Source organism: Methylobacterium sp. J-026 (genome assembly GCF_022829585.1).
Taxonomy (GTDB): domain Bacteria; phylum Pseudomonadota; class Alphaproteobacteria; order Rhizobiales; family Beijerinckiaceae; genus Methylobacterium.
Genome location: NZ_JAKSYC010000163.1, coordinates 1 through 55700, shown reverse-complemented (window position 1 = coordinate 55700; position 55700 = coordinate 1). Strand labels below are relative to the sequence as shown.

52 protein-coding genes and 2 pseudogenes (1 of these 54 running past the window's edge) are annotated in these 55700 nt (G+C 71.4%); 30 read left to right on the top strand and 24 right to left on the bottom strand.

The features are described 5' to 3' along the window. The 5 genes from lpxD to lpxB all read left to right on the top strand — a co-directional run. Positions 1-919, top strand: partial view of a UDP-3-O-(3-hydroxymyristoyl)glucosamine N-acyltransferase gene (gene lpxD / locus MKK69_RS15590; protein WP_243969184.1) — the 3' portion only. The gene continues 140 nt to the left of window position 1, outside the view; only the last 919 of its 1059 coding nucleotides appear in the window; the start codon falls outside the window, past its left edge; it ends in the stop codon at positions 917-919. A 133-nt stretch (positions 920-1052) separates the two neighbouring features. Next, positions 1053-1529, top strand: a complete 477-nt coding sequence (gene fabZ, locus MKK69_RS15585) for a 3-hydroxyacyl-ACP dehydratase FabZ (protein WP_243969182.1) — start codon at positions 1053-1055, stop codon at positions 1527-1529. Beyond that, positions 1526-2344 (top strand): acyl-ACP--UDP-N-acetylglucosamine O-acyltransferase, encoded by an 819-nt coding sequence (gene lpxA / locus MKK69_RS15580; RefSeq protein ID WP_243969181.1) that lies wholly within the window; start codon positions 1526-1528, stop codon positions 2342-2344. Before fabZ ends, lpxA begins: the two co-directional genes overlap by 4 nt. 12 nt (positions 2345-2356) lie before the next feature. Beyond that, entirely contained in the window at positions 2357-3220 is an 864-nt protein-coding gene (locus tag MKK69_RS15575; protein WP_243969179.1) for an LpxI family protein, read from the top strand. 68 nt (positions 3221-3288) lie between these two features. Beyond that, positions 3289-4383 (top strand): lipid-A-disaccharide synthase, encoded by a 1095-nt coding sequence (lpxB, locus tag MKK69_RS15570; protein WP_243969253.1) that lies wholly within the window; start codon positions 3289-3291, stop codon positions 4381-4383. Here the strand turns inward: lpxB and MKK69_RS15565 are convergent. Beyond that, entirely contained in the window at positions 4380-4961 is a 582-nt protein-coding gene (locus tag MKK69_RS15565; protein ID WP_243969177.1) for a peptidase inhibitor family I36 protein, read from the bottom strand. The genes lpxB and MKK69_RS15565 overlap by 4 nt on opposite strands. Positions 4962-5026: 65 nt before the next feature. After that, the gene (locus tag MKK69_RS15560; protein ID WP_243969175.1) at positions 5027-5659 is read right to left on the bottom strand and encodes a 2OG-Fe(II) oxygenase; all 633 of its coding nucleotides are present in this window, start codon (positions 5657-5659) and stop codon (positions 5027-5029) included. 207 nt (positions 5660-5866) lie between these two features. Between MKK69_RS15560 and MKK69_RS15555 the strand changes: the two genes are divergently transcribed. Beyond that, positions 5867-6184, top strand: a complete 318-nt coding sequence (locus MKK69_RS15555; protein ID WP_243969173.1) for a hypothetical protein — start codon at positions 5867-5869, stop codon at positions 6182-6184. A 149-nt stretch (positions 6185-6333) separates the two neighbouring features. Then, entirely contained in the window at positions 6334-8445 is a 2112-nt protein-coding gene (locus MKK69_RS15550; RefSeq protein ID WP_243969171.1) for an ABC transporter ATP-binding protein/permease, read from the top strand. Positions 8446-8528: 83 nt separating this feature from the next. Here the strand turns inward: MKK69_RS15550 and eda are convergent, their stop codons facing one another. From eda to MKK69_RS15535, 3 genes are all read right to left on the bottom strand, one after another. After that, positions 8529-9158 carry a bifunctional 4-hydroxy-2-oxoglutarate aldolase/2-dehydro-3-deoxy-phosphogluconate aldolase gene (gene eda / locus MKK69_RS15545; protein WP_243969169.1) on the bottom strand — a complete coding sequence of 210 codons (630 nt, stop codon included), beginning with the start codon at positions 9156-9158 and terminating at the stop codon, positions 8529-8531. Between the two features lie 22 nt (positions 9159-9180). Continuing rightward, positions 9181-11007, bottom strand: a complete 1827-nt coding sequence (gene edd, locus MKK69_RS15540; RefSeq protein WP_243969168.1) for a phosphogluconate dehydratase — start codon at positions 11005-11007, stop codon at positions 9181-9183. Between the two features lie 209 nt (positions 11008-11216). After that, complete coding sequence (locus tag MKK69_RS15535) at positions 11217-12338, bottom strand: asparaginase (protein ID WP_243969166.1); 1122 nt, start codon at positions 12336-12338, stop codon at positions 11217-11219. Positions 12339-12501: 163 nt separating this feature from the next. Between MKK69_RS15535 and MKK69_RS15530 the strand changes: the two genes are divergently transcribed. Continuing rightward, positions 12502-12705, top strand: coding sequence for a hypothetical protein (locus MKK69_RS15530; protein ID WP_243969164.1), 204 nt, complete (start codon positions 12502-12504; stop codon positions 12703-12705). A gap of 73 nt (positions 12706-12778) precedes the next feature. Here the strand turns inward: MKK69_RS15530 and MKK69_RS15525 are convergent, their stop codons facing one another. From MKK69_RS15525 to MKK69_RS15515, 3 genes and pseudogenes are all read right to left on the bottom strand, one after another. After that, positions 12779-14092, bottom strand: coding sequence for an MFS transporter (locus MKK69_RS15525; RefSeq protein ID WP_243969162.1), 1314 nt, complete (start codon positions 14090-14092; stop codon positions 12779-12781). Positions 14093-14232: 140 nt separating this feature from the next. After that, a pseudogene (locus MKK69_RS15520) lies at positions 14233-15635 on the bottom strand (sigma-54-dependent transcriptional regulator). Continuing rightward, positions 15620-17083 carry a sensor histidine kinase gene (locus tag MKK69_RS15515; RefSeq protein WP_243969160.1) on the bottom strand — a complete coding sequence of 488 codons (1464 nt, stop codon included), beginning with the start codon at positions 17081-17083 and terminating at the stop codon, positions 15620-15622. Before MKK69_RS15515 ends, MKK69_RS15520 begins: the two are co-directional and overlap by 16 nt. Before the next feature lie 499 nt (positions 17084-17582). On the opposite strand from MKK69_RS15515, the gene MKK69_RS15510 reads away from it, so the two are divergent. After that, on the top strand, positions 17583-17987 hold the full coding sequence (locus MKK69_RS15510; RefSeq protein WP_243969159.1) for an Hpt domain-containing protein: 405 nt from the start codon (positions 17583-17585) through the stop codon (positions 17985-17987). Here MKK69_RS15510 and MKK69_RS15505 read toward each other — a convergent pair. From MKK69_RS15505 to MKK69_RS15470, 8 genes are all read right to left on the bottom strand, one after another. Continuing rightward, positions 17924-19159 (bottom strand): sensor histidine kinase, encoded by a 1236-nt coding sequence (locus MKK69_RS15505; protein WP_243969157.1) that lies wholly within the window; start codon positions 19157-19159, stop codon positions 17924-17926. The two genes, MKK69_RS15510 and MKK69_RS15505, sit on opposite strands and share 64 nt — an antisense overlap. 257 nt (positions 19160-19416) lie before the next feature. After that, positions 19417-21048, bottom strand: coding sequence for an ABC1 kinase family protein (locus MKK69_RS15500; RefSeq protein WP_243969155.1), 1632 nt, complete (start codon positions 21046-21048; stop codon positions 19417-19419). Between the two features lie 123 nt (positions 21049-21171). Then, on the bottom strand, positions 21172-22497 hold the full coding sequence (locus MKK69_RS15495; RefSeq protein WP_243969152.1) for an MFS transporter: 1326 nt from the start codon (positions 22495-22497) through the stop codon (positions 21172-21174). Between the two features lie 151 nt (positions 22498-22648). Further along, on the bottom strand, positions 22649-23350 hold the full coding sequence (locus tag MKK69_RS15490) for a molybdate ABC transporter substrate-binding protein (RefSeq protein ID WP_243969150.1): 702 nt from the start codon (positions 23348-23350) through the stop codon (positions 22649-22651). A 204-nt stretch (positions 23351-23554) separates the two neighbouring features. Then, positions 23555-24385, bottom strand: coding sequence for an NAD-dependent epimerase/dehydratase family protein (locus MKK69_RS15485; RefSeq protein ID WP_243969149.1), 831 nt, complete (start codon positions 24383-24385; stop codon positions 23555-23557). Positions 24386-24402: 17 nt separating this feature from the next. Beyond that, positions 24403-25698 carry an MFS transporter gene (locus MKK69_RS15480; RefSeq protein ID WP_243969147.1) on the bottom strand — a complete coding sequence of 432 codons (1296 nt, stop codon included), beginning with the start codon at positions 25696-25698 and terminating at the stop codon, positions 24403-24405. Between the two features lie 165 nt (positions 25699-25863). Further along, complete coding sequence (locus MKK69_RS15475) at positions 25864-26922, bottom strand: lactonase family protein (protein WP_243969145.1); 1059 nt, start codon at positions 26920-26922, stop codon at positions 25864-25866. A 13-nt stretch (positions 26923-26935) separates the two neighbouring features. Continuing rightward, positions 26936-28243 carry an alpha-hydroxy acid oxidase gene (locus MKK69_RS15470; protein WP_243969142.1) on the bottom strand — a complete coding sequence of 436 codons (1308 nt, stop codon included), beginning with the start codon at positions 28241-28243 and terminating at the stop codon, positions 26936-26938. A gap of 132 nt (positions 28244-28375) precedes the next feature. Between MKK69_RS15470 and MKK69_RS15465 the strand changes: the two genes are divergently transcribed. The 3 genes from MKK69_RS15465 (at position 28376) to MKK69_RS15455 (ending at position 30969) form a co-directional block, all read left to right on the top strand. Continuing rightward, the gene (locus tag MKK69_RS15465) at positions 28376-29425 is read left to right on the top strand and encodes a LacI family DNA-binding transcriptional regulator (protein ID WP_243969140.1); all 1050 of its coding nucleotides are present in this window, start codon (positions 28376-28378) and stop codon (positions 29423-29425) included. Between the two features lie 74 nt (positions 29426-29499). Further along, positions 29500-30171, top strand: a complete 672-nt coding sequence (locus MKK69_RS15460) for an aspartate/glutamate racemase family protein (protein ID WP_243969138.1) — start codon at positions 29500-29502, stop codon at positions 30169-30171. A 3-nt stretch (positions 30172-30174) separates the two neighbouring features. After that, positions 30175-30969, top strand: coding sequence for a hydroxypyruvate isomerase family protein (locus MKK69_RS15455; protein ID WP_243969136.1), 795 nt, complete (start codon positions 30175-30177; stop codon positions 30967-30969). On the opposite strand, the gene MKK69_RS15450 is transcribed toward MKK69_RS15455, so the two are convergent. Genes MKK69_RS15450 through MKK69_RS15440 form a run of 3 tightly spaced genes read right to left on the bottom strand, consistent with a single transcriptional unit; the run spans position 30966 to position 33365 of the window. Then, positions 30966-31997: a hydroxyacid dehydrogenase gene (locus MKK69_RS15450; RefSeq protein ID WP_243969134.1), complete on the bottom strand. Its 1032-nt coding sequence runs from the start codon at positions 31995-31997 to the stop codon at positions 30966-30968. The two genes, MKK69_RS15455 and MKK69_RS15450, sit on opposite strands and share 4 nt — an antisense overlap. 4 nt (positions 31998-32001) lie before the next feature. Further along, a complete protein-coding gene (locus tag MKK69_RS15445; protein ID WP_243969132.1) occupies positions 32002-33207 on the bottom strand; it encodes an amino acid aminotransferase in 1206 nt (401 codons plus the stop codon). A 5-nt stretch (positions 33208-33212) separates the two neighbouring features. Then, positions 33213-33365, bottom strand: coding sequence for a hypothetical protein (locus MKK69_RS15440; protein ID WP_243969131.1), 153 nt, complete (start codon positions 33363-33365; stop codon positions 33213-33215). Positions 33366-33458: 93 nt separating this feature from the next. Here MKK69_RS15440 and MKK69_RS15435 point away from each other — a divergent pair, with 93 nt between their 5' ends. From MKK69_RS15435 to MKK69_RS15425, 3 genes are all read left to right on the top strand, one after another. Then, on the top strand, positions 33459-34610 hold the full coding sequence (locus tag MKK69_RS15435; protein WP_243969129.1) for a branched-chain amino acid ABC transporter substrate-binding protein: 1152 nt from the start codon (positions 33459-33461) through the stop codon (positions 34608-34610). A gap of 210 nt (positions 34611-34820) precedes the next feature. Beyond that, the gene (gene infA / locus MKK69_RS15430; RefSeq protein WP_091781030.1) at positions 34821-35096 is read left to right on the top strand and encodes a translation initiation factor IF-1; all 276 of its coding nucleotides are present in this window, start codon (positions 34821-34823) and stop codon (positions 35094-35096) included. A 2-nt stretch (positions 35097-35098) separates the two neighbouring features. Beyond that, on the top strand, positions 35099-36055 hold the full coding sequence (locus MKK69_RS15425) for a DMT family transporter (protein WP_409564821.1): 957 nt from the start codon (positions 35099-35101) through the stop codon (positions 36053-36055). On the opposite strand, the gene MKK69_RS15420 is transcribed toward MKK69_RS15425, so the two are convergent. Next, positions 36025-36327 carry a hypothetical protein gene (locus tag MKK69_RS15420; protein ID WP_091781038.1) on the bottom strand — a complete coding sequence of 101 codons (303 nt, stop codon included), beginning with the start codon at positions 36325-36327 and terminating at the stop codon, positions 36025-36027. The genes MKK69_RS15425 and MKK69_RS15420 overlap by 31 nt on opposite strands. Before the next feature lie 153 nt (positions 36328-36480). On the opposite strand from MKK69_RS15420, the gene MKK69_RS15415 reads away from it, so the two are divergent. After that, positions 36481-37086 (top strand): sulfite oxidase-like oxidoreductase, encoded by a 606-nt coding sequence (locus MKK69_RS15415; protein ID WP_243969125.1) that lies wholly within the window; start codon positions 36481-36483, stop codon positions 37084-37086. Beyond that, positions 37079-37798, top strand: coding sequence for an FAD-binding oxidoreductase (locus MKK69_RS15410; RefSeq protein WP_243969124.1), 720 nt, complete (start codon positions 37079-37081; stop codon positions 37796-37798). Before MKK69_RS15415 ends, MKK69_RS15410 begins: the two co-directional genes overlap by 8 nt. A gap of 10 nt (positions 37799-37808) precedes the next feature. Here MKK69_RS15410 and MKK69_RS15405 read toward each other — a convergent pair whose 3' ends face one another. Then, positions 37809-38903, bottom strand: a complete 1095-nt coding sequence (locus tag MKK69_RS15405; RefSeq protein WP_409564820.1) for a calcium:proton antiporter — start codon at positions 38901-38903, stop codon at positions 37809-37811. 369 nt (positions 38904-39272) lie between these two features. Between MKK69_RS15405 and MKK69_RS15400 the strand changes: the two genes are divergently transcribed. Continuing rightward, entirely contained in the window at positions 39273-41027 is a 1755-nt protein-coding gene (locus MKK69_RS15400) for a DEAD/DEAH box helicase (RefSeq protein ID WP_243969120.1), read from the top strand. Positions 41028-41228: 201 nt separating this feature from the next. Here MKK69_RS15400 and MKK69_RS15395 read toward each other — a convergent pair whose 3' ends face one another. Beyond that, positions 41229-42065, bottom strand: coding sequence for a hypothetical protein (locus tag MKK69_RS15395; RefSeq protein WP_243969118.1), 837 nt, complete (start codon positions 42063-42065; stop codon positions 41229-41231). A gap of 297 nt (positions 42066-42362) precedes the next feature. Here MKK69_RS15395 and MKK69_RS15390 point away from each other — a divergent pair, with 297 nt between their 5' ends. From MKK69_RS15390 to MKK69_RS15355, 8 genes are all read left to right on the top strand, one after another. Beyond that, on the top strand, positions 42363-43775 hold the full coding sequence (locus MKK69_RS15390) for an ATP-binding protein (protein ID WP_243969251.1): 1413 nt from the start codon (positions 42363-42365) through the stop codon (positions 43773-43775). After that, a complete protein-coding gene (locus tag MKK69_RS15385; RefSeq protein ID WP_243969116.1) occupies positions 43772-44446 on the top strand; it encodes a response regulator in 675 nt (224 codons plus the stop codon). The genes MKK69_RS15390 and MKK69_RS15385 overlap by 4 nt, the downstream gene beginning before the upstream one ends. A gap of 1 nt (position 44447) precedes the next feature. Next, on the top strand, positions 44448-45146 hold the full coding sequence (locus tag MKK69_RS15380; RefSeq protein WP_243969114.1) for a TenA family protein: 699 nt from the start codon (positions 44448-44450) through the stop codon (positions 45144-45146). A gap of 151 nt (positions 45147-45297) precedes the next feature. Further along, complete coding sequence (locus tag MKK69_RS15375; RefSeq protein WP_243969249.1) at positions 45298-45948, top strand: DJ-1/PfpI family protein; 651 nt, start codon at positions 45298-45300, stop codon at positions 45946-45948. A 115-nt stretch (positions 45949-46063) separates the two neighbouring features. Next, a complete protein-coding gene (locus tag MKK69_RS15370; RefSeq protein ID WP_243969112.1) occupies positions 46064-46525 on the top strand; it encodes a TerB family tellurite resistance protein in 462 nt (153 codons plus the stop codon). A gap of 15 nt (positions 46526-46540) precedes the next feature. Further along, a complete protein-coding gene (locus MKK69_RS15365) occupies positions 46541-46945 on the top strand; it encodes a CidA/LrgA family protein (RefSeq protein ID WP_243969111.1) in 405 nt (134 codons plus the stop codon). A 2-nt stretch (positions 46946-46947) separates the two neighbouring features. Next, positions 46948-47664, top strand: a complete 717-nt coding sequence (locus MKK69_RS15360) for an LrgB family protein (RefSeq protein WP_243969109.1) — start codon at positions 46948-46950, stop codon at positions 47662-47664. A gap of 226 nt (positions 47665-47890) precedes the next feature. Beyond that, a complete protein-coding gene (locus tag MKK69_RS15355) occupies positions 47891-48349 on the top strand; it encodes a MucR family transcriptional regulator (protein ID WP_243969108.1) in 459 nt (152 codons plus the stop codon). Here the strand turns inward: MKK69_RS15355 and MKK69_RS15350 are convergent. Next, positions 48274-50934: an MGH1-like glycoside hydrolase domain-containing protein gene (locus MKK69_RS15350; RefSeq protein WP_243969105.1), complete on the bottom strand. Its 2661-nt coding sequence runs from the start codon at positions 50932-50934 to the stop codon at positions 48274-48276. The genes MKK69_RS15355 and MKK69_RS15350 overlap by 76 nt on opposite strands. A gap of 111 nt (positions 50935-51045) precedes the next feature. Beyond that, positions 51046-51720 carry an HAD-IA family hydrolase gene (locus tag MKK69_RS15345; RefSeq protein ID WP_243969103.1) on the bottom strand — a complete coding sequence of 225 codons (675 nt, stop codon included), beginning with the start codon at positions 51718-51720 and terminating at the stop codon, positions 51046-51048. A 186-nt stretch (positions 51721-51906) separates the two neighbouring features. Between MKK69_RS15345 and trpA the strand changes: the two genes are divergently transcribed. The 4 genes and pseudogenes from trpA to MKK69_RS15320 form a co-directional block, all read left to right on the top strand. Then, positions 51907-52746, top strand: a complete 840-nt coding sequence (gene trpA, locus MKK69_RS15340) for a tryptophan synthase subunit alpha (RefSeq protein WP_243969101.1) — start codon at positions 51907-51909, stop codon at positions 52744-52746. Between the two features lie 81 nt (positions 52747-52827). Continuing rightward, positions 52828-53724: an acetyl-CoA carboxylase, carboxyltransferase subunit beta gene (accD, locus tag MKK69_RS15335; RefSeq protein ID WP_243969247.1), complete on the top strand. Its 897-nt coding sequence runs from the start codon at positions 52828-52830 to the stop codon at positions 53722-53724. A gap of 10 nt (positions 53725-53734) precedes the next feature. After that, a complete protein-coding gene (locus MKK69_RS15330; protein ID WP_243969099.1) occupies positions 53735-55060 on the top strand; it encodes a bifunctional folylpolyglutamate synthase/dihydrofolate synthase in 1326 nt (441 codons plus the stop codon). 377 nt (positions 55061-55437) lie between these two features. Next, positions 55438-55700, top strand: a pseudogene (locus tag MKK69_RS15320) (GMC family oxidoreductase); the annotation flags it as partial.

The following is a 55700-nucleotide window of genomic DNA, read 5'->3' as shown; positions in this document are numbered from 1 at the left end:
GCAGCACCTCGCCTACATGGACAATGCCCGCTACGGCGACGCGCTGGCCACGACCCGGGCGGGCGCCTGCCTGGTCTCGCCACGGTTCGTGGCCCGGTGCCCGGCCGGGACCGTCGCCCTGGTCAGCCGCGATCCCTACCGCGCCTACGCCACGCTGCTCGGGCGCCTTCACCCCGACGCCCTGCGTCCCGGCTCGCAATTCGCCGCCCGCGGCATCGCCCCGGGGGCCCATGTCCATCCGGAGGCCCGGCTCGAGGACGGCGTCACGGTCGATCCGGGTGCGGTGATCGGCCCGGGCGCCGAGATCGGGGCGGGGACGGTGGTCGGCCCGAACGCGGTGATTGGCCCGGGCGTGCGCATCGGGCGCGACTGCGCGATCGGCGCCGGCACGACCCTCAGCCACGCCCTGCTGGGGAACCGGGTGATCCTCCACCCGGGGGCGCGGCTCGGCCAGGACGGGTTCGGCTTCGCCATGGGCGCGACGCATCTCAAGGTCCCGCAGATCGGCCGGGTGATCGTGCAGGACGATGTCGAGATCGGCGCCAACACCACGATCGACCGGGGCGCCTCGCGCGATACGGTGATCGGGGAGGGGACCAAGATCGACAACCTCGTGCAGATCGCCCACAACGTCGTCATCGGGCGCCACTGCGTGATCGTATCCGGGGTCGGCATCTCCGGCTCGACCACGCTGGAGGATTACGTGGTCCTCGGCGGGCAGGTGGGGGTGGTGGGCCATCTGCGCATCGGACGCGGCGCGCAGATCGCCGGCTCGTCCAACGTCAACCGCGACGTGCCCCCGGGCAGCCGCTGGGGCGGGACGCCGGCCAAGCCGGTCCGGGCCTGGTTCCGCGAGCTGACGACGCTGGCGCGCCTCGCCGAGCGCTCCGGGAAGGCCCCGGCGGAGGACGAGGCCTGAGCCCTCCCGGATCCGGCCGGTTTGTCCGGAAGGCCTTGCGCTTCCGGCGATTTCTTCCGAAGAGAGCGCTCTGTCCGCCATCGGCGGCCGGATGCCAGGCCGCCGCGGGCGGCACGTCGAGGTGCGGGATTTGATGAGTGAGGCGGCGCGCGAGACCGGCGGCGAGCTGGGCATAGCCGATATCCAGACGCTGCTGGAATTGCTGCCGCACCGCTATCCGTTCCTGATGGTCGACCGCATCGTCGAGATCGACCGCGACGAATCCTGCGTCGGGATCAAGAACGTCACGGCCAACGAGCCGCAATTCATGGGGCATTTTCCCGGCCTGCCGGTCTTCCCGGGCGTGCTGCTGATCGAGGGCATGGCCCAGACGGCCGGGGCGATCTGCTGCCGTCATATCCGCACGGACGAGCTGCGCACCAAGCAGGTGTTCTTCATGACCATCGACAAGTGCAAGTTCCGCAAGCCGGTCACCCCCGGCGATCAGGTGCGCTTCCACATGCGGAAGATGAACCAGCGCCGGACCATGTGGTGGTTCCGCGGCGAGGCCCGGGTCGACGGCACCCTGGTAGCGGAGGCCGAGATCGGCGCCATGCTGGTGACCGAGTGAGCGCGGCCGCGATCCACGCGAGCGCCGTGATCGAGCCGGGCGCGCGGATCGGCGACGGGGTGCGGATCGGTCCCTTCTGCCATGTCGGGCCCGAGGTCGAGCTCGGGCCGGATTGTGAACTCGTCAGCCACGTGGTCCTGGCGGGCCGCACCACGATCGGCCCGCGCACCCGGATCTTCCCCTTCGCGTCGATCGGGCACCCGCCGCAGGACCTGAAATACCGGGGCGAGGCCTCGACCCTCACGATCGGCTCGGATTGCCTGATCCGCGAGGGCGTCACCATGAATCCCGGCACGAGCGGCGGCGGCCTCGAGACGGTGGTGGGCGATCACGGCACCTTCCTGGCCAATTCCCATGTCGGCCACGATTGCCGGGTGGGCGATCACGTCATTTTCTCCAACAACGTGATGCTGGCCGGCCATTGCGCGGTGGGCGATTACGCGATCCTCGGCGGCGGCGCCGCCGTGATCCAGTTCGCCCGGGTCGGGGCCCATGCCTTCGTGGGCGGGCTCTCGGGCCTGGAGAACGACTGCATTCCCTACGGGATGGTGCTGGGCAACCGGGCCTGCCTGTCGGGGCTCAACATCATCGGCCTGCAGCGCCGGGGCTTCGCCCGGGAGGACATCCACGCCCTGCGGCGGGCCTACCGCCTGCTCTTCGCCCCGGAGGGCACGCTGATGGAGCGCGTGGAGGACGTGGCCGCGACCTTCGAGTCCCACGCGGCGGTGCGGGAGATCCTCGATTTCATCCGCGTCGGTGGCAAGCGCTCGATCTGCACGCCGCGCGAGGTCCCGACCCCGATCGGCGCCGCCTGAACGGCCCGGGCCATGGCGGAGGCCGATCCTGTGCCCGAGGGCTCCCTCGTGCTGATCGCCGGGGCCGGGCGCCTGCCCGAACTCGTCGCCGAATCCCTGCGCCGGGCGCGTCGGCCGTTCCGGGTGATCGCGTTGCGCGGCTTCACCGGGCGGGGCCTGCGCGCTAGCGCGGATGCCACCGTCGACCTCCTCGACCTCGCCGCCACCCTGAAGCTGCTGCGCCGATGGGGGCCGGCCATCGTGATCCCGGCCGGGGGCGTCTCGCGCCCGAGCCCGGCGGCGATCCTCAACGCCGGGGCGGCCCTGCGCAACCGGGAGGCCCTGCGCGCCATCGCGGGCGGCGGCGACGACCGGCTCCTGCGCGCGGCGCTGACCCTCGTCGAGGAGGAGGGTCACCGGATCCTCGGCGTCCACGAGGCGGCGCCGGATCTGCTCTGCCCGGAGGGGCCGATCGGGCGCCGGGCGCCGGGCGCGGAGGCGGCGGCCTCGATCCGGACCGGGTGCGGCGTGCTGGCCGCGCTCTCGCCCTTCGACCTCGGGCAGGCCGTGGTGGTGGCCGGCGCGCGGGTGCTGGCCGCCGAGGGACCCGAAGGGACGGACCGGATGCTCGCCCGGGCGCGCGCCCTCGGGCGGCGACCGCTCGGCTGGGGGCGGCCGCTCCCCGCGACCGTGCTGGTGAAGGCGCCCAAGGTCGGCCAGGATCTGCGCGTCGACCTGCCGGCGGTCGGGCCGCGCACGGTGCGCAACGCCGCCCGGGCCGGCTGTGTCGGCCTCGCCCTCGAAGCCGGCGGGACCCTGGTGATCGACCGCGCCGCCACCGCCGCGGAGGCGGACCGGCTCGGCCTGTTCGTGGTCGGCTACGGGGGCGCGCCGTGACGGCGCGATCACCCACCATCTGGCTGGTCGCCGGCGAGGATTCCGGCGACCAGCTCGGCGCCAAGCTGATGCGGGCTTTGCGCGAGACGGCCCCCGATACGGCCTTCGGGGGGGTCGGGGGCGAGGCGATGGCGGAGGCGGGCTTCCCCTCCCTGTTCCCCCTGGATGACGTCGCGGTGATGGGCTACCTGCCGGTGCTTGCCCGCGCCCGCACGCTCCTGCGGCGGATCCGCCAGACCGCCGAGGCGGCGGTGCGCGCCCGGCCGGACGTGCTCGTGATCATCGACAGCCCCGGCTTCACCCACGCCGTAGCCAAGCGGGTGCGCAGGGCGGCCCCCGCCATCCCGATCATCGATTACGTTTCGCCGAGCGTCTGGGCGTGGCGCCCCTGGCGGGCGAAGGGCATGCGCCCGTTCATCGACCACGTGCTGGCGCTGCTGCCCTTCGAGCCCGACGCGCATCTGCGGCTCGGGGGGCCGCCCTGCACCTATGTCGGGCACCCGCTGATCGAGCGCCTGCCCGAGCTGCGCCCGGCCGGCGCGGATCTCCGGCACCGGGAGGCGGAGCCGTACAGCCTCGTGGTCCTGCCCGGGTCCCGCCGGTCCGAGATCGAGCGGCTGATGCCGGTCTTCGGACAGGCGCTCGCCCGGCTGGGGCGGGTGCTGCCGGTCGAGGCGGTGCTGCCCGCCGTGACGCGCCACCGCGCCCTGATCGAGCGCCTGTCGGCGGATTGGCCGGCTCCTGTGCGGATCGTCACCGGCGAGGCGCCGAAATACGCGGCGTTCCGCGGCGCGCGCGCGGCGCTGGCGGCCTCGGGGACCGTGACGCTGGAACTGGCGCTGGCGGGCGTCCCTATGGTCGTCGCCTACAAGGTCTCCCGGATGGAGGAGGTCATCGCCCGCCGGCTGATCCAGGTCCCGAGCATCGTTCTGCCGAACCTGATCCTCGCCGAGAACGCCATGCCGGAGTTCGTCCAGGCGGATTGCACGCCGGAACGGCTCGCCGAAGCCCTGTCGCCCCTCCTGACGGGGGGCGCGGCGCGCGCGGCGCAATGTGCGGCGCTCGCCCGGATCGACGCGCGGATGCGGCTCCGTGATGCGGACACGCCGAGCCGGGCCGCCGCGCGGATCGTGCTGGAGGCGGCCGAGCGGTCGAACGCCTAGCCCGCGCGCCGGCCGCAGCGGGTGTAGGTCACGGTTCCGCGGCTGCTCGACCAGGTCAGGTGATCGCCCTCCACCGTCAGCCGGACCTGTGACGCCCAGCGGCGGCCGCGGTCGTTGCACTCGGCCGCGGTCACCCACGCGTTTCCGGCGCGGCGCGTGTCGTGGAAGGTGCAGAGCGTGCGGCCGGCCCGGGCCTGATCCTGCGCGATCATCGCCGGGATGTAGCCCCGCCGCCGCGAGCGGGCCGCGCAGGCGTTGGGGTGCGGCCCCCAGAGGCCGACATACTCGGCGCCGACGGGCGCCGGGACGGGACGGGACGGGGGAGCCGGCGCCCGAATGGCCTGGACGGCCGGCACCGCATCCGCGGCCGGCCCGGGGCCGGAGCCGCGCGGCCTGTCGAGGACGACCACCGGCCGCGGCGACGGCGCCTGCCCGGAGGCGGTTTCGGCGGGTGAGGCCGCTTCAGGCTTCTGGGGCCGGAAGGGCAGGTCCTCGGTGAGGTAGGCCGCGCTGTAGGCGAAGAGCCCGGCCCAGCCGATGACGAGGAGCACCGGCAGCACGTAGCGACGCCTGGACACGGAACGAGGTTCCCCGCCCGGATCCGCCAGCACCACCGCCCCCATCGTCCGACCCTCGCGTCCGTTCAGCGGCCGAAGATCCCCTTGAGGAACTGCGCCGTGCGGTTGCGCTTGCGCTTGCGTTCCAGCTCCGAGGCATCCTTCAGCCACGCCACCTGGACCACCCGCCGCTCGCCCTCGAACGGCTCGTGACCGTGCCAGGAATTGTCGGCCCGCAGGAACGCGAACATCGTCCCCATGGTCGGCGGCACCTCGACAGCGAAGGGCTCGTAGTTCCGGCCGTCGTACAGCACCCGCAGCCGGCCGGCGGCCGGCGCGTCCCAGGCGTCGTTCATGTAGACGAGGAGCGTCAGCACCTTCGAGGGGCCGTCGGTGTGGATCGAACCGTATTTCGGCTGGCTGCGCCGCATGATCGTGGTGAGCCGCGGGCAGGAGACGAGGTCGATCCCGAACTTCGCGCCCAGGATCTCCGAGAAGGCATCGCTCTCCAGCTCGTCGATCAGCGCCTTGAAGCGGCCCTTCAGGGCGACTTCGTCCACGGTGAGGTAGCCGGGCTTGGCGATGTCGGGGAAGTCGCGGCGAATCGCGTCGATCGCGTTGGGGTTCAGGACGTTGCTGCCGAGGGTGTAGGCGTAGGGCTCGCGGGACACGGGCGCGGCGCGGATGGCCGAGATATCGAGGATCGAAAGGGCGGACATCGGTGGATCCCTTGGCTCCCTGGTGACGCGTCGTCTCCGGCGTGCCGGGCGGCCGTTCCAGGAATCTCATAATCCGCCGATTGCGGCGGTCCGACGGCGAAAGCCGCCCGGTGGCGCATTCCGGTGACAGTCTCCGGCCGCCCGCCCGTGCAGGATAGTGCGATGCCCGCGGACTTTCTTCCTGGGCGCATGTTGGACCCGTGTCTGATGAGGCCGCTGGCCCTCGCCTTGCTGTGCGTGCACCTCGTCGCGGTCGCGACCGGGGCGGAGGCGTTCGCCCAATCCCGGGCGCCGCGCGGCTCGATGACGGCCCGGATGACCTGCGCGGAGGCGATGGCATTGGTGAGAGGCGAGCGGGACGTGGTGATCGCCGCCGGCGCGGCGCCCGAGCGTTTCGTCAGCGGCCCCGGCCAGTGCAGCGGCTCCGAGATCGCCGAATTGCGCTTCGTGCCCACCCGCGACAACCCGCAATGCCCGATCGGCTATCATTGCCGCGAGCCGGGCTTCGAGGAATGGAACTGGTGAGCGGCCGGCCGGCATAAATCGACGCAGGCCCGGACGATGACGAAAGTTTCACGCGACAGCGCGGGGTCACGGCCACTATCTCGCCACTGACCGGGACCAAGGGCGCCCGGTTGCGCCCCTCACTGGGCGCGTTGCGACGGGAGACACGCGTGGCCGCACTCAGGACCGGGCTCGGGATCCAGGCCGTGCTCACGGCCGTAGCCGCGCTGATCCTGCTGGCGCTGCCGGGCATCCCGAGCCCGCCGCTCTACGTCTCGCTGGCCGGATTCGCGATGGCCGGCATCCTGATCGCCTCCAACGGAATCTCGGCCTATCTGAAGGTGTTCGTCTCGGTCTACGGCGTCGGCTACCTGCTGCTCGCCGGATCGAAGACCGTCGCCGCCCTTGGCCTGCTCCCGTCGGTGGTCGCGGCCCTGCTCCCCCCGGCCTTCGCGGCCACGGGCGCGGTGGTGTTCGCCGCGATCGTGCTCGGCATCGCCTATCTCGAGCCGATCCGGGCGATCACCAACATCGCCGATCCGTACTTCGCCAACCGCGACAAACCCACCAAGGAGATCGGCCTGTTCCGCTGGTTCGGAACCACGGAGGGCCGGATCGGCCGCAACCTCGTCGCCCTGTCGATCTTCGTGAACTTCGCCGACGTGGCGCTGACGCTGCGGTTCAACTTCTTCTACCGCGACATCTATAATGCGCTGCAGGAATACGACGCCAACGCCTTCTGGTACCAGCTGCTCTGGGTGTTCGTACCGCTGGCGACCCTGAACATCGCCATCGGCATGTTCGACCTGTTCGTTGATTCCTCGCTGCTCATCCGCTGGCGCACGTGGCTGACCCACAGCCTGTACGAGCGCTGGCTCGGCAACGGCACGCATTATCGCATCCCGTTCACCGACGAGGAGGCCGACAACCCCGATCAGCGCATCCAGGCCGACGTCAACAGCTTCATCGTTCAGACGACGACCCTGTCGATCCGGCTGCTGAGCCAGGCCGCGCAGCTGGTCTCGTTCATGGTGATCCTCTGGACCCTGTCGCGCGACTTCGTCGTGCCGTTCACCGACGCGGTGATCCCGGGCTTCCTGGTCTGGCTGGTGATCGGCTACGCCGTGGTGGGCACATGGCTCACCCACCTGATCGGTCGGCCGCTGATCGGGCTCGATTTCCGGCAGGAGCAAGTCGAGGCGAATTTCCGCTTCGCGCTCGCCCGCAATCGCATCTATTCGGAGCAGATCGCGCTGCTGCGCGGCGAGCGCGCGGAGGCCTCCCGGCTCTCGACGCTGTTCCACAGCGTCATCGACAACTACGTCGGCATCATCTTCCGCCGCATCAAGCTGATCGCCTTCACCTTCAGCTACCGGCAGGCGAGCGTGATCTTCCCGATGGTGCTGGCCGCGCCGTCCTTCTTCGCCAAGAAGATCACCCTGGGTGCCCTGCAGCAGACCTCGCAGGCCTTCGGGCAGGTGCAGAGTTCCCTGTCGTTCTTCGTCGACTCCTACACGACGCTCGCCGCCTACAAGGCCAACACCAATCGTCTCGGCTCCTTCCGGCGGGCGATGACCAAGGCCGAGGCATTGGAGACGGCCGGCTACGGCCTCGTCCAGGGCAACGACACGGCCGGCGACGTCACCGCCCGCGGCCTGGTGCTCGCCCTGCCGGACGGCCGGCCGATCGTCACCGCCGACGCGCTAACGCTGCCGCGGGGCGGCGCGACCCTGGTCACCGGGCCATCCGGATCGGGCAAGTCGACCCTGTTCCGGGCCATCGCGGGGATCTGGCCGTTCGGCAAGGGCCGGGTGGACGTGCCGGCCGGGCAATCGGCACTGGTCCTGCCGCAGCGGCCCTACATCCCCCAGGGCACGCTCCGCGGGGCCGTTGTCTATCCGAACACCGTCGACCAGTTCTCGGACGCGGCGATCAGGGATGCCCTGACGGCGGCGCAACTGCCCCAGCTGGCGGACCGCCTGGACGAGATCGACACGTGGGAGCGGCGGCTGTCGGGGGGCGAGCAGCAACGGCTCGCCATCGCCCGGGCCATCCTGTCCAAGCCGGAATGGCTGTTCCTCGACGAGGCCACGGCCTCGCTGGACGAGCCCTCCGAGGCGGCGCTCTATCGGATGCTGCGCGAGCGCCTGCCCGGGACGACGATCGTTTCGATCGGCCACCGCTCGACGCTGGACGCCTTCCATGACCGGCGCATCACGCTGGAGCCGGAGGGCGGCGTGTTCGTGCCGCGGTCGCGGCGGGAGCCGCTGCCCGCGGAGTGAGGCAGGCGGCCCCGGAGCGGACGCGCTCACTCCCCCCTCTGTGCGCGGGTAGGGCCATATGCGGCAGGTCGCCCTGAAGCGCGCTAAGCCCCCGTCCGCAGCCCCGCGGCCGCCCGTGCCGCCATCTCGATCGCCGCGGGATCCAGCGTGTCGGGCTTCACCACCCAGCTGCCGCCGACGCAGAGCACGGACGGGATCGCCAGCCAGTCCGGGGCGCTCGCCTCGGTGATTCCCCCCGTCGGGCAGAACCGCACCGCGCCGAACACCGCCGCGTGTGCCTTCAGCGCCTTGATCCCGCCCGCGGACTCGGCCGGGAAGAACTTGAACCGGTCGAGCCCGGAATCGAGGCCGCGCATGATGTCGGCGGCCGTGGCGACGCCCGGCAGGTAGGGGACGCCGTTCGCCTTCGCGGCGTCGGTGAGGGGCTCGGTCAGGCCCGGCGAGACGATGAATTCGGCCCCCGCCGCCAGGGCGTTGTCGAGGTCGCGGGGATTGAGGACCGTCCCGGCCCCGACCACCGCGCCCTCGACCCGAGCCATCTCCCGGATCACGTCGAGGGCCGCCGGCGTACGCAGGGTCACCTCCAGGGCGGTGAGACCGCCCTTCACCAGGGCCTCGGCGATGGGCCGGGCCTGGGCCACGTCCTCGATCACCAGGACCGGGATGACGGGCACGGAGCGCATCAGCGCGTCGATGCTAGCCAGATCGTTCATGCTCGGCGACTCCCCTACGGTCTCAGAGGCCGGCGGCGGCGAGCATCGCCGAAGCGCCGCGCTCCGCCGTGTCGGCCCCGTGGCGCATGAAGGCGAACAGCTCCCGCCCGGTGCCCTGTGCCGGCGCCGGCGCCTCGGCCTCGGGGCGGGCGGCGAGTTCCGCGTCGTCGACCAGCACCTCCAGCAGCCCGTCGGCCGCGCTGAGCCGGACGATGTCGCCGTCACGGATCCGCCCGATCGGGCCGCCGCCCAGCGCCTCCGGGCTCAGGTGGATCGCGGCCGGCACCTTGCCGGACGCCCCCGACATGCGGCCATCCGTGACCAGGGCGACCTTGTGGCCGCGGTCCTGGAGCACGCCGAGCGGCGGGGTGAGCTTGTGCAGCTCCGGCATGCCGTTGGCCTTCGGGCCCTGGAACCGGACCACCACCACGACGTCCCGCTCCAGCTCGCCCGCCTTGAAGGCCTTGAGCACGTCGTCCTGATCGGAGAACACCCGGGCCGGGGCCTCGATGGTCCGGCGGCTCTCCTCTACGGCGCTGGTCTTGAACGTCGCCCGGCCGAGATTGCCCTGCACCAGCCGCATGCCGCCGTCCGGCTGGAACGGGGTGGCGGGCCGGCGCAGCATCGCCTCGTCCAGGCTCTCCGCCACGGCGTCCTCGAAGACCAGCTCTTCTCCGGCAAGCTTGGGGTCGCGGGCATGGTCGCGCAGGGACTGGCCCGCCACCGTCAGAATGTCGTCGTGCAGGAGGCCGGCATCCAGGAGCGCGGCCATCACGAAGCTCATGCCGCCGGCGGCGTGGAAGTGGTTCACGTCGCCCGCGCCGTTCGGGTAGACCCGGGCGATCAGCGGCACCGCGTTGGACAGCTGGTCGAGATCCGCCCAGTCGATCACGATGCCGGCGGCGCGGGCGATGGCGGGCAGGTGGATCGCGTGATTGGTCGATCCGCCCGTGGCGAGCAGGCCGACCGCGGCGTTCACGATCGCCTTCTCGTCGACGCAGTGGCCGAGCGGCCGGTAATCGTTGCCGGCGCCGCCGATCTCCGTGAGCCGGTGGATCGCCGCCCGGGTCACGGCCTGGCGCAGCTTCGTGCCGGGATTGATGAAGGACGCGCCCGGCATGTGCAGGCCCATCATGTCCATCATCATCTGGTTGGAATTGGCGGTGCCGTAGAACGTGCAGGTCCCGGCGCCGTGATAGGAGGCCGACTCGGATTCGAGGAGTTCCGCGCGGCCGACCTTGCCCTCGGCGTAGAGCTGGCGGATCCGCTGCTTCTCCTTGTTGGCGAGCCCCGAGGGCATCGGCCCGGCCGGGATCAGGATCGTCGGCAGGTGGCCGAAGCGGAGCGCCCCGATCAGCAGGCCCGGCACGATCTTATCGCAGATGCCGAGCAGAGCCGCGCCGTCGAACATGCCGTGGCTCAAGCCCACCGCGGTGGAGAGGGCAATCGTGTCCCTGGAGAACAGCGACAGCTCCATGCCGCTCTGGCCCTGGGTGACGCCATCGCACATGGCCGGCGTGCCGCCCGCCACCTGGGCGGTAGCGCCGCGCTCCCGGGCGAACAGCTTGATCTGCTCGGGATAGCGCCCGTAGGGCTGATGGGCCGACAGCATGTCGTTATAGGCGGTGACGATGCCGATATTCATCACCGTCCGCTCGTCGCGGATCGCCGCCTTGTCCTCGCCGGAGGCCGCGAAGCCGTGGGCGAGGTTGCCGCAGGCGAGGGTGCCGCGCCGGACCCCCGCCTCACGCTCGCGGGCGATCAGGTCGAGATAGGCGCGCCGGGTCTGGCGGGAGCGTGCCACGACACGCTCGGTGACCGCCGCGACCTCGGGATGAAGCTCGGTCATGCTCGTTCCTCCAGGCTCGGTGCAGACGGACCGCCCCCGACGGGGCCGCGACCGGCGCGGCTGCGTCGCGAGCCCATATCTAAAGGGTGCGCTGCGGGATGTAACCCGGCCGGCGCGCAACTGATGCGTGCCCTCCCTCCCCCGCAGAGGGGGAGGGGGATGCGCTTGGTCTTTCACCGCCGCGGCGGAGATCGAAGGCGTTTCCGCCCTCAATACTCCCAGAAAATCCGCTGCAGCTCCTTGGTGTCGCTGGTCTTGGTCAGCGCCACGGCGGCCAGGATCTTGGCCTTGGCGGGGTTCAGGTCGTGGGCGACCACCCAGTCGTAGGTGTCGTCAGGCTGCTCGGCGTTGCGCAGGACGAAGCCGTCCGGCACCCGCGAGGAGCGGATCACGAGGGTGCCCTTGGAGCGGATGTCCTTGAGCTTGTCCACGAGGTAGCCCGGCACCGAGCCGTTGCCGGTTCCCGCGTTGACGATCGCCTTGGCTCCGGCCTGGACCTCCGCGTCGTAGACGCCGGGGATCATGTTGCCCGACCCGTAGACGATGCCCACCAGAGGCAGGCTGTCGATCTGGTCGATGTCGAATTCGGAACTCGTGTTGTGGCGCTTCGAGAGCGAGCGGTAGAAGTAGGTCTTGCCCTCGACCACCATGCCGAGGGGCCCCCACTGGCTGTAGAAGGCACTCGGCACGACGTTGGTCCGCTTGCTCACGTCGCGGCCGGACTGGATGTAGTCGTTCATCGTCACGGTGACGCCTTTGCCCACCGCCTCCTTGCTGGCCGCCACCGTGACGGCGTCGAGGAGGTTGAGGGCGCCGTCCGCCGAGATCGCCGTCGACGGCCGCATCGAGCCGACCACCACGATCGGCTTGTCGCTCTTCACCACGAGGTCGAGGAAGAACGAGGTCTCCTCCAGCGTGTCGGTGCCGTGGGTGACGACCACCCCGTCGACGTCGTCCTGCTTCAGCAGCTGGGAGACCCGCTTGGCGAGCTGGACGAGCTGCGCGTCGGTGAAGCTCTCCGAGGCGATCTGGAAGACCTGCTCGCCGCGCACATTGGCGATGCTGCTCATCTGCGGCACGGCGGCGATCAGCTTGTCGACCGGCACCTTGGCGGCGGTGTAGGTGGCGCTGTTGGCGGCGTCGGCGCCCGCACCGGCGATCGTGCCGCCGGTGGCGAGGATGACGACGTTGGGCTTCTTCACCGCCGCCGCCGCCCCGGCCTCGGGCATCTCGCGGGCGCGGAGCGGGCTCGCCCCGAATCCGCCGGCCAGGGCCAGCGCGAAGACCGCTCCGCGCAAGGCAGGCGCCGCACCGCTTCGGCTACAGAACATCGCAGATCCTCGATGAGTGGAGGGAATGACGAGTCGGAACTCGGCGCGGGATGGTAACCGCGCCCCGGCCTGAGGCAAGGATCATGCGGGATGGAGGCGCGCAACGGATCGTTAGAGGAGCCCGGGCGTTACTGAAGTTGGTGTCCGCTCGGAGGTAAGCCCCATGCCGCATCTCGCCGGCCTGCTCGAGGAACTCGAGCGGAGCGAGCCCGCACGGGCCGCCCTGTCGATCCTGGAAAAATCCCTCGCCCGCCGCTCGGTCGAGGAGCAGAGCGCCTTCTGGCGCGCGGTCAATCTCTACTACGTCTCGCGCAAGGCCCCACCCGAGGCGATAATCCCCGCGGCCGTGGTCGCCGCGCTCGGCTGAGCGAGCGGCAACGGCTCACGCTCTCTGAACGGACGCGCCCGCTCGGGGATAGACGCGCCCGCTTCGCATCCGATCAGGCGCTCGCCGGGACGGCCGGCGGTAGACCGGCCTCGCTCCCGGCGGTGGTGGTACCGCGGGTCTCGGGCATCAGTGTGAGGTAGAGGACGAAGCCCAGGCCGGCGATGGCCGCGAGCGCCAGGAACGCCGTGGAATAGCCGGCCGAGACGATGATGACCCCCGCGAAGGTCGCGCTGAGCGAGGCGCCCACGCCCTGGGCCGTGGCGACCGCGCCCTGGGCCGCGTTGAAGCGGCCGCCGCCGCGGGTGAGATCGGCCACGACGATCGGGAACAGCGCGCCGTAGACGCCGGCGCCGATCCCGTCGAGGAGCTGGACGCCGACCAGCCAGAACGGGTTGTTCGACAGGGTGTAGAGCACGCCGCGCAGGGCGAGCACGCCGAAGGCCGCGAGGAAGATCGGCTTGCGGCCGATCACGTCGGCCTTGGCGCCGACGAAGATCGCCACCGGCACCATCACGCATTGCGCGGCGACGATGCAGACGGCGATCAGGGACGTCGCGTGGTCCTTGCCCGAGAGGTGGGTGAGCAGCTGGCCCACCGAGGTCAGCATCGCCGCGTTGGCGAGGTGGAAGATCGCGCAGAGCACCGCGAACAGCAGCAAGGCCCGGTTCTGCAGCAGCGTGGCGAGGCCCGAGGGCTTCTCCTGTGTCTGCACCTCGCCCTCGGTCATGCCGCGGGCGAGGTCGTTGTCGATGGCCTCGGCCGGCACCATCAGCATGGCGCCGATCGAGAGGGCCGCCAGGATGCCCATGATCCAGAACACCACCACCGGCCCGAAGAAGTAGGCGAGGCCGCCCGCGACCGCGGCCGAGACCGCGTTGCCGGCATGGTTGAAGCCCTCGTTGCGGCCGATCCTCTTGGCGAACATTTTTGGGCCGACGACCCCTAGGGTGATCGCGGCCAGGGCCGGCGGGAAGATCGTGCCGGCGACGTGGGCGATCGATTGGGTCGCGGTCACGAGGTAGAAATTCGCGATGAACGGCAGGATCAGGCAGCTCGCCGTCACCGCGATGGCGCCGGCGATCACGATGGCGCGCTTGTGGTTGGTGGCGTCGATCAGCGCGCCGGCCGGTGTCTGCGCCACGAGGCCGAGGATGCCCGCGATGGTCATCACGAGGCCCGTGGTGGCCTCGTTCCAGCCCTGGTCGGGGCCGCGCACGGCGATCAGGTAGATGGCGAGGTAGGGGCCGAGCCCGTCCCGCACGTCCGCCAGGGAGAAGTTCAGCGCGTCGAGGCCGCGCAGCGCGCGCGTGGAGCGGGTCTGGCCGTCCGCATGCCGGGTCGTCGCACCCGTGGTGATGCCGCTCATCCTGGTCCAGCCCCAACGCGAAGGACGGCGGCGCCCCGATGGAGCGTCACACGCGGGGCTCGACGCCCCGGCGCAGGATCGGTTCCCTCGCTTCCCCGGCGCCACGGCGGAAGCCGGCGATTGCCTGGACGATGAAGGGCTTAGCCTCCGTCGGGCGGCTCGGAAGCGTCGTTATTTCCGACATCGGATGTCGCATCTCCGGACAGGTCGCCGCCCGCAGCGCCGAGACCGTAGCGCTCGATCTTGGCGTAGAGGAGCTGGCGCTGGATCCCCAGACGGCGGGCGGCCCGGGCCCTGTTGCCGTCCGCCGCGCGGAGCGCTGCGGCGATCATGGTCCGCTCCAGCCGGGCGACGGCGCCGGGCAGGTCGCCGGAGAGCCAGTCCGGGGGCAGCGCGTCCCCGGCCGGCCGGTCGGACCTATCCGACGGCAGGTCGAGGTCGTCGGCGTCGATCACGCCGCCGCGCACGAGCACAGCGGCTCGCTCGACCACGTTGCGCAATTCGCGGACGTTGCCGGGCCAATCGTGGGCGAGCAGGCGGGAGGCGGCGCCCCGGCTGAGGCGCTTGCCCGAGCGGGCCAGGAAGTGCTCGGCCAGCGGGACGATGTCGGCCAGGCGCTCGCGCAGCGGCGGCAGGATGATCGGCACGACGTTGAGGCGGTAATACAGATCGGCGCGGAACCGGCCCTCGGCGACGAGCGCCGGGAGGTCGCGATGGGTCGCGGCCACCAGGCGGACATCGACACGCGCCGAACGGCCGCCCAGCGGCGTGACCACGCAATCCTGGATGACCCGCAGGATCTTGGCCTGCATGGATGCCGGCATGTCGCCGATCTCGTCCAGGAACAGCGTGCCGCCCTCGGCCAGATGGAAGGCGCCGGCCCGGTCCACCGCCGCCCCGGCGAACGCCCCCCGACATGGCCGAACAGCTCGCTCTCCAGCTGGTCCCCCGGGATCGCCGCGCAATTCACCGGGACGAAGGGGCGTACCCGCCGGCGGGAGAAGGCGTGCAGCGCCCGGGCCACCTCCTCCTTGCCGGTGCCGGTCTCGCCCCGGATCAGCACAGTGGAGGCGGTATCGGCCACGAGTCCGATCGTCTTCTGGACCCGCCGCATCCCCGCGCTGGATCCGACGAGGCCCGGGTGATCGGCCTGCACGGCCGGATCGGCCTCCGCCTGCCGGACGATCCGCAGCATCGCGTCCAGGGCGGCAGCGAGGTCCGCCCGGCCGATCGGCTTGGTCAGGTGGTCGTGCGCACCCAGGTGCATCGCCTCGATGGTGTTGGCCGGGCTGGCGAAGGCGGTCAGCACGGTCACGGGTGGCCGGTCCGGCAGCGCGCAGATCCGCTCCAGCGTCGACAGGCCGTCGAGGTCGCCGGGCATGCGCAGGTCGAGGAGCACCGCCGCGACCGCGCTGTCGCGCAGCAGCGCCAAAGCCTCCGAGCCGGAGGCCGCCGGCAGGGGCGTGTGTCCGAGATCGGACACGGTCTCGGCCAGCCCCTCGCGCAGGGCCGGGTCGTCGTCGACGATCAGGATGGTCGCCATGGCAGGTCCAGCAGGAAAGTGGTCTCCGGCGCGTCCTCGACCAGCCCGACCTCGCCCCGATGGGCAAGGGCGATCTCGCGTACGATCGCGAGGCCGAGCCCGGTCCCGTCCGGGCGGCCAGTGACGAAGGGCTCGAACAGGCTGGAGCGGATGGCGGGATCGATCCCGACGCCGGTATCGCTGACCCGCAGCCGCAGGCGGACCGCGCCGTCGAACGTGACGCGCTCGGCGCCGAGGCGCACCCGCCCGCCGGGCGGCGTGTTCTGCAGGGCGTTCAGCAGCAGGTTGTCCAGGGCGCGGCCGATCTGCACCCGGTCGATATGGGGCTGATCCCCCTCCGGCAGGCCGTCGACCGCAGTCTCGATCCGGACCCCGCCGGAGCCGGCGAGATCCTCGTGCAGGCTCACGCTGTCCGCCAGCAGCGGACCGATCGCGGTCGGCGTTCGGTTGAGCGCGCGTGCCTGCGTCAGGTTCAGGAGATCGCGCAGCAGCGTGTCGACGCGGGCGATCTGGCCGAGGACGGTCCGGAGGGCGGAGGCGGCCCGATCCGGATCGCCGCTGACCAGGGCGTTCTCGGCCTTCAGCCGCATCGCGGCGATCGGGTTGCGGATCTCGTGGGCGACGCTCGCCGCGAGCCGGCCGACCGCGGCCAGGCGCTCGGCGGCCACGACCCGGGCCCGGGCCTCCCGGAGCCGGCCGCCCGCCGCGTTGAGGGCGTCCACGAGGCGGTCGAGCTCGCGCTCGCCGGTCCGGGTCAGGCGGGGCAGGTCCTCGCCGTCCGGCCGCGGCGCCGCGAGGGCGGCTTCGAGCCGGGCGATCCGGCCGGAGAACCCGTAGAGGAACCACCCGAGGAAGGCCGCCGAGCCGAGCACCGTCGCGGCCAGGAAGCCGAGCCCCGCCAGGAAGCGCGTATAGATCGGGCCGTCGTTGACGTGGGCGCGCCCCATGGCCCAGGCGGTCAGCCCCGGCTCGGGCCCGTGGAGCGGACAGGCCTGGAGCAGCAGCACCTGGGTGCGGCTGGGCCGGTTCAGCGAGACGGCGTGGTCGACGCGCAGGGCCTGGGCGTTCAGACCCGCGATCGTGTCCCGTTCGGCGGCGGGGAGATCGGTCTTCGGGCCGGTTCCCTCATAGGTCGGATAGGCGTAAGCGATCGGACCGTCCGAGGCGCCCCAGATCCCGCCCTCGATGCCCGGGAGGCGGGCGAGCGCCGCCTCGACGACCCCGGCGAGGTCGGCCTCGGCGATCGAACCACCCCGGACGCCGACCAGGGCGGCGTAGCGGTCGATGATCTCGCGGCAGGCCCGTCCGACCGCGATATCCGCCCGGGCGACCTGGACGCCGGTGGACTGGGCGTAGACGCCGAACATCAGGTAGCCGGTCGTGACGGCGGAGGCCAGCAGCAGGACCCACAGGGCGAGCAGCCGGGTCCGCAGACTGTAGGCCGTCACGACGGCGTTCGGTCGGACACGGCGGGCCTCCTGCGGCGGCGACGAGGCCGCCCGGTGCCGATCCCTAGCGCATCGTGCCGGATCCAGGAACCGGCGCGATGCGCTTCGTCCTGCCCCGGAGGCCTCCGAGCGCCCGGCACCCCAGCCCGGGTGCCGGGCCTGCCGCGGGCATCGTCAAATCCGCGTCGGACGAACGCCCCCGACGCTCGAGACGCGGAAGCCGGACAGCCGAACGCGCCAGAGCCTGCGACGCGATCCGGCCGTGAACGAAACCTGGCTTCATCGACGGCGAGTCAAACCAAGACCTATCGACCGGGCATGACATCGAACTGTCTGTCGACAGGGCCGGCAGAAGGACACGCCCGGTAAAAATGTTGACACACGCTGTTGTCATCGAAGATTTTGATGAGCGAAGCCGCACAACATCCGTCTCCGGATCGTGCGACCTTCGAACGCCAACCCGCGGAGCGCACCGCGTGTGCCCAATCGGAGACAGACGGTGTCACTGACGCTCGTGAACCGGGATACGCTCGACGAACTCGCGGCCGTGATCGGCCCCGACAAGCTCACGCGCATCCTGGAGCGTTTCCTCCTGTGCCTCGCCACCGCGTTCGAGGGTACGGAGCGCGGGGCGGCCGATTACGGGCGCGAGGCGCACACGCTCGTCTCGATGGCGGGGATGCTGGGCTGCGACGCGTTTTCCCGGGCCTGCCGCGATCTCGAGGAAACCGCCCAGGCGGGCGACGACCTGACGGACCGGCTGGCCGATGTCGGGCACCTGCGCGACCACACGCTCGTGGCCCTGCAGGCGCTGAAAGCGGCGGTCGAAGCCGATCCCGATCAGCCCACCGTGACCGCTTCGAGCGGCGCCTCGAAGAGCAGGACCGCCCCTTCCGGCGGGTAGCTGAGCAGCGCCGTGCCGCCGGACCCGTGCGCGAGGCTGCGGGCGATCAGGCGGGTGCCGAAGCCGCTGCGGGTCGGCGGCGTCACGGGCGGGCCGCCGGTCTCCTCCCAGCGGAAGCGCAGGCGCGGCCCCCCATCCGCCTCGGTCACCTCCCAGGTGATGCCGACCTTGCCTCCGGCGACGGAGAGCGCGCCGTACTTGGCCGCGTTGGTCCCGAGTTCGTGCAGCATCAGCGCCAGGGTCAGGCCCTGACGCGGTCCCAGAGTCAGGTCGGGCCCGACGACCCGGAAGCGGCCGCTCATGCCGTCGTCGTGCAGGGAGACCGCACCCTCGATCAGACCGACCAGCGAGGCCCGGGCGAACGAACCCTGGAGGAGCACGTCGTGGGCCCTGGCGAGCGCCAGCAGGCGCGCTGCCAGGGCCTCGCCCGCCGCCTCCAGCGAGACCGCATTGCGCATGGTCTGCGCCGCGACGGCCTGGACCATCGCCATGGTGTTCTTCATCCGGTGGGCGAGTTCCTGCATCAGCAGCGTCTGGCGCGCCTCGGCGACCTTCAGTTCGGTGATGTCGCGGGAGACCGCGAGGATGCGTTCGCGGCAGCCGGGCGTGGCGCCGATCGGCGTGACCGCCACGTCCCACCACCGGACGGCGTGACCCGCAGCGAGTTGCGCCTGGAAGCGGCTCGGGTGGCCAGCCCGGGCGAGATCCACGGCGGCTGCCGCGGCCTCGCGATCTTCCGGCCGGGTCCACACGTCGATCCAGGGGCGACCGATCGCCTCCGCCTCGTCGACGACGCCGGACAGGGCCGGACCGCCCTCCGTGGCGGTGATCAGGCGCCCGTCATGGGCGAGCAGTTCCAGGTAGTCGTTGAAGGCCAGCGGCGATGCCGCCGGCCGGAACCCCACGGACGGCCCCCCGGCTTGGAGGCCAGCCGCCCGGTCACCCGGCAGCGCGACCGCAGCGTTCTGGGCCCGCTCGATCGCCAAACGTCCGGCCTCGACGCGGCTCGCGGCCTCGACGATGCGGCCGAGCCGCCGGCTGCGCTGCCGCTCCCGGTCGGCCTGTGCGGCCGCTTGCGCGAGCTGGTCGCGCAGGCGGGCATTCTCGGCTTCGAGGATATCGAGGCGCCGCGCCGCCCCATCGCCCCACGGCAACACGATGACCGTATCCACCGCCCGCCCCCCATCGTTGCCCGGCGACGCGCTCGCGCACGGGGCCGGCTGTCCATCGATGTGCAGGCGCGGCGACGCGATGTCGGAAGCTGGGATGCACCGGCGGTTTCGACCGCTTCTGGTGCGGGGTCCCCGCCCGCGGCCGAACGAATCGTCGGATGGGTCACGCTAACACGCCGGGGGGGATTATCAATCCAGACATGTATTCGCCGGCGGGCGAAAACTTGTCCCGCGGCGGGGCTCGGTGACGAACTCGCCTACTTGTTGCGCATCAGCAGGACGAGCCAGCCGATCCCGAGCACGAAGATAATCAAGCCGATCGAGACGAAGACCGGTGTGCCGAGGTCGATGAGGCGCGGCGCCAGCTGGGTGGCGAAGGCCGCGACCACCAGGGCCACCGCCACCCGGGCGGCGGCGCGCTCGATGCCGCGGGTGACCTTGTCGAGGCCCTTGATCTCGATCTCCACGGTGACGCGGCCCTGCTTGAGCCGCACCAGCATCAGGTGGATCAGGGTCGGCAGCTCCGAGGCCGCCCCGTAGAGGCCGACGCCGAGCGCCTCGGCCTTCTGCTTGAGCGCCGAGAGCGAGAACTGCGTCTGCATGCTCGCCTTGACGGTGGGGCCGGCCGCCGCGAACAGGTCGAAATCCGGATCGAGGTGGCGCATGACGCCGTCGGCGGTGACCAGCCCCTTGAACAGGATGGCGAGGTCCGTGGGCATCGCGAGGTCGTTCTCGCGGGCCATGTTCATGAAGTCGGTGAGCACCAGCCCGAGGTTCAGCGGGATCGAGGAATGGCTCTCCACGAAGGACGTGGCCGAGACCTGGAGCCGGGTGAGGTCGGGGTTGCTGGTTCCGGTCCAGTCGAGCAGCACCGCCATCAGGCCGTCCGCATCCTGCTTGAGCATCGCGCCGATCAGCACCAGCAATTGCGAGCGCCGGCGCTGTGACAACCGGCCGATGATGCCGAAATCGATGAAGCCGATCTTGTTGCCTGGCATCGCCAGCATGTTGCCCGGATGCGGATCGGCGTGGAACACGCCCTCGATCAGCGCCATCTGCAGGAACGCGTCGGTGCCCTTCTGGGCGAGCAGCTTCTTGTCGAGGCCGGCCGCGCGCAGCGCCGCATCGTCGTTCGGCGGGATGCCGTGGACGAAATCCTGAACCAGGACCCGCTCGGAGCAGTACTCCCAGTGGATCTTCGGGAAGACGATGTCGTCGCGGTCCACGAAGATCTGCGCCAGCAGCTCGCAGTTGCGCGCCTCGTTGAGCAGGTCGAGCTCGCCGTTCAGCCCGTCGGCAAGGTGGCGCATCTGCTCCCGCGGCTGGTAGCGGGCCATGTCGGGCCACTCGTTCTCGACGATGCGGGCGCCGTGGGCCATCAGGCGCAGATCCGCCTCGATGATCTTGCGCAGGTTCGGCCGCAGGACTTTGACGATCACGTCCTCGCCCGAGTGCAGCCGTGCCCGGTAGACCTGGGCGATCGACGCGGAGGCGATGGGGTTCGTGTCGAACTCGGCGAAGATCTCCGTCGGCGAGCCGCCGAGATCCAGCTCGAGCTGCGGCCCGATCTGCTCCCAGGTCACCGGCACGACCTGGCTGTGGAGCTTCTGCAGCTCCTCGGTCCAGGTCGGCGACAGCAGGTCCGGCCGGCTCGCCAGCACCTGCCCGAACTTGATGAAGGTCGGCCCGAGCGCCTCGATCGCCCGGCGCAGCCGCTCCGGCTCCGACAGGCGGGTGACATCGACCCGGGGCTGGCGGCGGGGCAGCAGCGGCAGGTAGCGCAAGCCCAGGCGGTCCACGACGCGGGTGACGCCGAAGCCGATCAGGATGCTCGCGATCTCCGACAGCCGTTGACGGTCGCGGGCGGCAACGAAGGCTGTCTTCAGCATGGAGGGCGCGATCCGTTCGGACGGGATTGGGCGTCCGGACAGCACGAGCATAAGGACTTTTTTGCGGTCGCGAAGCGCGGGAGCCCGCGGCCCCGGACGATATCGGTACCGCGCCCGATCGCCTCAGCGCGGCGGCGCCGCCGCCGGGAGGGGCACCGGTCCCGCGCCGCCCCGCGTCGCGCCGAACCGCGCGTTGACCACGAGCAGCGTCACGATCACCGCCGAGAAGGCCAGGGCCGCGAGGAAATACAGACCGGCCTCGAAACTGCCGCTGCTCTCGCGGATCCAGCCGACGATGGACGGCGCGACGAAGCCGCCGAGATTGCCCACGCAGTTGATCAGCGCGATGCCCCCCGCCGCCGCGCTGCCGCTCAGGAACACCGGCGGGAGCGCCCAGAACGGCGCCTTGCCGCCGTAGAGCCCCGCCGCGGCCACCGCCATGAACGCCACGGCCCAGAGCGAGCCCGTGGCGAAGCCGGCCAGCGCCAGGCCCACCGCGGTCAGCAGCAGGGAGCCCGCCAGTGTCAGGCGCCGGTCGTCGGTCCGGTCAGAGATCCAGCCGATGGTCAGTCCGCCGACCACCCCAAAGACGTAAGGCACCGCGGTCATCAGGCCGGTCTGCATGTCCGACAGGCCGGTGCTCTTGAGGATCTGCGGCAGGAAGAACGCGAGGCCGAGGTTGGCCCCGGTATTGGCGAAGTAGATGAACGACAGGGCGATCAGCCGCGGGTCGGCGATCGCCTTGCGCAGGCTGGTGCCATGGGCTCCCGCCACCGCCCGCTGCTCCGCGTCGATCAGGGCCTGCAGGGCGGTCCGGTCGGCGGGGGCGAGCCAGGCGGCGTCCTTGGGCCGGTCCGGAATCAGCGCCAGGAAGACGAAGCCGAACAGCGTCGTCGGGATGCCCTCCAGCAGGAACAGCCATTGCCAGCCCTTCAGGCCCAGGAGCCCGTCGAGCTGCAGGATCGTGGTCGAGAGCGGCGCGCCGATGGCCAGGGAGACCGGGATCCCCACCGCGAAGGCGCCGAAGATCCGCGCGCGGTAGGCCTTGGGGAACCAGTAGGTCAGGTACAGGATGACGCCGGGGTAGAACCCGGCCTCGGCGGCACCGAGCAGGAAGCGCAGGACGAGAAAGCTGGTGGCGCCCTGCACGAACATCATCGCCGCGGAGAGCAGGCCCCAGCTGATCATGATCCGGGCGATCCAGCGCCGGGCGCCGACCTTTTCCAGGATCAGGTTGCTCGGCACCTCGAAGAGAAAATAGCCGATGAAGAAGATCCCGGCGCCGAGGCCGAACACGGCCGGGCCGATCCCGAGGTCGGCGTTCATCCGCAGGGCCGCGAAGCCGACGTTGATCCGGTCGACATAGGCCATGACGTAGCCGATGAAGAGCAGCGGCATCAGCCTGAAGAAGACCTGCCGGACGATCCGGTCCTGTTCGCTCGGGGCCATGGTGTCCTCGTGGTTTCTCGGTTGTTGTCCGCCCGTGCCGTCATCGCGAGCCCAGGGACGTCATCTGGAGACGCGAGAGGGTCGGGGTCCCGTGCCGCATCGGCTCGCTCGGCTGCGCCCCCGAAAACGGGGACCCGTCGGGTGCGGGCGGTCAGAAGGCCGGCTCGAGACCGCTGATGCGGTAGGCCGATGCCGCTGCCGGCGTGGTCAGGCCGGCGAGGAAGCGCAGGGCGCCGGCGCGGTCGGTGGCGCCGCGCAGGATCGCGGCCGAGAAGGTCGTGACCTCCTGCACCGGGTCGGGAAGGGGGCCGACCACCTCGATGCCCGGCACCACCATCAGCTCGCTGATCTGCTGGACCGCGATGTCGGCCTCGCCGGAGACGAGCTTCTCCGCGGTGAAGCCCTGCGGGATGATGGTCGCGCGGGCGTTGACCGCCTCGGCGAGGCCGAGCCGCGGCAGGAGGCCCGCGAAGTAGATCCCGCTGGCGCCGGTGCGCGAGTAGGCCACGGACCGCGCCGCGACCAGCGTGCGCTTGAGCGCTTCGACGGTGGCGATATCGGGATGGTCCGCGCCGGCCTTCACGGCGATGCCATAGCGGGAGCGCACCGCGTCGACCCGGCTCTCCGCCTCGATGCGGCCGTCCGCGATCAGGCGGTCCATGGCGTCGGACAGGACCAGGACCGCGTCGGCCGTCTCGCCGGCCTCGATCGCCGTCATGATGACGGCGGTGGGCGCCCAGTGGATCGCCACCCGGCCCCCGGCCGCCTCGAAGGCGGGGACGACGTGCGCGTCGAAGGCGCCGCGCACCACCAGCGCGCATTTCAGCCGCGTCGCGTTCTGCTCGTCCGCCATGCCGTGTCCCATCGCTTTCTGAGAAACTGTCGACTCAAGGGTCGATCCGGCCCTGTTCGAGAGAGCTGGATCTGGAATGCGGCCTCATCCTGAGGTGCCCCCAGCCTGCCGCGCGATCCCTGGATCCCTCTGCCGAGGCTGCTGCGCAGCACCTCAGGATGAGGGTGCGTTCGGGAGATCTCGGATGAAACAGCCGTCCTGCTGTCACCGCGGAGGTTCCGTCCGGGAATAGTCCATCCCCGTGAAGCCGCCGCCCTGGTAGCGCTCCACCACCGGGTTGCCGCTGGTCTTCCCCTCCAGGGCCGCCGCGTAGGAATCGGCGCTGTCCTGGGGCGCCCAGCCGATGATCGCGCGGCCGTCCTGCCGCCACCAGGTCATGCGGCGGTTGTTCGAGGCGCCCCAGATCACCACCGAGCCCTTCGGCCCGAGGCTCGGCGCCAGGGTCGCCCGCACAACCAGGCGGGTCAGGTCGGCGTAGGACAGCCAGGTGGCGAGCATCCGCGCGTCGGTGGGCTCCGGGAAGCAGGAGCCGATGCGCAGGAAGGCGCTCTCGACCCCGTGCTTGTCGCGATAGAGGCCGCCCATCAGCTCGCCATAGGCCTTGGACAGGCCGTAATAGCCGTCCGGCGCCAGGGCGCAGTTGTCGTCCAGCACCTCGGACCGCTCGTGGAACCCGATCGCGTGGTTCGACGAGGCGAACACCATCCGGGCCCCCTCCCGGCGGGCCGCCTCGTAGGCGTGGTAGAGGCCGCGGATATTGGGACCGATCACCGTCTCGAACGGGTGCTCCACCGAGATCCCGCCGAAGTGGAGGATCGTGCCGCAGCCCTCCGCCAGGCGCAGGATCGCGGGCCCGTCCTCCAGATCGGCCAGCTGGAAGCGCGCCCCCTCCGGCAGTGGATTGGGGAAGGGCACCCGGTCGGTCAGCCGGAGCGCCCAGCCCTCCGCGCCGAGGGCCCGGGTCAGCACCCGCCCGAGGGCGCCGGAGGCCCCGGTGAGCAGGACGGGTCTGTGCGGGACGGTTTCGGCATGCATGGGATGCTGCTCCAGGATCAGGCGGCCTTGGCCGCGCTCAGGGGCCCGGCCGCCTCCGGGACGCGGGGCCGCCGCACGAAGATCGCCATGGCGACGACGCCGGCGGCGGCGATCAGGGCCGCGATCACGAAGGCGCTGGCGTAGCCACCGAGATGCTGCACGGCGAGGCCGGTGGCGGTGGGCCCGATGATGCCGGAGATGTTGCTCAGCAGGTGGATGAAGCCGCTCACGCCCCCGACCCGCGCCTCCGGCACCAGCTCGTGGATCGTCGCCCAGCAGGATTGCACCGAACTCGTCAGCATCAGCACGGCCAGGGCGATGAGCGTGACCGCCATGGCGGTGCTTCCCGCGGCGTTGACCGCGATCAGCGCGAACCCCGCAACGGCGAGCGGCACGATCGTGGTGATCTTCCGGGCCGCCAGCTTGTCGCCCATGCGCGTGTAGACGAGATCGGCGATCACGCCCCCGCCGACATACCCGACGAAACCGCAGGCCCAGGGGATCGCGGCGACCAGCGCCATCTCCTTGACCGGCATGTGCAGGGCGTCGGTGAGGTAGCTCGGGAGCCACGAGAGGAAGATGTAGAGGGTGTAGTTCACCGCGAACATGCCGAGCCCGAGCGACAGCGTGCTCGGCAGGAACAGGTAGTCGCGCAGGGAGCGCGCGTGGTCGGACGGCGCGAGATGGGTCACCGCCCGGCTGCGCTCGACGAGGGCGACCTCCTCCGGACCGACCCGGGGATTGTCCTGGGGCCGGTCGGTCATCAGGAGGCGCCACGCAACGACCCAGAGCAGCCCCAAGGCGCCGATCGCCACGAACGCCACCCGCCAGCCGTACTGGATGGCCAGCAGGCCGACCACCGGGGCCGCGACGGCGCTGCCCACGGTCTGGCCCGAGAAGGTGAATCCGATGGTCCGGGCGGTCTCCTCGCGGGGGAACCACGTGGTGATGGTCCGGTTCGTGGTCGAGTTCATCGGCCCCTCGGCGAAACCGAACAGGGCGCGGACCACGAACATCTGGGTGAAGCCGGTCACGGCGCCCGTGAGCATGCACAGGATCGACCAGGCGGCGGCGGCCCAGCTGTAGACGCTGCGCGGGCCGAAGCGGTCGGCGAGCTGGCCGCCCACGAAGGCGAAGATCGCGTATCCGAAGAAGAATGTGCTGAAGATGACGCCCAGTTCCGAGGGCGACAGGTTCAGGTCCTGCTTCACGAACGGCGCCGCCACGCCGAGCGCGGCGCGGTCCATGTAATTGATGATTCCGGCGATGAACAGCAGGATCGCGATCAGGAACCTGTAGCGCTTATCGAACATGGCGTTTCCTCCGGGATGATTCTGATTTTTCTTATTGATTTGTTTTTATAGGCTTATTTTAAAGTATAGCCGCGGTCCGGTTCGGAATTTCCCTCCCCCGCAGAGGGGGGGAGGGTCGTGGCGGATCGGACCCGTCGTGAAAATCAAAGACGCGCTCGACCTCCGTCACAGGAATGCGATCGTGCAGGGGCTGAGGCTCGGGCGCGACCCCGTCCGCGTTAGGTCTCCGCTCCCGGCCTCGATGGCGAATTCCACGAGGCAGTCGCCCTGCTCGTTGGCGACGAGGAGATGCCGCCCGTCCGGCGCCAGCGTCATGAAGCGCGGGTCGCGGCCACCCGAGGGCGTCCAGCCGGTGGGCTCGAGCCGACCCGCTTCCGCGTCCACACGGAACCGCGCGATCCCGTCCTGGCCGCGGTTCGACGCGTAGACGAACCGCCCGTCCGGCGTCACCACGATCGCCGCAGCCGTGCTCGCGCCGAAGAAATCCGGCGGTAGTGTCGGGGCGAGATGCAGGGGCGCCAGGGTGCCGGTCCTGCCGTCCCAGCGGCAGGTGGCGATGCTCGACTCAAGCTCGTTGACCAGGAAGGCCAGTGGCCGGCCCGGGTGAAACGCGATGTGGCGCGGCCCGGCACCGGGGCGCATCGCGGTCTCCGACGCGATGGCGAGCCGCTCGCCCTCCAGCCGCAGGACGAAGACCCGGTCGAGGCCCTTGTCGGGCACGATCACGTGCCTCCCGTCGGGCGCCAGAACCACGTGGTGGGGATGGGCGCAGGCCTGCTCGGTCCGGTGGGGACCGGGCTCGCCCGGGAGTGACAGGATGTGGCTCGCCGGCGCCAGCGCACCCGCAGCGCCGACCGGCAGAAGCGCCACCGAGCCGCTGGCGTAGTTGGCGAGGATCAGGAATCGCCCGCCCGGTTCGAGGGCCTGATGCACGCTGTTGGTGCCGCCGGTCCCGGCGCTGCCGAGGGCGCGCAGGCCGCCGTCCGGTTCGACCGCGAAGGCGCTCGCCGCCGCGCCGTCACCCTGGACCGTGTAGAGCACGCCGCGCCCCGGATCCGAGACCAGGAAGGAGGGGTTCACGAGGCCTTCGACCCGGCCGAGATGTGTCCACGCCTCCAGTCCGCCCCCGACCCGGTAGACATCGATACCCTGGCCGCGCGCCCGACGCCGCTCTGTGGTGAAGCAGCCGACGAAGGCGAGGCCGAGGGGAGCGGGATGGGGCATGGCGGTCTCCGGATCAGCCCCGCCGCGGGACGCGGCGCAGGAAGTCGGGATTGAGTTCCGACAGGCGGTTCACCCCGATCAGCGCCATGTCGCGGTTGAGCTCCTCCTTCAGGATCCGCATCGCGTGCTCGACACCCGCGACGCTGCCCAGCGCGGCGCCGAACATGAACGGCCGGCCGAGCAGGACGAAATCAGCGCCGAGCGCCAGGGCCTTCATCACGTCGGTGCCCCGGCGGATGCCGCTGTCGACGATGATCTTCAGCCCCCCTTTACGGGCCGCGATCTCCGGCAGCACGTCCAGCGGCGCGACGGCGTAATCGAGCTGGCGGCCGCCATGGGTCGAGAGGATCACGCCGTCGGCGCCGCATTCCCGGGCGATCTCGACATCCGCCGGGGCCAGCAGGCCCTTCACCAGCAGGTTGCCGGTCCACCGTTTCCGGATCGCCTCCAGGTTCTTCCACGAGAGCTGGTCGCGGGCGATGGTGTTGCGCACCGCCCCTTGCGACATCATCGGCGGCCCGCGCTCGGCCTCCGTGTTCTCGAAATGCGGCGCCCCGTGCTTCAGGAAGGTCCGGGCGACGGTGCCGAGCAGCCAGCGCGGGTGCGTCGCGCTCTGCCACGCCACCTTGGGCGTGACCTTGATCGGCATGGAGAAGCCGCTGCGGGTGTTGTGCTCCCGGTTGCCGAGCGTCGGCGTGTCGGCGGTCACCACGAAGGTCCGGTAGCCGGTGGCGGCGACCCGGTCGAGGAGGCGATCGATCCGGTTCTGGTCGCCCGGCAGGTAGCCCTGGAACCAGGCCTGCGGGTTCTGGGCGTGCACGTCCTCCAGCTTGATCAGCGAGGAGGCGCTGAGGCACATCGGCAGGTTCATCCGCCGCGCCGCCTCGGCCAGGACGAGGTCGCCCCGGTAGGCGATGAAGGCGGCCCCGCCGAGCGGCCCGATCCCGAAGGGCGCCGCGTAGGTGTGGCCGAACAGCGTGGTGGCGGTGTCCCGCGCCGAGGTATCGCGCATCAGCCGCGGCAGGAACGCGTAGTCGGCATAGGCGCCGCGACCGTGCGCCAGGGCGGCGCCGGTTTCGACCCCGCCGGACACGTACTGGAAGATCATCGGCGGCAGGAGCCGCCTTGCGTGGCGCTCGAAATCGTCGAGCGCCAGCAGGTCGCGGAACCGGTAGGGGGTGGCCGCGTCGCTGCGCTTCAGACTCGTGACGATCGCCTGCGGGGCGGCGATGCCGGCCGCGGTCGCATCGGCGCCGCCGATGGTCGGCGCGTCGCGCTCGGGTGCTCCCGGTCCGGAAGCCGGCGGGTCGAGCATCGCCATCGGGTCCTCCCTGCGGGTCGTTTTTGAAAGCGCTTTCAGATAGCCAGCGGCCCGGTCGGGTGTCAATATACTGCCGACCCGGCCCGCTTGGCGGAACCGGGAGGATACGGGCCGAGGGAGAGACCGATTTCCGTGCTGGACCTGCCGGGTGAGATCCTCGAAGCGCTGCCGCGCAGCCCGGTGGCGCGGGACGTCGCCCGCCGCGCCGGCGTCTCCACCGCCACCGTGTCCCGGGTCTTGAACGGTTCCGCCGGGGTCCGGGCGGACAAGCGCGAGGCGGTGATCCGCGCCGCGCAGGATCTCGGCTTCGTCGCCAACGGGGCCGCCCGGGCGCTCTCCACCCGCCGGTTCATGGCGGTGGGCGCGGTGGTGCCCAACATCGAGAACGAGGCCTTCGTGCGCGTCCTGTCGAGCGTCCAGGATCGCCTCCGGCAGGCGGGCTACACCCTGGTCGCCGCCAATGCCGGCTATGACCTGGACGACGAACTGCGGGAGGCGACCTTCCTGCTGGAGCGGGGCGTCGACGGGCTGATGCTGGTCGGCGACATCCACCATCCGGACCTGCACGCCCGCATCGCCCGGCACGGGATCCCGATGGTGCAGACCTTCAGCCTGTCGCGGGAGCGCCCCTGCGTGGGCTTCGACAACGCCGCCTCGGCGGCCCGGGCGGCCAATTACCTGATGGATCTCGGCCACCGGCGGATCGGGGTGATCTCCGGCCTGCGCAGGGACAACGACCGCGGCGGTGCCCGGGTGACCGGCATCGCGCAGGCGCTCGCCGTCCGCGGCCTGCGGCTCGCCCCGGAGCACGACATCGAGATCTCCTACGGGATCGGCGGCGGCCGTGACGGATTCCGTCAGATGCTGGCCGGCGGGCCGCCCCCGACCGCGATCATCTGCGGCACGGATCAGATCGCCTTCGGGGCGATGATCGAGGCCCGCGCCCGCGGCCTCGATGTTCCGGGCGACCTGTCGGTGATCGGCCACAACGATTCCGACTTCGCGCCCTTCCTCGATCCGCCCCTGACCACGATCCGCATCCACTCGGCCGAGATCGGCCACGCCGCCGGGGACCATCTGATCGCCCGGATCCAGGGCCGCCCGGTCGTGCGGGTCACCGAGATCGACGCCGAGCTGATCCTGCGGGCCAGCACGGCGCCGCCCCGGCGCGATCCCGGGTGACCGGCGCTATCTTGCCACCTATTTGAAATCGCTTACAACGCGATTGCCCCTCCGCTCCGAACCCGGAAGACAGCATGGCACCCCGCATCGTCCTCCTGCACGCGACGCCGGTCGCCATGGTGCCGATCCAGGCGGCGTTCGCGGAGCGATGGCCCGAGGCCGAGACGGTCAATCTCCTCGACGACGGCCTGTCGCTGGACCGGGCGAGGGAGCCGGGGGCGATCTCGGAGGGCATGATCGAGCGCTTCGTGCGCTTCGGCCGCTACGGCCACGACATAGGCGCCGACGGCATCCTGATTACCTGCTCGGCCTTCGGGCCGGCCATCGACCGGCTGATCGCGACCGTACCGATCCCGGTCCTGAAGCCCAACGAGGCGATATTCCGCGCGGCCATCGCGCAGGGCACGCGCATCGGCATGCTGGCGACCTTCGGCCCCTCCATCGGCACGATGACCGACGAGTTCGAGGAATTCGTCGGCCAGGCCGGGCGCCCGGCGACCCTGCGGACGATCCTGGTGGACGACGCCATGGCGCGCCTGCGCGCCGGTGACGCCGAGACCCACAACCGGCTGATCGCCGCGCGGGCGCCGGAGCTGGCCGATTGCGACGCGATCATGCTGGCGCATTTCTCCACCTCCCGGGCGGCCGAGGCGGTGCGGCAGGCGGTGTCCGTCCCGGTCCTGACCGCGCCCCACGCGGCGGTGGACCGGATGCGTGCGATGATCGAGACCGGCAGGAGCGCCTGACGCATGAAGCTCGGTGCCTTCCAGGACCGCCTCAGCGGCCATTGCGGCTTCCTGTTCACGGAGTTGCCGCTTCCCGAGCGCTTCGCGGCCGCCGCGAAGGCGGGGTTCCGCGCGGTCGAGCACCCGAACCTGTTCGCGACGCCGGCCCGGGAGGTGGCGGGATGGCTCGAACGGGCGGGCGTGCCGCTCGTCCAGACCGGCTTCCCGGCGGGCGATGCGTCCAAGGGCGAGAAGGGCTTTGCGGCTTTGCCCGACAAGGTCGCCTATTACCGGTCCACGATCGAGCCGACGCTCGATTACGTCGCCCAGCTCGGTTGCCGCATGGTTCACCCGATGGCCGGCGTCCGGCCCGTGGGCGTCGAGCCGGCCCGTCTCTGGGAGACCTATCTCGAAAACCTCGCCTTCGCGGCCGACGCCGCCAAGGCGCGCGGCATGACGGTGATCGTCGAGCCGATCGGCCCGGGCTCGATCGCCGATTACGTGATCGACGATCCCCTGGTGGCGGTGGACGCGATCCGCACGATCGGCCGCGACAACGTCAAGCTCCTGTTCGACGCCTATCACTGCGTCTGCCTCGGCTACGACCCGGCGGCGCTGATCCGTGCCCACGCGCCCCTGATCGCCCATGTCCAGATCGCCGACGATCCGGGCCGGCACGAGCCCGGGACCGGCACGATCGCCTTCGATCCGATCTTCGGGGCGCTGGAGGTGGTCGGCTATGCCGGCTTCGTCGGTTGCGAGTACCACCCGGCTGCCGGAACCGAGGCGGGGCTCGGCTGGATGCGGGCGGCGGTTTAGCCCAGCAGCCGGGCCCGTCGCTCCAGCACCGCCGGCCAGACCTCCGGGTTGACCAGCCGCGGCGGCGCCTCGCCCTTCAGGAGGCCGATGATCTGCGCGGCGCCCCAGGCGGCCACGTTGCGGCGCGCCTCGTGGGTCACGCCGGCGGTGTGGTATGTCGCCACGACGGTGTCGAGCCCGAGCAGGGCCGCGTCGAGGGCCGGCGGTTCCGGCGCCCAGACGTCGAGGCCCGCCCCCGCGAGGTGCCCGGAGGTCAGTGCCGCGGCGAGGGCCGCCTCATCGTGGACGCCGCCCCGGGCGGTGGTGACGAACAGAGCCCCCGGCTTCATCGCCGCGAAGGTCGCCGCGTCGAAGCTGCCGCGGGTCGTGTCGTCGAGGGGGCAGTGCAGGGAGACGATGTCGGATTCGGCGAGCAGCCGCGCCCGGTCCACCGGCTCCGCACCGCCGGCGCGGATCGCCTCGGCCGAGAGCAGCGGGTCGTAGGCCAGCACGCGCATGTCGAAGCCGCGGGCGAGCTTGGCGACCGCCCGGCCGGTATGGCCGATCCCGACGAGCCCGAGGGTCGCGCCGCCGATCTCGTGGCCCATCAGCGATTCCCGCGAGAAACCGCGCTGCGTCCGGAGCAGGCGGTCCGAGACGCAGATCTTGCGCGACACGGCGAGCATCAGGCCGATGGCCAGTTCCGCCACGGAGCGGGCATTGCCGCCCACCTGATTGACCACCGCGACGCCGGCCCGAGTGCAGGCGGCGGCGTCCACCGTGTCGAAGCCGGCCCCGGCGGACGAGACCGCGAGGAGGTTCGGGCATTCCGCCAGGAGCGCGTCCGTGACGTGCCAGCGGCGCGGCAGCTCGTCCCGCGACGGCGAGACGTGGAAGACATGCGCCGCCCGGAGCAGGGCCTGGAGCGCGCTGTCCGGGCGCTGCAGGTCGCCGACCTGCAGGTCGATGTCGGGCTCGGCCCTCAGCGTCGCGTCGAAGACGGGGTTGATCCAGACGTTGAACCGGCAGACGCGCTTGAGGGCCGCCATGGGATCAGCCCTTCACCACCGCGTCGATCGCGTCGATGACGTGGTCGATGTTGTGGGTGTTGACCGCCGCCACGCAGATCCGGCCGGTCTCAAGGGCATAGACCTCGTGCTCCTCGCGCAGGCGGGTGGCCTCGGCGGGGCTCAGGCCTGTGTAGGAGAACATGCCCTTCTGCACCTTGATGGCGTCGAAGCCGCGATCCGGATGGCGCTGCTGAAGGCTGTCGGCCATCCGCTCGCGCATGGCCCGGATCCGGTCGCGCATCTCGGCGAGTTCCCGCTCCCAGTCGGCGCGCAGCTCCGGATCGGTGAGCACGATCTCCACGATCGCCGCCCCATGGGTGTGCGGGTTCGAGTAGCTCGCCCGCACCAGCCGCTTGGCGAAGCCCTCGACCTTGGCCCTGGCGGCGGGGTTCTCGGCCACGATGGTCAGCGCGCCGACGCGCTCGCCGTAGAGGGAGAACGACTTCGAGAACGACGAGGCGACCAGGAATTCCTGGCCCGATTCGGCGAACAGGCGCACCGGCTCGGCATCGGCGTCGAGGCCGTTGCCGAAGCCCTGATAGGCGATGTCGAGGAACGGGATCAGGCCGCACTCGGCCATCAGGGGCACGAGGTCGCGCCATTCGTCGAGGGTGAGATCGGCACCGGTCGGGTTGTGGCAGCAGGCGTGCAGCACCACGATCGAGCCCTTGGGCAGATCCTGGAGGGCGGCCTTCATGGCCGGGTAGTCGGCGCCGCCGGTCTCGGCCGAGAAATAGGGATAATCGACCACGGCGAAGCCGGCCTGGGTGAAAAGGGCCTTGTGGTTCTCCCAGCTCGGGTTGCTCACCGCCACCTTGGCGTCCGGGTACAGCTTGGCCAGCACGTCCGCGCCGGTCTTGAGGGCGCCGGTGCCGCCGATGCTCTGGAGCGTCGCGACGCGGCTCTGCGACAGGATCGGCGCGCCCGCACCGAACAGCAGGGCCTGGACCGCGTCGCGGAACGGCTTGGTGCCCTCGATCGGCCGGTAGGTCTTGGGCAGACCCTTCTCGATCCAGCGCGTCTCGGCAATCTGCACGGCGCGCAGGCGCGGCACCTTGCCGTCCGCGTCCGTGTACACGCCGACCACGAGATTGAGCTTCTTCGAGCTCGGATCCGCGTTGAAGGCCTCGAAGAGGCGCATGATCGGATCGAGCGGCGCGTCCTGGATGCCGGCGAACAGCGAGGTCATGATCGTCAATCGTCCCAGAGGATATTCGCCGCGGCGCGCAGACGCCGCGATGCGCCCGGCTGCGAGACCGGGCCGAAGCCCTTATTCCGCACATCGCGCCCGCCCGCCAGCGCTTGTGCGCGCATCAGTGTCCCGATTCGCTCACAGGTGGCGGTCATCGGCGGCTCGTTCGCGAAGGTACGCCGCGCCCGACCGCGGGTCTTCCGGAATCCGCCCGCCACGCCGTAGAGTGGCCCCATGAGAGTACCGTCATGACGCGACGCCTCGCCCTCAGCCTCGCGGCCGTCCTGGCCACCGCGGCGACGATCCTGCCGGCCGCCGCGCAGGTGCCGGTGCGGATTGGGCTCTCGGCCCCGCTCACGGGACCGGACGCCGCCTTCGGCCAGGGGCTCCGGCAGGGGGCCGAGCAGGCGATCGCCGACCTCAACCGGGCGGCCGGCGGGCGTCCCAGGCTGGTCCTGGTGCCCGCCGACGACGCCGGCGATGCCAGGCAGGCCGCCGCGGTCGCCCGGAAGCTGACGGCCGACGGGGTGCGTCTCGTGGTCGGGCCGTTCGAGTCCGGCGCCGTCGCCGCCGCGACACCCCTCTACGAGGAGGCGGGGGCGGTTGCGGTGACCACCGGCGCGACCTACGCGCCGCTGACCGGTCGCAACCTCTGGAACCTGTTCCGGCTGGTGCCGAGCGACGCGCAGCAGGGCCGGGCCGCGGGGGCCTACCTCGCCAAGGCCTTCGCCGGACGCCGGGTCGGCATCCTCAACGACCGCTCGACCTTCGGCCGCAGCCTCGCCGACGCTGCGGCGGTGCAGCTGAAGGACGCCGGCGCCCCGGAGGTGCTGTTCGACGGCTTTCCCCGCGGAACCCGCGATCTGGCCGATCTCGTCGCCCGGATGAAGGCCGCGCGGCTCGACGCGGTTTATTTCGGCGGGCTCGCCCCCGAGGCCGCGACCCTGGTCCACGCGATGCGCGAGGCCGGCCTCGGCGCGACCCTGGTCTCCGGCGACGGCATCCTCGATCCCGCCTTCGCGACCGCCGCCGGCGCGGCCGGCGAGGGCACTGTCATGACGCTGGCGCCCGATCCGCCGCGCCTGCCCGATCCCCGGGGCGGCCGGCTGGTCCCGCGGAGCCCCGAGGCGGACAGCGTGGCGGCCGGCGCCTACGCGGCGGTGGAGCTGCTCGCTCAGGCGGTGGAGCGCGCCCACGCGGCCGATCCGAAGACGGGCCGCATCGCCGATGGCCGCAAGGTGGCCGAGGCGCTGCGGGGCGGCCAGCCCCTGCGCACCCTCCTGGGACCGGTCGGCTTCGACGCCCGGGGGGATCGCATCGGCGGCGTAAGCCTGCGGGTCTGGCGGCGGACGCCGGACGGCCGCCTCGATTATGCCGGCAACGAGCCCGCCGAGCCGTGAAAGCCGGCAAATCGTGTCGATGACGGAACCTGCGTCGCGTCCGTGACTTGCGGCCGGTTCTCGCGGCGACTACATGCGGGCGTGCTGCTGAGCTGGCGCGGGCGGTCCATCGGATCGGATCCGCGCCCTGCGGCGTTTCCCAAGCTCGATGACTGGGCAAGACGCATTGCCGGAACGCCTGCTGCCGGACGGTCCGACTGGAGAAGGTGCATGGCAAAAGAAGAATTGATGCAGTTCGATGGTCTCGTCATCGAGATCCTGCCGGATGCGCGCTACCGCGTGCAACTCGACCAGGGCCATGAGATCGTGGCCTACACCGCCGGCAAGATGAAGAAGAACCGCATCAAGACGCTGGCGGGCGACCGGGTGACGGTCGAGATGTCGCCCTACGATCTCGAGAAGGGCCGCCTCGTGTTCCGCCACAAGGACGAGCGCTCCTCCGGTCCGCGTCCGCAGGTCCGGGGCGGTCAGTTCCGCCGCCGTTGACGGTGGAGCGGGTGGCCCGGGCCCCGTCGGCCGCACCCGCCTATCTCCTGCTCACCGCGACGGCGCTGCTCTGGGCCGGGAACGCGGTCACTAGCCGCTGGGCTCCGGGGCACATCTCGCCTCAGGTCATCACGACACTGCGCTGGGCGGTGGCCTGCGCGGTTCTTGCGCCCATCGCCGGGCGCAGACTGGTCGCGGAATGGCCGGTCCTGCGCCCCCACTGGCTGCGCATCCTGTTGATGGGCGGCCTGGGCTACACGGCCTTCAACTGCCTGTTCTACGCCGCCGGCGCCTATACCGGGGCGATCAATCTCGCCCTGTTCCAGGGGGCGATCCCGGTGCTGGTGATCGTCCTGAACCGCCTGGCCTATCGGGTGCCGGTAACACCCGGGCAACTGGCCGGCGTGGGCCTCACGCTGGTCGGAGCAGGGCTGGCCGCGACCCACGGCGACTGGGCGGTGCTCACGCATCTGGCGTTCAACCGCGGCGATGTCCTCGTCTTCGGCGCCTGCCTGCTCTACGCGGGCTATACGATCTTCCTGCCGACCCGTCCCAAAGTCTCCGGGCTGGCGTTCTTCGCCGCCATGGCGATCGCCGCCCTGCTCACCTCGCTGCCGCCTTTGGCCGTCGAATGGGCGACCGGGCACGCCGTCTGGCCGGGCCGCACGGGCTGGGCGATGGTGGTGTTCGTCGGCCTGGGGCCGTCGCTCCTGGCGCAGCTCTTCTTCATGCGCGGCGTCGAGCTGATCGGCCCGAACCGGGCCGGCCTGTTCGTCAATCTCGTGCCGATCTTCGGCGCGATCCTCGCCGTCCTGCTGGTCGGCGAGCCTTTCGGGGCGACGGAAGCGGCCGCCCTGGCGCTGGTCCTCGGCGGCATCGCCTGCGCCGAGCGCCTGAAGCCGGTGCGCCGGGACGCCCCGGATCCGGCCTACTCGCAGACGCGCACGCGGCGGATGTAGACGTCGCCGTAGGGATCGACGGTGCGGCGGCGCTCGAAGTGGCAGACCGGGCCGTAATCCTCTTCGACGTAGACCGGCGGCGGGGCGCGGTAGACCGGGCGGCCCGGGTAGTAGCCGTTGTTGGCCGACGCGATGGCGCCGCCGACGGCGAGGCCGCCGAGCACGCCGAGGGCCGCCGCGCCGCCGGCGCCGATGCCGTCACGGGCCTGGGCGGCCGGCGCGAGCGTGGCGAGGCTCCCGACGACAAGGCTCGTCGCGAGAAGGTACTTCATGACATCCCCCTGAAGGCGATTCGTGCCGCTCATCGGCACAATCCCCCTAGCACACCCGAGATTTGGGGCGTTTGTTCGACCGCACGGACCGGCTTGACGTGGGGTGTTCCGCCGCACCAAACCCGAGTCTTTGCGGGAAGAGCGGGGGCCGGCATGGTGACACGGGGCTTCGTCGGGCGCAGGCCGCCGCCCGAGACCGGCGCGCGCCTGCCGCCGGGCCAGTATCAGACCGACGATTTCCCGATCCTGCAGATCGGCCCGAATCCGACCGTCGACCGTGCCACCTGGCGGTTCACCCTTCGCGAGGGATCCCGGCCGATCAAGGCGTGGAGCTGGGCGGAATTCGAGGCGCTGCCCCGGACCGCGTGGCAGGGCGACATCCACTGCGTCACCAAGTGGTCGAAGTTCGACACGACCTGGGAGGGCGTGAGCTTCGACGACCTGCTGGCCGATGCCGGGATCGCCGCGCCGACGCCGTTCCTGCTGGCGGAATCCTACGACGACTACACCACCAACGTGCCGGTGGCCGATCTGATCGGCGGCCGCGCCCTGGTGGCGACCCGCTACGCGGGCCAGCCGATCCACCCGGATCACGGCGGCCCGGCGCGGCTGTTCGTGCCGCACCTCTATTTCTGGAAGAGCGCCAAGTGGGTGAAGGGCCTGCGCTTCACCAGGGTCGACACCGCCGGCTTCTGGGAGCTGCGCGGCTACCACATGTACGGCGATCCCTGGCGTGAGCAGCGCTACACCGGTGACTGAACCCGTCGTCTTCCGCTGGCACCCGGCCGAGATCACCGCGATCACCCCGGCGACGCCGCTGGTGACGAGCGTCCGGCTGCGCTGCACCCTGGCGGAAGACTACCGCGCCGGGCAGCATGTCGACGTCCGGCTCACCGCCGCGGACGGCTATCAGGCCCAGCGCAGCTACTCCATCGCGTCCGCGCCGGACGGCAGCGGCACCGTCGAACTGCTGATCGAGGCCCTCCCGGACGGCGAGGTTTCGGGGTGGTTCACCCAGGTCGCCGCGGCCGGCGATACGGTGGAACTGCGCGGGCCGATCGGGGGCTCCTTCTCGTGGGACGGTCCGGACGGTGGGCCGCTGCTCCTGGCGGGTGGCGGCTCCGGGGTGGTGCCGCTGCTGGCCATGCTGCGGCGGCGGGCGCAGGACTGGCGCGCCATCCCGGCGGCGCTGATCTACGCGACGCGCACCCGCGCGGAGGCCATCGCGCTCCCCGAGCTGGAGCGGCTCGCCGCCGAGGATCCGGGCTTCGCGCTCCATCTGGCGGTGACGCGCGACCCCGGCGGCAAGCGGCTCGATGCCGCCCTGGTGGCCGATGCGCTCGGGCGGACCGGACCGCCGGGCAAGGTGTTCCTCTGCGGTTCGAACCGCTTCGTTGCGGCAGCCTCCGACCTGATCGTGGCCGCCGGCGTCGCGCCGGGGCTGATCCGCACCGAGCGCTTCGGCGCCTGAGGGCCGGGGCTCAGGGGCTGAAGATCAGCACGAGGTAGACGAAGAACAGCACGAGGTGCACCGCGCCCTCCAGCACCGTGGTGCGCGAGCCCGAGAAGGTCTGCGTGCTGAGGATCAGCGTCACGGCGAGCAGGGTCATCTCGGTGGGCTTGAGGCCGAGCACCACGGTCTGCCCGGTGAGCAAGCTGATGGCCAGGACCGCCGGGACGGTGAGGCCCACCGTGGAGGTCGCCGCACCGAGGCATAGGTTGATCGCCCGTTGCAGCTCGTTGCGGGCGACCGCCTTCAGGGCCGAGATCCCCTCCGGGGTGAACACGATGGCGGCGATCAGCACGCCGCCGAGCGCCGAGGGGGCGCCGAGGGCCGCGATGCCGTGGTCGAGGATCGCCGCGAGGCTCTTGGCCAGGATGACGATCGGCAGGACGTTGGCGAGCATCAGGCCGAGGTGCTTGGCGATGCCGCCAGCTGACGCGGCGGGCGTGCTGGCAGGAGCTTCCGCGTCCGGGGTCTCCGCGTCGAGGAAGAACTCGCTGTGGCGGCCGGTCTGAATCAGCAGGAACACGCCGTAGAGCGCCAGGGTGAACACCGAGAACGTCACCGCCTGGAGCTTCGTCAGCGTGCCGTCGCTGGTCGAGCTGGTGAAGTTCGGGATGATCAGCGCGATGGTGGTGAGCGGGATGATCACCGACAGGAAGGCCGAGGCCCCCTGGAGGTTGTAGCGCTGCTGGTGATGGCGCAGGCCGCCGACCAGGAGCCCCAGGCCGACCACGCCGTTCAGCACGATCATCAGCACGGCGAACATCGTGTCGCGGCCGAGCGTGGGGGCGTCCTTGGCCGAGAGCATCACGGCCGAGATCAGCGCCACCTCGATGATCACGATGGCCAGCGTCAGCACCAGGGTGCCAAGGGGCTCGCCGAGCCGATGGGCGAGCTCCTCGGCCTCGTGCACCACGCCGAAGGCCGCCCAGACGATAACCGCGAGCAGCCACGCGAACAGGCCGCCCGCGAAGACGGGCTGGGACAGGTCGCCGAGCCAGCCCTTGCCGAACCACGCGAAGGCGAGAACCGTCGCCCAGGCCACCGCCACCCGCAGGGCTGCCAACATGTCCGAGGTGTTCTCCGGTGGGGCCGCGTCGCCGCCGCTGTGGACCTTGCTAGAGCGTGTCATAGTCCGCCGCCCCGACGCGACCAGTGCCGGTGCGCGGTGCGAAGGCGGATATCCGGGACCGGCGCAGGGCCGCAACGCAGGAAGCGTGTCCGGCCCGCGCTGCGGTCGTGGAACGGACGGAGGGGCGCGTTTGATCGGCCGTTCCCACCGATTCGCGTCTGCAACCGCCCCATGCTGCGGCGGGAGTGGTCAGCGGGCCCGCTTGGCGTTACCATACATGCACCCGAATAAAGTCCGGTGCCTGATTCCTCCGCCGCGCGATGGCGCGCTGCCGGGCGCGGCTCGGCCGTTGAGAGTTCCCGAAGCTTGCCTTTCCCGATCCTGCCCGCCCCCCTCGCGCGGGCCTTGAGCGAACGCGGCTACGCCGATCCGACCCCGGTCCAGGCCGCGGTGCTGGAGGCGGCCGCCGGCGCCCGCGACCTCCTCGTCTCCGCCCAGACCGGCTCCGGCAAGACCGTGGCCTACGGCCTCGCCATGGCCGGCATGCTGACCGGCGAGGGCGAGATGCTGCCGCCTCCGGGGGCGCCCCTCGCCCTGGTGATCGCGCCGACCCGGGAACTCGCGCTCCAGGTCCAGCGCGAGCTGTCCTGGCTCTACGGCCAGGCCGGTGGCCGGATCACCGCCTGCGTGGGCGGCATGGATCCCCGCCGGGAAAGCCGGATGCTCGCCGAGGGCACGCACATCGTCGTCGGGACCCCGGGCCGCCTGCGCGACCACTTGGAACGCCGCAATCTCGATCCCACCGCCCTGCGCGCCGTCGTCCTCGACGAGGCCGACGAGATGCTGGATCTCGGCTTCCGGGAGGATATCGAGTTCATCCTCTCGGCCACCCCGGCGGAGCGGGCGACCTACCTGTTCTCCGCGACCCTGCCGAAAGGCATCGAGGCCCTGGCCGAGCGCTACCAGCGCGACGCCCTGCGCCTGGCGATCAAGAGCGAGACCAGGGGCCACGCCGACATCGCCTACCGGGCGGTGCGGATCCTGCCGCGGGAGACCGAGCACGTGGTGCTCAACCTCCTGCGCGAGGCCGACGCCAAGACCGCCATGGTCTTCTGCAACACCCGCAACGCGGTCCGGCATCTCCAGGCGAGCCTGACCGAGCGCGGCTTCTCCGTGGTGGCGCTCTCGGGCGAACTCGGCCAGGGCGAGCGCAACGCCGCCCTCCAGGCCCTGCGCGACGGCCGCGCCCGGGTCTGCGTCGCCACCGACGTGGCCGCCCGGGGCATCGACCTGCCGTCCCTCAGCCTCGTCATCCACGCGGATCTCCCGCACGACGCCGAGGTCATGCAGCACCGCAGCGGCCGCACCGGACGCGCCGGCCGCAAGGGCACCTCGGTGATCCTGATCCCGAATTCCCGCCGGCGCCGGGCCGAACAGATGTTCGCCCTCGCCAAGGTCAGCCCCGAATGGTCGGGGCCGCCCTCGGCTGACGAGATCCGCCGGTTGGACGGCGAGCGCATGCTCGACGATCCGCTCTTCGCGGAGCCCCCCGCCGAGGAGGACGTCGCCCTGGCCGGGACGCTGCTCGCCAGCAAGAGCCCGGAGGAACTCGCCGCCCTCCTGGCCCGCGTCTACCGCACCCGCCTGCCGGCCCCCGAGGAGGTCGGCGATCCGGGAGAGGGCCGGGCCCCGCGGGGTGAGCGTCCGCCCTACGACCCGATGGATGGCGAGCGGATCGCCGCCATGGGGCCGGCGGTCTGGTTCCGGCTCAATCTCGGCCGCCGCGACAACGCCGATCCCCGCCGGCTCCTGCCGATGCTGACCCGCAGGGGCGGCGTCGGGCGCGAGGAGATCGGGGCGATCCGGATCTTCGACCGCGAGACCAAGTTCGAGGTGCGCGGCAACGCGGCAGCGCGCTTCGCCGAGGCCTTCGCCCGCAACGGCTCGCCGGAGATCCAGATCGAGGCGCTGGTGGGCGATACCGGACCGGCCGAGCGCCAGGGCCGTCCCGACAGCCCGAAGGGCTTCGCAAGCCCGCGGGCCGGCAAGCATCAGCGCAAGGCGGAGCGCTCCGGACCGCGCACCGAGCCCAAGCCCGGCCGACACACGGGCCGGGGCTGAGACCGAAGGCCTAGCCGACGCCGGCCTCGCCCGAACGGGCGGGGCGCCCAGGGGCACGCGTCGGTGCCGGGCACGGGCGCGTTTTCCTCCCCCGCGAAGGGGGGCGAGAGCGCGTGGTGGCGATGGACTGGACACCCGTCGACCGGGCGATACCCCTGAGGGCTACATCGGAAGCCGATCGCACGCGCGGCGGCGGGCGGCTCAGAAGACGCTCTTCACCGCTTCGCCGAGGGCGTCGACGCTCTCCTTCAGCTTGCGTCCGGCGGGCGCCAGGGACGGGAGCTTGATCCCGAGCACCTCGGTCTCCTCCGGCTCGGCGGCCTCCGCCTGCGCGACGGTGGCGGGCGCGGGGCGCTTGGCCTTCTCGGCCGTCTTCACCGGCGGCGACGGCTTGGCGGCGACGATTTTCGGCGCCGGTTTCGCCGGTTTCTCAGGTGTTGCCGCCGGTGCCGCCGCGGCGACCGGCTTCGGCGCGGGCGGAGCGGCCGGCTCGACCAGCGCGCGGGCCCGCACCGTCTCGGCGGGGCGGGGCGGCAGGAGCGCGGCCGTGCGGGCGGGCGGAAGCGGCACCACCTGCCGGCTCGCCGCGACCGGCATCACCGGCGTCGGTGTCGGGATCCGCCGGGTCGGCAGTTCGGCGACGTCCGCGGCCTTGGCGCGCGGTGACGGCGCGATCGGCGCGGCTGCCGGGGTGAATCCATCGGACAGGGAGGCCATGCGCGGGGCCTGTGCCACCGGCGCAGCCGGTTGCGTGTCCGCGGGCTTGGCCCCGACGGCACCGGCCATGGCGGGCAGCCCGTCCTTCAGATCGGGCCAGTCGGCGGCACGGCCGCCAGCGGCGACGGTGGTCGCGACCTTGACCGGAGCCGGCGCCGCGAGACCAGCCATCAGCGTCGAGGCGGCGACCCCGAAGCCGCCGAGCACGCCGAGTCCGGCCAGCCCGAACAGCAGCACGCGGAGGTCGCGTCCACGCCGGGGCGGGGCCACCGGATATCGCGTCTCTCGGGTCTCGGAGGGGTCCAGGGCGAGATCGATCATGGTCCGGGGGCTCTGACACGATGCACGACGTGCGCGACCGGGCTCCCCTCGACCGGTCGCCTGCCTCGGCTGATCCGGAGGCAGTTCGACTCTGCCGCCAGTAGAGGAGCCGCAATACGGCGCAAAGATGTCGGTCCGACTTGTCGCCGCGCCCATTCGCGGGGCCGCTATCCACAGGATATGCTTGGACTGCTTAACAATCCGTCATCCGGACCGCCGTCCGGTCTCGACCGCATGGACTTCGACGGCGTGCCCGTTATGGATCTGGGCGTGGATGCACGACCGACCCACCTCCCGATGCGGGACGCGCCCGAAACCGATGCCCGCCGGGCCGGACGTTGGCCCTGGGCCGTGTGGTCGACGCGGGCGCGGCTCGTGGCCGTCGTCCTGCTCATCGACGCGGTGGCGGCCCTGGTCTCCTGCGGCGTGATCGTGCTCAACGCCCGGACGGCGGTGCGGGTCGAGACCCGGGCCTCACTGGCGACCGTCGAGTCCCTGGTCGCGGACACGATCCGCCTGTCCGAGACGACCCCGCCCGAGACGCTGCTCCAGACCCTCGACCTGCGCTTCAAGGTGCTGCGGCACGTCCGGGTCGCCGTTCTCGACAATGCCGGCGAGCGCGTGGGCCGTTCGGCTCCGCCCCATCGCTCCACCCGCGAGGCGCCGCGCTGGTTCGCCGACCTGATCAGGCCGCCGATCGAGCGCCACACCCTTCCGATCACGGTGAACGGGCAGCAACTCGGCACGGCGCAGATCACCACGCAGCCCCTCGACGAGATCGACGAGATCTGGGGCTATGCCCGGGCGCTGTCGCTGACGACCGCGGCCATCAACGCCGCGATGCTGATCGCCCTCTACGGCGCCCTCGGCCGTATCCTGGCGCCGTTGCGGCGGCTCGGGGCCGGCCTGACGCAGCTGGAGCACCACGACTACACCGCGCGCCTGGCGCCACCCGGCGCCCGGGAACTCGCGGTCATCGCCGAGCGCTTCAACAAGGTGGCCGCGGCTCTGAGCGACGTGCGCGCCGCCAACGGACGCCTCAACCGGCAGCTGCTCACCGCGCAGGACGACGAGCGCCGCCGCACCGCCCTCGAACTGCACGACGAGTTCGGCCCCTGCCTGTTCGCCCTGGAGGCGAACGCCGCCTCGATCGCACGGATCGCTTCGGGGCCGACCGAGCCCAGCCGCGAGAAGCTCGCGACCCGGGCGGCCGAGATCAGCGCCATCGTTGCCCAGGTCCAGACCGTCAACCGCGAATTGCTGAACCGCCTGCGGCCGCACGGGCTCGGGCAGGCGCCGCTGGGCACCTGCCTCGACCTGCTCCTGCGCGGCTTCGGGCAACGCCATCCCGGCCTCGAGTGCGTCGGCCGGTTCGACGGCCTGGCGCGCGGCTACGGCGACCTCGTGGACCTCACCGTGTTCCGCTGCGTGCAGGAGAGCGCCACCAACGCCGTGCGACACGGCGCCGCCACCCGGGTCGAGGCCGAGGCCGCGGAGGCCGCGGGCCGGCTGACCGTGACGATCCGCGACAACGGCACCGGCATCCCGCCCGAGCACGGCACCGGGCTCGGGCTGTCCGGCATGCGCGAACGCGTCGAGGCGCTGGACGGCACCTTCACCCTTGACAATGCCGGTCCCGGCGCAATCGTCCGCATCTCCATCCCCGTTCCGCCGGACCGGGGCGACGACAACGACGCGCCGAGCGCATGAACGCCATCGCCTCCCAGATCGACATCGCCGCGACCCGTCTGCCCGTCCTGGTGATCGACGATCACCCGATCGTCCTGCAGGGCTGTCGACGGGTCCTGGAGGATGCCGGCGTTGAGACCATCGCGGAGGCGACCACGGTGGTCGGTGGCTACCGGGTCTTCCACCGGCTCCGGCCGCCGGTCGTGATCTGCGACCTGACCTTCCAGGGCAGCGGCATGGCCGGCCTCGGCCTGATCCGCCGCATCCGGGCGGTCGCCCCGGAGACGCGGATCCTGGTCTTCAGCATGCACAACGATCCGGTGATTGTCGCCCGCGCCCTCGAGGCCGGGGCGCTCGGCTACGTCCTGAAGGACCATGCCTCGGCGGAGCTGTTCGAGGCGTTCGGCAAGGTCCGGATCGGCGAGGTCTACCTCGACCGGCGGCTCGCCACCGAGGTGGCGATGCTGCGCGCCGATGCCCGCCGCACCCCGGAATCGCAGCTGACCCCGCGTGAGCAGCAGATCCTCGCCCGCCTCGCCCAGGGGCGCTCCTATGGCGCCATCGCGACCGATTTGTCCGTGAGCTACAAGACCGTGACCAATGCCTGCTCGCAGATGCGGCAGAAGCTCGGCGTCCGCACCCTGGCCGAACTGATCCACGTCGCCGTCACCCACGCACAGCGGCAGGGCTAGCATGGCCGGAGGTGACGTGCAGGGCGCGGGCGGACCGGGATCGTTCTCCCGGGCGGCATGGGCGCGCAACGAAGCCGCCTACGAGGCGATCCGGTCGATGCCGTTCAACGCCGAACTGGCCGCCGGCACGCTGCGTCAGGACCGGTTCCGCCACTACATCGTGCAGGACGCGCATTACCTGATCGGCTTTGGCCGGGCGCTCAGCCTCGCCGCCGCGAAGGCACCGGATCCCGAGGGGATCGTGCAGTTCGCCAAAGCCGCGCAGGAGGCCATCGTGGTGGAGCGCGCCCTCCATGGCGGCTTTTTCCGCAATTACGGCATCGGACCCGAGACGTTTTCGGCCACGCCGCTGACGCCGGCCTGCGACCACTACGTTTGTTACCTGCTGGCCACGGCCTATGCCGAGCCCTTCGAGGTCGTCTGCGCCGCCCTGCTGCCGTGCTTCTGGATCTACAAGGCGGTGGGCGACGACATCTTCGCCCGCGCGGCGCCCGACAACCCGTACCGGGCGTGGATCGACACCTATGCGGGTGCCGAGTTCGCCGAGGCGGTCGCCGCCATGATCGCCGCCACCGACCGGGCGGCACGGGGTGTCTCGGCCGATATCGAGGCGCGCATGCACCGGGCCTTCGCGCAGGCGACCCGCCTGGAATGGATGTTCTGGGACAGCGCCTATCGCGACGCGGCCTGGCCCCTGTGATGCGCCGGGCTCGTCCGTGACCGGACCGCCGGGCCCGCGCCGCCGCGACCTCGTCGCCGCCGCGGCCGCGGCCGCCGCCCTCTGGCCGCCCCTCGCGCTGGCGGCGGATACGCCGGGCCCGATCCCGGAAGACCGGCCGGTCCGGATCGCCATGCTGCTCTATCCCGGCCTGACCGCCCTCGACCTCGTCGGGCCGCAGGCGCTGCTCGCCGGGCTGGCCCCGGGCAGCCTGCACCTCGTCGCCGAGACCGCCGGCCCGGTGGCGAGCGATACCGGCCTCGCGCTGATGGCGACCGACACGTTCGAGACCTGCCCGCAGGATCTCGACGTCCTGTTCGTGCCCGGGGGCGACGGCACGCCGGCGCAGATGCGCAACGACCGGCTGCTGGCCTTCCTGACCGGGCGCGCCGCCCGGGCCGCCTGGGTGACGAGCGTCTGCACCGGGTCGCTGATCCTGGGCGCCGCCGGCCTGCTGCGCGGCTACCGGGCCACCTCCCACTGGTGCGTGCGCGATGCGGTGCTGCCGCTCCTCGGCGCCGAGCCGGTGGCGGAGCGCGTCGTCGTCGACCGCAACCGCGTCACCGGGGCCGGGATCTCGGCCGGGCTCGATCTCGGTCTGGTGCTCGCCGCCCGCCTGCGCGGGGACACCTACGCCCGCACCGCGCAGCTGGTGGCCGAATACGCACCGGAACCGCCGTTTCACGCCGGCACCCCCGCCGGGGCCGGGCCGGCGGTGGTGCGGGCGGCGGACGCGATCCTGGCGCCCCTGGTGGCCGGGGCCAGAGCGGCGGCGCGGCGCTGAGGCCACCCGCGCGGGCGATGCAGCGCGGCCACGCCCGGCGCCGACATGCGTTCCCGTCCTTGACGGCACCAGTCCCCCGGCCGAACTGTGCGGTGCAAGATCCGCCGGAGCCGCCATGTCCCTGATCGCACGCCTGCGCGCCTACGCGGCCGAGGCTCTCGGCGTCGGCACGCACGAGGCCGTGGACGACACCCATCTCGCCGCCACCGCGCTCCTCGTTCACGTGGCGCGGGTCGACGGGATCCTGGCCCCCTCCGAGAGCGAGCGCCTGTCCCGCTTGGTCGAAGGCCACTACGCCGACGGTCCGGATGCGGCGCGGGCGCTGATCGCGCGCGCGGCCACCATAGATTCCGAGACCCGCGACGTGGTGAGCCTCGTCGAGATGATCCCCCACGAGGCCAACACCGCCGAGCGCCAGGAACTCCTGACCATGGCGTGGTCGGTCGCGGCCGCGGACGGACGGGTCGACGAGTTCGAGGAGGCCCTGGTGGAGCGGCTCGGCCGCCTGCTCGGCTTCGACGACGGCGCCATCGCGGCCGCGCGCCGAACCGGACAACAGGGGGCGGGGATTGCGTAAGCGGCGGGCCGGGCGATGATCGCAAGCCTGGCGCTGATCCTGTTGGCGCAACTCCTGGGTGAAGCCATTGCCCGCGGCGCGGGTGTCCCGATCCCCGGACCGGTGATCGGCATGGGGCTGATGTTCGCCTTCCTGCTGCTGCGCGACACGGCGCGGATCGGCCTGCCGCGCTACCTTCCGAAGGCGCTCACCGACGGCACCCTGGAGACGACGGCGCGGGGTCTTCTGATGAACCTGTCGCTGATGTTCGTACCGGCCGGCGTTGGCGTCGTCGGCCGCCTGGACCTGCTGCGGGCGCAGGGCCCGAAGCTCGCCATCGTGCTGGTGGTCTCGACGGCGCTGTCGCTCCTCGTCACCGTGCTGGTGTTCCGCGCGGTCGCCGCCCTGGTGGAGCCCCCCGGGACGGACGGGGAGCCCTGACCATGGGCGGCGACTTCTCCCTCTGGGTCTATCTCGCCAAGACGCCGCTGCTCTGGCTCACGGTGACGCTGACCGCCTACGTCCTGGCCGATCGGATCGCCGCCGTCACCGGGCGGCACCCGATCGCCAATCCGGTGCTGATCACGGTGACCCTGGTCGGCGGGATCCTGGCGGCGACGGGGACGCCGTATCCGGTCTATTTCGAGGGCGCGCAGTTCGTCCATTTCCTGCTCGGGCCCGCCACCGTCGTGCTGGCCATGCCGCTCTACGAGCGGCGCGCCACCGTGAGGCGCGCGCTGATCCCCATGCTCACGGCTCTGGCCGCCGGGGCGGCCACGACGCTCGCCGTCGTGATCGGGCTGGCGCGGCTGCTCGACATCCCGCAGCCGATCCTGGTCTCCCTCGCGCCGAAATCGGTGACCTCGGGCGTGGCCATGGGGATCGCGGAGGCCCTCGGCGGCGATCCGACCCTCACGGCGATCCTGGTGATCCTCACCGGCATCATCGGGGCGATCCTGGTGACGCCGATGATGAACGCCCTGGGAATCCGCGACATGCGCGCCCGCGGCTTCGCGGCCGGGCTCGCCGCCCATGGTATCGGCACCGCGCGCGCCTTCCAGGTAAGCGAGGTGGCCGGTACCTTCGCGGGCATCGCCATGGGGCTCAACGCCTTCCTGACGGCGATCCTCGCCCCCCTGGCGCTGCACCTGCTGTTCTAGCGCATCGCCTCCAACCGTCCCCGGCGCCGATGCGGCTTTCGAGACGGAGCACTGGCTCTCGTCTTGAATCGTCGTTGACGGCGAATCAGAATTCTAGGTAGAAAAGGCTGTGAGATAAATCGCGTACTAGTTGTGTTTCCTGGCCGGCTCCGGAACGCTGTCGGCGGAGGCACACGAAGGTACGGATGCAGCCCTGTCGCTCAGCGCCAGGACGGAGGAGACGGCCATGCCGACCACGTCGCCGAGTGTCGAGCTCGCCTCGAAGATCCTCAGCGCCTACGTCACGCGGAACAGCGTGCCCGCGGATCTCCTGCCGGATCTGCTCACCACGGTCCACAGCTCGCTCCTGGCCCTGGACCGCCCGATGCCGCCGCCGGTCAGGCGTCCGACCGAGGCGCAGATCCGGGCCTCGATCCGGCCCGACGCGCTCGTCAGTTTCGAGGACGGGAAACCCTACAAGACCCTGCGGCGCCACCTGACCCTCCGCGGGCTCTCGCCGGAGGCCTACAAGGCCAAATGGGGCCTGCCGGTCAATTACCCGCTGGTCTCGGCCGATTACAGCGCCCGCCGCTCGGATATCTCGCGCCAGATCGGACGCAACCAGCGGCTTCAGATCAAGGTCGCATCGGGCGCCGTCGAGACCTCCTGGATCAGCAGCGCCACGAGTCCCGACCACCCGGTCTGATGGGAGGCGCCCACGCCCCGGCCGGTATCACCGTCGTAATACTCGTAGAACAGGACGAGATCGCGGAAATGCGGGTCGTCCTGTTCGAGCCGGCTGTCCCCGTAGACCGGCCGGCGCCCGTCCGGACCGCGGGTCGAGAGGCCGATCAGGCGCCGTGACAGCGCGAGGGCGATCTCGCGCAGGGCGTAGCTCCGTCCCGAGCCCGTGGGCGCCTCGACCCGGAAATCCGGGCCGTAATAATCGTGGAAGCGGTTCAGGGCGGCGATGAGCAGGTAGTTGACCGGCATCCAGACCGGCCCGCGCCAGTTCGAATTGCCGCCGAACAGACGGGAGCGCGATTCCGCGGGCTCATAGGCGAGGCCGAGATCGCGGCCGTTCCACGTGAAGCAGAAGGGTGTGTCGGCGTAGGCGCGGGAGACCGCGCGCAGGCCGTGATCCGAGAGGAATTCTCCGGGGTCGAGGGCCCGGCGCAGCAAAGCCTTCAGCCTGTGGCCGCGCAACAGCGAGAGCAGGGCGGTCTGGCCCTGGCCGGGCTCGTTCCAGCGCGACACCAGGGCCGCGAGGTCCGGGCGGTTTTCCAGGAAGAACCGCATCCGGTCGCGCAGGGCGGGCAGCTTGTCCAAGTCGTGCTCGCTGATCGTCGCCACCGCGAAGATCGGGATCAGTCCGACCAGGGTGCGCGCCCGGATCGGGAGGCGCGCGCCCTCCCGGGTCTCGATGACGTCGTAGAAGAAGCCGTCCGCCTCGTCCCAGACCCCGTCGCCCGTCGCGGCGGCGATCAGGAGGAAATGCTCGAAGAATTTCTCCGCCAGATCCTCGTAGGTCGGGTCCCGGAGCGCCAGCTCGATGGCGATGCGCATCAGGGTGAGCGCGTAGGCGGCCATCCAGGCGGTGGCGTCGGACTGGGTGAGCGTCGCCCCGTCGCCGATCGGCTTCGACCGGTCGAAGATGCCGATATTGTCGAGGCCGAGGAAGCCGCCCTGGAACAGGTTGCGGTCGTCGGCATCCTTGCGGTTGACCCACCAGGTGAAGTTCAGGGTCAGCTTGTTGAAGATGCGCTTGAGGAACACGTGGTCCGGCGTGCCGGTGAGGGCCCGGTCCAGCTCGAACACCCGCCATGCGGCCAGCGCGTGGACCGGCGGGTTGGCGTCCCCGAACCCCCATTCGTAGGCCGGCAGCGCCGCGTTCGGGTGGGCATAGGCCTCGTCGACCAGGAGCAGGAGCTGGTTCTTGGCGAAGTCGGGATCGATCAGCGCGAAGACGATCGCCTGGAGGGCGAGGTCCCAGGAGGCGAACCAGGGATATTCCCAGGCATCCGGCATCGAGATGATGTCGTTGGCGCGCAGATGCGCCCAGTCGGCGTTGCGACCGCGCCGGCGCTCGGGGGCGGGGGGCGGCTGGGCCGGATCGCCCGCGAGCCACTCGCGCACGTCGTAATGGTAGAGCTGCTTCGACCACAGCATGCCGGCGAGCGCCTGCCGTTGGACGAGGCGCATCTCGGGATCGGCGATCGGGGCCTGGAGGGCCGCGTAGAAGGCGTCCGCTTCCGCCTCACGCGTCGCAAAGACGGCATCGAAATCCGCGAAGGGCTCCCCCGGCGCGGTCTCAGGCCGCAGGCGCAGGCGCAGGGTGCGGGACTCGCCGGGGCCGAGATGCAGGGCGTAGCGGGCCGCGCATTTGGTGCCGGAGAGCCGGTTGACCGCGGCTCCGTCGCCGCCGACCACGCAGCGGTCGATGCCGTCCTTGTAGAAGCCCTCGGCCGGGCCCGCGCCGAACAGGCGGTGCGTGTTGGTCTCGTTCTCGGTGAACAGCAACTCCGCCGCGCCCTCGGCGAAGAAGCGCATCGGCGCCATCTCGGGATGGCGCGCCCAGGCCGAGCCGTCGGCGCCGGCCGTCAGCTCCGGCTTCGCGGCGCCCGGTTTCCAGGACCAGACGTTGCGGGCCCAGAGCTGCGGCAGCAGAGTCAGATCCGCCGCCTCCGGCCCGCGGTTGGTGGCGGTGACCTGCATCAGGATGTCGTCGGGCGCCGCCTTGGCGTAGGCGATCTCGACGTCGAAATAGCGGCCCGCGTCGAACAGGCCGGTCTCGAGCAGCTCGAATTCCGGCTCGTCCAGGCCGCGCCGGGCATTCTCCGCGACGAGCTGAGCATAGGGGAACGCGGCCTGCGGATACTTGTACAGCATCCGCATGAAGGCGTGGGTCGGGAGGCCGTCGAGGTAGTAGTAGAGTTCCTTGACGTCCTCGCCGTGGTTGCCCTCCTGATTGGTCAGGCCGAACAGGCGCTCCTTCAGGATCGGGTCGCGGCCGTTCCACAGGGCGAGCGACAGGCACCAGTTCAGGTGCCGGTCGCCGAAGCCGCCGATCCCGTCTTCGCCCCAGCGATAGGCCCGGGAGCGGGCATGGTCGTGGGGCAGGTAGTCCCAGGCGTCGCCGCCCGGGCTGTAATCCTCCCGGATGGTGCCCCATTGCCGGTCGCTGAGATACGGCCCCCAGCGGCGCCAGGCCGGGTCCGCGCGCGCCGCGACCAGCCGGAGGCCCTCGGCGGTCTCGAAAAGGCTGTTCGGCACGCCGTTGGGCTCTGTCATCGGCTCGCGGATCCCGGCACTCGTCCGCCGGATAGTGCCGTGCGGCGCCCGGGGAAAGTCAACGGTGCCGCCGGACCAACGCGTCGGCCGCAGGATCCGCGGATCCCACCCTCATGCGGACGCAGCAGCGTCGATCAGGCGGACCCCGTCCGTGGCGGCATCGATGCGGAGCCGCGTATAATCGCGGATCGCGGCGTGGCGGGTGCGCAGCGGCGCGGGATGGGTCGCGGTCACCACCACCACGGCCGCGCCCGCCGCCTCGGCGGCCTCGATGCCGGCCGGGGCGTCCTCGAAGATCAGGCTATCCGCCGCCGCGACGCCGAGCCGCTCGGCCGCCTGCCGGAAGCAATCCGGTGCCGGCTTGCCGCGGGTCACGTCCTCGGCGGCGACCATGAGGGCCGGCACCGGCAGGCCGGCGGCCGCGAGGCGGCGCTCCGCCAGCGCCCGGGGCGCGGAGGTCACGATCGCCCAGCGGGACTGCGGCAGCGCCGCGACGAGCGCCCGCGCGCCCGGGATCTCGGTGACGTCGCCGACATCGTCCATTTCGGCGCGGGCGATCGCGGCGGCCTCGGCCTCGGGATCGACCCCCGGCAGGCCGAGACGGCGGATCGTCTCCACCGAACGGACCCCGTGGATCGTGGGCAGGAAGCGCGCGACGTCGAGGCTGTGGGCCAGGGCCCAGCGGGACCAGACCCGCTCCGCCGAGGCGATCGAGCTGATCAGCGTGCCGTCCATGTCGAACAGGAACGCCGCGAAACGGCGCGTCGGGAGGCGAGTGTCGGTCATGCGGGACGGCTACCGGGGCGCCGCGCCCCCCGCAATCCGGCCGCGCGCAGGGGCGGGTCCCGTTTCGGTCTCCGATCCCGGAGCGGGCCGCCGAGGGCGCCCGCTTCACGGGCCCTCGGCTTTGGTGTAGCGCGGGGGCAACCCCGGGTCCGTGACGGCCCCGCAACCCTGAACACCGCCCGCCCCATGCCGAGCCGCATCGACGCCACCTTCGCCCGCGCCCGCGCGGAGCACCGGGCCGTTCTCGTCACCTACGTGATGGCGGGCGACCCCGATCCCGCGACCTCCCTGGAGGTCCTGAAGGCCCTGCCGGGGGCGGGCGCCGACATCCTCGAATTCGGGCTGCCCTTCACCGATCCGATGGCCGACGGCCCGGCGATCCAGGCGGCGGGCCTGCGCGCGCTGAAGGCGGGTCAGACCGTCGCCGGCACCCTGGACCTCGTGCGCCGCTTCCGCGCCGGGAACGACACCACACCCATCGTGCTGATGGGCTACTACAATCCGATCCACACCTACGGTGTCGCGCGCTTCCTGGACGACGCCGTCGCGGCCGGGGTGGACGGCCTGATCGTGGTCGACCTGCCGCCCGAGGAGGATTCCGAGCTGTGCCTCCCGGCACTCGCCAAGGGGATCGCCTTCATCCGCCTCGCGACGCCCACCACGGACGAGCGGCGCCTGCCGGCGGTGCTCGCGAACACGGCGGGCTTCGTCTACTACGTGTCAATCACCGGCGTTACCGGCACGGCGACGCCGGATTTCGGCAAGGTCTCGGAGGCGGTGGCGCGCATCCGCCGTCACACCGATCTGCCGGTCGTCGTCGGCTTCGGCGTCAGGACCGGTGCCCATGCCGCCGCGATCGCCCGGGGTGCCGACGGCGTGGTGGTGGGCTCGGCCCTGGTGGACGCGCTCGTGCGGTCCCTCGATGCCGAGGGCCGGGCGGGGGCCGGGACCGTTCCGGCGGTGGCGGAGCTGGTGCGGGAGCTCGCCGAGGGCGTGCGGTCTGCCGGCGTCGAGCGGGCGGCCTGAGCGGCGTCTGCGGCAGACCCTGGCGGCGGCGCGCGCGCCACCTGATATCAGCACGGGCTTGAAGCGGACGGACGCGTGGCGATGGTCGAACCGATGAACTGGATCTCGGAGGTGGTGCGCCCCCGGATCAAGACCCTGTTCAAGCGCGAGACGCCCGAGAACCTCTGGGTCAAATGTCCCGATACCGGGCAGATGGTCTTCCACAAGGAGGTGGAGGCCAACCACTGGGTCATTCCGGGCTCCGAGCATCACCTGAAGATGAGCGCCCAGGCGCGCCTCAAGATGATGTTCGACGAGGGCACCTGGATCGACGTGGCGTTGCCCGAGGCCGCCGTCGATCCCCTGAAGTTCCGCGACGAGAAGCGCTACGTCGACCGGCTCAAGGAGGCCCGCGCCAAGACCGGGATGCAGGACGCGTTCAAGATCGGCTTCGGCCGGGTCGGCGGCCTGCCGATGACGCTCGCCGCACAGGAATTCGGCTTCATGGCCGGGTCGCTGGGCATGGCGGCCGGCGAGGCCTTCGTGCGCGGCGCCGAGACGGCGCTGGAGAAGCGCACGCCCTACGTGCTGTTCGCGGCCTCCGGCGGCGCGCGCATGCAGGAGGGCATCCTGTCGCTGATGCAGATGCCCCGGACCACCGTGGCGGTGCGGCGGCTCAACGCCGCACGCCTGCCCTACATCGTGGTGCTGACCAACCCGACCACGGGCGGCGTCACCGCCTCCTACGCCATGCTGGGCGACGTGCACCTCGCCGAGCCCGGCGCGCTGATCTGCTTCGCCGGCCCCCGGGTGATCGAGCAGACCATCCGGGAGAAGCTGCCGGACGGGTTCCAGCGGGCGGAGTACCTGCGCGAGCACGGCATGGTCGATCAGGTGGTTCATCGCCACCAGCTCAAGGAGACGATCGCCCGCCTGTGCGGCCTCCTAACCAACGTCGCCGAACCGGTCGCGCCGGTCTCGGCCGCCGAGGCGGCCTGAGCCCGACGCGATGGCCTCCTCCGATGCCCTGATGGCGCGATTCCTCGCCCTGCACCCGCGCACGATCGACCTGTCGCTGGGCCGGATCGAGCGGCTGCTCGCGCGGCTCAACCATCCGGAGCGGCGGCTGCCGCCGGTGATCCACGTCGCCGGGACCAACGGCAAGGGCTCGACCATCGCGTTCATGCGGGCGATCCTCGAAGCGGGCGGCCTGGCGGCGCATGTCTACACCTCGCCGCACCTGGTCCGGTTCCACGAGCGGATCCGCATCGGCGGGATCGGCGGCGGGCAATTCGTCGACGAGGATCGCCTCGCGGACGCGTTCGCGCGCTGCGAGACCGCCAATGCCGGCGAGCCGATCACGATGTTCGAGATCACCACGGCGGCGGCGCTGGTGCTGTTCTCGGAGAGCCCGGCCGACGTCCTGCTGCTCGAGGTCGGCCTCGGCGGCCGGCTCGACGCCACCAACGTGATCGCGGAGCCCGCCTGTGCGGTGGTCACGCCCATCGGCCGCGACCATGCCGAGTATCTCGGCGATACGGTCGAGTCGGTGGCGACCGAGAAGGCCGGGATCTTCAAGCGCGGCTGCCCGGCGGTGATCGCCGCCCAGGATTATGCCGAGGCCGACGCCGTGCTGTGCCGGCGCGCCGAGGCCGTGGGGGCCGGCCCGATCCTGGTCGGCAACCAGGATTTCTCCGTCCACGAGGAGCGCGGCCGCCTCGTCTACCAGGACGAGACCGACCTGTTCGACCTGCCGCGGCCGCGGCTCGCCGGCCGGCATCAGCTGGTCAATGCCGGCACGGCGATCACGGCCTTGCGCGCCGCGGGCTTCGGCGACATCGGCACGAAAGCCCTCGAGAAGGGGCTCACCGAGGTCGATTGGCCGGGACGGCTCCAGCGGCTGGGCCGCGGTCGCCTCGCCGGGCAGCTCGATCCGGGCACCGAGCTGTGGCTCGACGGTGGCCACAACATCGACGGCGGCCGCATCCTCGCCGCCGCCATGGCCGATCTCGGCGAGCGCAGCGACGTGCCGCTCGTGCTGATCGTCGGCCTGCTCGGCACCAAGGACGCCGACGGCTTCCTGCGCAACTTCGTCGGATTGGCGCGGGCGCTCATCGCCGTGCCGATCACCGGCACGATGGCCGCGCGTCCCGCCGAGGAGGTCGCCCGGATCGGCGAGGGCGTCGGTCTGTCGACCTACGCGGCACCGAGCATCGAGGCCGCGTTGGCGATGGTGAAGGACATCGCCTTCGAGCGGCCGCCCCGGATCCTGATCTGCGGCTCGCTCTACCTGGCCGGCATGGTCCTCGCGGCCAACGATACGCCGCCGGTCTGACGCCGCCGCACCGGGCCGCGAGCGGCGATTATCAATACTCTCCCTCGACAACTCACGAATTTTTGAGGGTCGGAATTCGAATGTCGTCGATTCGCCGTAATTGGCCGGTCGAAAATGGCCGAACGGTCACGCTTTCCCCCCGCTGTGGCAGACAAGCTACATCCTTGGCGAGGTCGATCGCCTAGTTTCCCGATCGATCGAGCCAATGCTGGGGATCACAGTAATGAAGACGCTTATCACCTCTCTTGCGGCATTCACGGCGCTCACCGCCGCCGCTTCCGCCGCCGACCTTCCGCGCCGCGCCGCCCCGCCGCCGGTGTTCACCCCCGTGCCGGTGTTCACCTGGACGGGCGCCTACTTCGGTATCAACGCCGCCGCTGCTCGGCTACGGTGCGGACTGGCCGCTCGATTGGCGCGAGATGTGGTTGTACTACGATCAGGTCGAGGACGACTTGAAGATCTCCGGTCCGGTCACTTATCCGTGGGGCCCCAAGCGCCAGCGCTACCGCTACCGTGCCCACGAGCTGAACGCCGCCGCCAAGGTGCTCGCCCGCGGGGCCGAGGCGATGGGCATCGACTGGACGCCGACGCCGCTCGCCACCGTCTCGGCACCGCGCGGCGACAGCCCCCCTTGCGTCTA

What these genes read in the sequence shown, in the direction of transcription:
- fabZ (WP_243969182.1), top strand. Translation starts at nt 1,053, where the DNA reads ATGAGTGAGGCGGCGCGCGAGACCGGCGGCGAGCTGGGCATAGCCGAT.
- MKK69_RS15575 (WP_243969179.1), top strand. Translation starts at nt 2,357, where the DNA reads ATGGCGGAGGCCGATCCTGTGCCCGAGGGCTCCCTCGTGCTGATCGCC.
- lpxB (WP_243969253.1), top strand. Translation starts at nt 3,289, where the DNA reads ATGCGGGCTTTGCGCGAGACGGCCCCCGATACGGCCTTCGGGGGGGTC.
- MKK69_RS15560 (WP_243969175.1), bottom strand. Translation starts at nt 5,659, where the DNA reads ATGTCCGCCCTTTCGATCCTCGATATCTCGGCCATCCGCGCCGCGCCC.
- MKK69_RS15555 (WP_243969173.1), top strand. Translation starts at nt 5,867, where the DNA reads ATGAGGCCGCTGGCCCTCGCCTTGCTGTGCGTGCACCTCGTCGCGGTC.
- eda (WP_243969169.1), bottom strand. Translation starts at nt 9,158, where the DNA reads ATGAACGATCTGGCTAGCATCGACGCGCTGATGCGCTCCGTGCCCGTC.
- edd (WP_243969168.1), bottom strand. Translation starts at nt 11,007, where the DNA reads ATGACCGAGCTTCATCCCGAGGTCGCGGCGGTCACCGAGCGTGTCGTG.
- MKK69_RS15535 (WP_243969166.1), bottom strand. Translation starts at nt 12,338, where the DNA reads ATGTTCTGTAGCCGAAGCGGTGCGGCGCCTGCCTTGCGCGGAGCGGTC.
- MKK69_RS15530 (WP_243969164.1), top strand. Translation starts at nt 12,502, where the DNA reads ATGCCGCATCTCGCCGGCCTGCTCGAGGAACTCGAGCGGAGCGAGCCC.
- MKK69_RS15525 (WP_243969162.1), bottom strand. Translation starts at nt 14,092, where the DNA reads ATGAGCGGCATCACCACGGGTGCGACGACCCGGCATGCGGACGGCCAG.
- MKK69_RS15500 (WP_243969155.1), bottom strand. Translation starts at nt 21,048, where the DNA reads ATGCTGAAGACAGCCTTCGTTGCCGCCCGCGACCGTCAACGGCTGTCG.
- MKK69_RS15495 (WP_243969152.1), bottom strand. Translation starts at nt 22,497, where the DNA reads ATGGCCCCGAGCGAACAGGACCGGATCGTCCGGCAGGTCTTCTTCAGG.
- MKK69_RS15490 (WP_243969150.1), bottom strand. Translation starts at nt 23,350, where the DNA reads ATGGCGGACGAGCAGAACGCGACGCGGCTGAAATGCGCGCTGGTGGTG.
- MKK69_RS15485 (WP_243969149.1), bottom strand. Translation starts at nt 24,385, where the DNA reads ATGCATGCCGAAACCGTCCCGCACAGACCCGTCCTGCTCACCGGGGCC.
- MKK69_RS15480 (WP_243969147.1), bottom strand. Translation starts at nt 25,698, where the DNA reads ATGTTCGATAAGCGCTACAGGTTCCTGATCGCGATCCTGCTGTTCATC.
- MKK69_RS15475 (WP_243969145.1), bottom strand. Translation starts at nt 26,922, where the DNA reads ATGCCCCATCCCGCTCCCCTCGGCCTCGCCTTCGTCGGCTGCTTCACC.
- MKK69_RS15470 (WP_243969142.1), bottom strand. Translation starts at nt 28,243, where the DNA reads ATGGCGATGCTCGACCCGCCGGCTTCCGGACCGGGAGCACCCGAGCGC.
- MKK69_RS15460 (WP_243969138.1), top strand. Translation starts at nt 29,500, where the DNA reads ATGGCACCCCGCATCGTCCTCCTGCACGCGACGCCGGTCGCCATGGTG.
- MKK69_RS15455 (WP_243969136.1), top strand. Translation starts at nt 30,175, where the DNA reads ATGAAGCTCGGTGCCTTCCAGGACCGCCTCAGCGGCCATTGCGGCTTC.
- MKK69_RS15450 (WP_243969134.1), bottom strand. Translation starts at nt 31,997, where the DNA reads ATGGCGGCCCTCAAGCGCGTCTGCCGGTTCAACGTCTGGATCAACCCC.
- MKK69_RS15445 (WP_243969132.1), bottom strand. Translation starts at nt 33,207, where the DNA reads ATGACCTCGCTGTTCGCCGGCATCCAGGACGCGCCGCTCGATCCGATC.
- MKK69_RS15440 (WP_243969131.1), bottom strand. Translation starts at nt 33,365, where the DNA reads ATGACCGCCACCTGTGAGCGAATCGGGACACTGATGCGCGCACAAGCG.
- MKK69_RS15435 (WP_243969129.1), top strand. Translation starts at nt 33,459, where the DNA reads ATGACGCGACGCCTCGCCCTCAGCCTCGCGGCCGTCCTGGCCACCGCG.
- infA (WP_091781030.1), top strand. Translation starts at nt 34,821, where the DNA reads ATGGCAAAAGAAGAATTGATGCAGTTCGATGGTCTCGTCATCGAGATC.
- MKK69_RS15420 (WP_091781038.1), bottom strand. Translation starts at nt 36,327, where the DNA reads ATGAAGTACCTTCTCGCGACGAGCCTTGTCGTCGGGAGCCTCGCCACG.
- MKK69_RS15415 (WP_243969125.1), top strand. Translation starts at nt 36,481, where the DNA reads ATGGTGACACGGGGCTTCGTCGGGCGCAGGCCGCCGCCCGAGACCGGC.
- MKK69_RS15405 (WP_409564820.1), bottom strand. Translation starts at nt 38,903, where the DNA reads ATGTTGGCAGCCCTGCGGGTGGCGGTGGCCTGGGCGACGGTTCTCGCC.
- MKK69_RS15395 (WP_243969118.1), bottom strand. Translation starts at nt 42,065, where the DNA reads ATGATCGATCTCGCCCTGGACCCCTCCGAGACCCGAGAGACGCGATAT.
- MKK69_RS15390 (WP_243969251.1), top strand. Translation starts at nt 42,363, where the DNA reads ATGCGGGACGCGCCCGAAACCGATGCCCGCCGGGCCGGACGTTGGCCC.
- MKK69_RS15385 (WP_243969116.1), top strand. Translation starts at nt 43,772, where the DNA reads ATGAACGCCATCGCCTCCCAGATCGACATCGCCGCGACCCGTCTGCCC.
- MKK69_RS15380 (WP_243969114.1), top strand. Translation starts at nt 44,448, where the DNA reads ATGGCCGGAGGTGACGTGCAGGGCGCGGGCGGACCGGGATCGTTCTCC.
- MKK69_RS15375 (WP_243969249.1), top strand. Translation starts at nt 45,298, where the DNA reads ATGCTGCTCTATCCCGGCCTGACCGCCCTCGACCTCGTCGGGCCGCAG.
- MKK69_RS15370 (WP_243969112.1), top strand. Translation starts at nt 46,064, where the DNA reads ATGTCCCTGATCGCACGCCTGCGCGCCTACGCGGCCGAGGCTCTCGGC.
- MKK69_RS15365 (WP_243969111.1), top strand. Translation starts at nt 46,541, where the DNA reads ATGATCGCAAGCCTGGCGCTGATCCTGTTGGCGCAACTCCTGGGTGAA.
- MKK69_RS15360 (WP_243969109.1), top strand. Translation starts at nt 46,948, where the DNA reads ATGGGCGGCGACTTCTCCCTCTGGGTCTATCTCGCCAAGACGCCGCTG.
- MKK69_RS15355 (WP_243969108.1), top strand. Translation starts at nt 47,891, where the DNA reads ATGCCGACCACGTCGCCGAGTGTCGAGCTCGCCTCGAAGATCCTCAGC.
- MKK69_RS15350 (WP_243969105.1), bottom strand. Translation starts at nt 50,934, where the DNA reads ATGACAGAGCCCAACGGCGTGCCGAACAGCCTTTTCGAGACCGCCGAG.
- MKK69_RS15345 (WP_243969103.1), bottom strand. Translation starts at nt 51,720, where the DNA reads ATGACCGACACTCGCCTCCCGACGCGCCGTTTCGCGGCGTTCCTGTTC.
- trpA (WP_243969101.1), top strand. Translation starts at nt 51,907, where the DNA reads ATGCCGAGCCGCATCGACGCCACCTTCGCCCGCGCCCGCGCGGAGCAC.
- accD (WP_243969247.1), top strand. Translation starts at nt 52,828, where the DNA reads ATGGTCGAACCGATGAACTGGATCTCGGAGGTGGTGCGCCCCCGGATC.
- MKK69_RS15330 (WP_243969099.1), top strand. Translation starts at nt 53,735, where the DNA reads ATGGCCTCCTCCGATGCCCTGATGGCGCGATTCCTCGCCCTGCACCCG.